Source organism: Cohnella yongneupensis (assembly GCF_042655785.1).
Taxonomy (GTDB): domain Bacteria; phylum Bacillota; class Bacilli; order Paenibacillales; family Paenibacillaceae; genus Cohnella; species Cohnella yongneupensis.
The window spans coordinates 173,015-230,685 of sequence record NZ_JBHSNC010000027.1 but is presented as its reverse complement, the minus strand read 5'-3'; the positions used below and the strand labels follow the sequence as shown (position 1 = coordinate 230,685).

Here is a 57,671-nt window from a genome sequence, read left to right as displayed (position 1 = left end):
CCTCGATAATGACGTTCGATGCGTCCATGCGGGCGAACGAACGGAACGCGGGCTCCGAACGGCGACCGGCTACCGATACGACCGGTGAATTCATTTCGTAAGCCGGGCGAACGACCGTCTCCGCACTGAAGCCGCCGTTATGCGGCAGCAGCGAATATGTCATCTCGTGAATGCCCGCGTCTCCGCGAGGATCCGGATGCGTTCCGCCTTTATGCAGCGTGAGCTGAATGTCGGAGCCTTGAACGGAGACGCCGTATTTGCAGTCGTTGAGCAACGCGACCCCGAATCGGTTCTCCGACAGATCCGTCCATTTGTGCGCGCACACCTCGAACATCGCTTGATCGTACGGCGTATTCGTATGGGTCGGACGCTCCACGTGACCGAACTGAACCTCGTGACGAGCGTTCATGACCGCTACGGCAAGATCGAAGCTGACCTTCAGCAACTGATGCTTCTCCTGCCAGTCGACAACCGTCTCGAAGTCGACCTGCGCCGTGCCTGAATGGAAGACGATGTCTTGTTTCAGCGTCGAGCGATGCCCGATGCGGTATTCGCTACGGATACGCAGCTGGAGCGGACCGTCCGCGACGGTCTCGCGGCTGATCAGATCGGTCTGCACCCGAAGCTTGCCGAATACGTCGCGATCGATATCCCAGTTGTCCCACGAACCCGGCAAATCTTCGCCCATCAAGAGCGCGCCCAGCGGACGCTCGCCTTGGCGAAGCTCGCGGCCCGAAGCTTTATCCACGAACGAGCGAATATAGCCGTGCTCGTCGAAGCGTACGACAGCGTACGGCGTCTCAATCCGATCGCCTGTTACCGCGAACGGAGAACGTCCAGCCGACGAACCTTGCGCGGCCTGCTTGAGAGCTATCGTCGCGGCGCCCAGCGCCGGCACTTCCAAGCCGCCGACGAGCAGCTTCTCGCGCCCTGCCACGTCTACGATTCGCTGACTGGCAAGCGTCGAATCCACCGGCACGAGTCCCGCTTCCACTCCTTCCAGCGCGAGCGTATCCGATCGATCCCAGCCGAGCGTGTTCCATACCGTAACAGCCCCGACGTCCTTCATCGCGATCTCGGAGAGGCGCGCATTCGTCAGCTCCTCCGTCTCGCGAATGACCTCGTTCATCTCCGCGATCGCGCGGTCGTGCACTTCCGGAATCGACGTCCCCGGCAAAATATCGTGGAACTGGTTGATGAGCATAATCTCGTATATGTCGTCGCGGCGCGAGGTAGGTTTGCCTTGGCCAGCCGACCACGACAACACTTCCGCGAATTCGAGATCGCGCATCGCGAACTCGGCTTTGCGGTTGTTCCGCTTGATCTGATGCATTTGCGTGAGCGTACCGCGGTGCGCCTCGAAGTATAGTTCTCCCACGTACAGCGGCGTATTGACCGCCGTCGCCTCAAGCTCCTGCATAAACGCGCTAACCGTCCGGTGCTCCGTCCGAGGCACGCCTTCCAAATCCGTCACGCGCCTAGCCGCTTCCAGCATCTCGAACTGCGGACCGCCGCCCCCGTCTCCGAAGCCGTACGAGACGAAACGCATATCGTTCACTTGCTTGTGCATGATGTTGTTCTGCTTGTTGCCCCGCGGACCGTACACCCGGTCGATCAACGTGCCGGCGTCCGGCCAGCAGTGGATCGTATTGAAGTGCGTGAGCACCGTCGTGCCGTCCAATCCGCGCCAATTGAACGTATCGTAAGGGAAGATGTTCGAGTCGTTCCACGAAAGCTTCGTCGTGAGAAAATATTTGACGTGCGTCCCCGCCATGATTTGTGGAATCGCGGCACTGTAGCCGAACGTGTCCGGCAACCAGAACGTATCGGCGGTATAACCGAAATGCTCGCGCGTATAGCGTTGACCCTTCAGGAACTGGCGGATCAACGATTCGCCGGAGACGAGGTTGCAGTCCGACTCGATCCATACGCCGCCGTTCGGCTCCCAGCGTCCTTCGGCGACGCGGCGCTTAATGCCTTCGAATATGTCCGGATAATGGCGGCGCATCAACTCGGCGTGGAACGCGGAGCTCTGGATGAAAATATACTCCGGATACTGGTCCATCAAGCTCAGCACGTTCGCGTACGTACGCGCGCATTTGCGGATCGTTTCGTCGCGCGTCCATAACCATGCCGTATCCATATGGGAGTGACCTATAATAGCTGCTTTCGGCGCGGAATCGCCGTTCTTCTTGGCGAGTAGCGGCGCCATGACGTCGCGGGCCATCGCCAGCTTCGGTCGCCACACCGCCTCCGGCACTTCGTCCGGAGACTGCTCTAGCAGCGCGAATACTTCCAATAGCGCGTTCGTGATTTTGCCCCTGCGGAAATCGTCCACGCGGTCCGATCCGACCATCTGGTTGAGCGTGCGCAAATCGAAGACGAATTCCTTCACGTCATCGCGCCGCAGCATGACGTCGATCGACTGATACGAACGCTCGGTACGCACCGGGTATGCGTCTCCGGTCTGAAACGTCTGGTACGGCTGAGTGCCGACGACGGGATGCCCCGCATACGTCTCGAACGCTAATTCAAAGGACGCACCGCCTTGGGCCGCCTTCGTTAACAGAAGCGTATGGTGATTGCCGCGGCTTTCCGCGTCTTTGGCATGCGTATAGATCCCGTTCGGAACGCCGTTCACCCAGAATAGCGCTTCGATAGCGTCCGTTCGTGCGCTTATGTATATATTTTGACCGTCGAGGAAGTTCGGAATCTCATAAATGCCTTTGAACCAGGCGGAGCCCCAAGGCTTGCCCCATTTCTGACCTGCGGAGGAAGGTTTCCAGCCCGCGTCTTCGCCAGGAACCTCGTACAGCTGCTCGTCCGTCTCCAGGTAGCTCATCTCTACTTCTCCGACTTTGACGAACATGTACGGCGTATACACTTCTTCTAGCTTCCTGAGCTTGCCTAACGTTTTGCCGATATGTCTCTCGTGGATCATACGGGTACCCTCCCAAAGAAAAAGCCATGATAAATAAGTTTATCATGGCGATCTGAAAGCAAATACGAGACGATTGTAGCTAATGCGGTGAATTATTAGCCTGTTGCCGAACTAGCAATTGTTCAGAATTTATCTTTCAACACGCCTATAACCATTAGCAGAAAGCAGACGACTGCCATCCCGATAAAAAAATACCCGAACCATCTGACGGCTTTCGGCATGCTGCTCAGATCGGCAGGCTTATTGGGCATTCCCATGATGTTCTGGTAATGCTCCGTTACGTCGTTGAACGGTTTCGTTTCGTTGATTACAGCCTTTTCATCGTCCTCACGCGCATCCTTCACTTATCGACCGACTCTCCTTTGTAGTTCCTCAAAAAATCTTTGTGCAGCATCGTAACGAACGCGAAGATCCCGCCTAAGCCGAGCAAGACCGCTCCCGCCACTCTATACTTGACGATCTCGTTCGCGAGGATGATGTTATACTGCGCCGATTTTTCATAAGGGGCCTCCTTTATCGATAAAAGCTAGTTTTTACTCCACCTTAAACTCGATCGAAGCCTTCAATATTCTTTTACTTTCAAGGGTTGAATACCGCTCTATGTTGTAGTTCGCCTCGGCCGTAATCGTATACGTGCCCTTCGGAAGCTTAGCCGGATGCTTCGTTTCGTTCCTATTGAAAGAGAGGAATTGAGAGGGGTTAAGGTTGCTGTTGTACTCGTCTCCCGGTTGAAAAGTACTCGTTATCCCTTCGAATGAGCTAAAAGGATAGTTCTGAAAGCCGTTCCCGTCCACGATATGATAAAGGACCAATGCGCCTCCATGATAAATGGTTACCGGCTGATCGCTATCGCGCGTAAGCCTGGACCACACCTTGATCGGCTCTCCTTCCTTGTACACGGATTTTCCCGAAAAAATGCTGAGCGTAAACTCGTCGTTCGACGTCTTCGAATGAATTTCGGATTTGCCCATATTCTCAACCGGCAGGTCGAGATAGATAGACTGGCTCTCCTCGTCATAGCCGACGTAAGTTCTTGTCAACTCGCTGAACTTACGCAGCGGGACATAGGTTCGACCGTTATAACTTAGAATCGGAGGATCGTCATTTAACTGCGCGGGCGTATTATTCACGAAGACCGATCCTTTGAATATACGGGCTTTAACGATATCCGTTGCAGCCGCAGCGGTCGTAGCGATTAGCAGCAGTAGCGCGAGCGCTAGCAGAATGGTCTTCCTTCGCATCGTCATTCCTTACAGCTCCTCGACTTGAAGATGTACAACGCATAAAGCCTACATCATTTTAACATGATGTAGGCTAATTTAGGTTTAATTTACCATTTCTTTATGCACCGTTCTCCCACGCGATCGTCAGAGAGATCCGATTGTCGCGCTGCGGAGCAAGCAACCGCAGATCGATCGCGTACCATCGCTGATCGTTGCCGAAGTGGTCGCGGAAGCTTCGGGTATCGATTGAGACTGCTAGCTCCGTGGCGTCAAAGCGGAGGACGGCTGAACCGCCTTTGCCGAGCCGTACGATCCCTCCCTCGTCCGCGATCAACGGCTGCACGCGCGTGACGATCCGCTCTAGGATTTCTTGCGGTTCGTTATCAAACGAGAATACGTCCGTGAGGGTAAACGAAGGCTCATCCGACTTCTTCCACCGGAGTTCCCGTACGAACGATCGCAACCCCGCAACCTCGTAAGCCGCAGCCAATTCGAGCCGAAGGATATCCTCCTGCTCGGATGCCATCGCCTCCAACACCGTTGCCTTCCGCTCCGCTCCTTGCGAGTGCCCTCTACCGTCGATGATCGGAACGGAGTGTCCATGCGAGCCGTTGCAATCGTAACCGTACCGTTTCGCGCCGAAATAATCCGCCGTGTACTCGCCGCAACCGAGATCGCAAGCAACTGCCTCGCCGCCGTCGCCGATCAGAATGAAATGGCCGAGATCGTTATGGTTGTGCGGCTCGTCGTTATGTCCGCCCTTCGCGGCGAAGCCGAAGCGCCGTCCGGCAGACGTAACGTGGCGAGACAGCAGCCACTCGGCGTCCGGCAAATACCGCGATGCCGTTCCCCATTCCACGCCGCTCGCATCGTCCGAGTTCAGCCACAGCAGATCGCGAAAAGCTGGCGCCCAGCGGCTGCAATGGTCGTCTGTATAGGCTGCGGCGTATTGCATTTCCGGTGCTTCTACTTCCGGATAAACGTTGGCTAAGTAATGGGTAAGCCCGACGCGGAACGGAATGCGCGGCAGCGAGTCCGAGAAGCCGGCGACCGCATCGCCATGCAAATAAGCTGCTTGCTGGAACAGCGCGATACTGCGAACCTTCGGATGGTCGAACAGATCGACATCGCCGCCCGTCGCATGCTTTAGCAAATCCGCGAAATAGACGTAGTAACCGAACCCGTAATTCCAGTACCCGAGCCCTTCCGGACAGGCGCCGTCGTCGCCGAAGCCCGCCAAGTAATAATCGAGACACGCCGATACGCGGTTCAATAAACTCGATAGCCGCTCCGTATCCCGCATGCTTAGCAGCGCCGCCGCGCCGATCGAGCCCGCGCATACGGCGGACCAATTGTTGGTCGCTGTCTCCCAAGAGAACGCCGTCCCGCCGCTCTCGAACAACGCGATTAACCGCGCCTCCACCGCTCCTCCGATCTCGCGGGCGAGAGATTCCGGCAGCTTGTCGCCTAGCACGCATGCAATCTCGCAAAGCGTAAACCCGGTCTCTGCGGAGAACAGATCGATGACCTTAGCCCTGTCCTCGCCCCGAACATGCGCGGGCAAGCACCACGTCGGCTCGCTCAGCACGAGCCCTATCGTCTCGTGAAGCGATTCGCGATAGCGCGCGTCGTCCGGCTCGAGCAAGGTCATAATCGCGAACGTGTTCAACCGCCTGCGCCGCTCGAAATACGCCCGCTCATACTCCAGCCGGGAACCCGTCCGCGCGAAAATGCCGAATAGCTCCTCCGTCAACGCCGTTGCCGGTTCGGCCAATAACCTCGCGGCCTCCGCACGAATCTCATTAACTAACCTAGCATGCGAGGACGATTGCGAGACGCGTTGCCAGAACGCGTCCGCCGACTCACCCGCCGGATAGTAGACGCGATCCGTCAACGGATGCGTTCCCCTAAAGACCGAACGAAGCGTTGCGACTTGCAACATGATCGTGGCTCCCCTATGTTCAAGTGCGAAGCATTATCCCGCCACTACGTTGCCCTGCGAGTGCCGGACGAGCTCCTCGTAATAACCGTGAAGCGCCAACAGCTGCGCGTGGTTGCCTTCCTCGACGATTCGCCCCGCATCCATGACGATAATCCGGTCCGCGTGCATAATCGTCGACAGGCGATGCGCAATAACGAGCGTCGTTCGATGCATGGAGACGATGCGCAGTGCATGCTGGATCAGTTGCTCCGTATGCGAATCCAGATTGGCGGTCGCTTCGTCTAAGATGAGAATTTTCGGCTGGAACACGATAATTCGCGCGAACGAGATCAACTGCCGCTCCCCTGCGGACAATCCGCTGCCGCGTTCGGACAAGCGCGTATCGTAGCCTTCTTTCATCCGGCTAATCAACGCGTCGGCTCCGACGAACTTGCACGCGCGCACGACTTCCTCCCGCGAGATCGTCTCGTCGAACATTCTAACGTTGTCGACGATACTGCCCGAGTACAAATACGGTTCCTGCTGCACCAATCCGATCAACCGGTGCAACTGCTCCTGCGGAACGTCGCGAATGTCTATGCCGTCGATCGCTACGCTCCCATCATGAACGTCATAGAACCGGCACAGCAGCGCGATCAGCGAGCTTTTGCCTGCCCCCGTCGCTCCTACGATGCCGATCATTTCGCCAGGCCGAACGTGCAAATCCAGCTCGTTAATGATCGGTTGGTTTTCTTCGTAAGCGAACCGAATGCGGTTGAAGTCGATACGCCCCTGAACAGCCGCCGGATTCACGTCGCGCACGACGGCCGCATCGGCGACGTCCGGTTTCGTCGAGAAGATGTTCCATATCCGGCCCGCTGCTACCGAAGCCGATTGCATCGTGTTCCACTGCTGCGTAATGTTGCTGATCGGGTTGAAAAATTGCCGTATATAAGTGATGAAGGCGTACAACACGCCGAACTCGATAGAGGCATGGAACACCGCCGTACCGCCGAGCCATGTCACGAAAGCGACCGACAAGTTGCCGAGCATATCGAACGAACGGTTGAACAGCACGTTGGTTCGAACCTCGCGCAGGTTGGCGCCTAAGTACGTCCGGTTGCGGTCCGTAAACCGGTTTACCTGTTCCTGTTCTTGGTGAAACGCTTGAGTGAGATTCATCCCCGCCAAATTTTCCGCCACGAACGCGATGAGCCGGGACAACGCCGTCCGGGAATTTTGGTACGTCTTCCTCATGTAGCTGCGGAAAGCCGCGGCGATCAGCGTGATGATCGGCAATAAAATAAGGCAATACAACGTAAGCGTAACGTCGAGATGGAACATGACGGCGAGGATGAAGATTAAAGTCATACCGTCGCGCATAATGCTCATCAACACTTGCGAGAAAAATTGGTTCATCGCCTCGGTATCGCTCGACACGTGCGTAATGAGACTGCCGCTCGGCATCCGGTCGAAAAACGACATCGACAGCTTCGTGATGTGCCGGAACAAGTCTTTGCGAATGCGTGCGACGATGCTCTGCGCCGCGTATTGCATCAAATTGTTCAGCAAGTAGTTAAACAGGAAGCTCGACAGCGAGAGAGCTAAATAAATGCCGCAAATGACGAGCAGCATGTCATAGTCGTTTTTGCCGGCCATTAGGTTGTCGTCGATGGCGATTTTGACCAAGTACGGTTGCATCAAATCCGCCGCGATCGCAAGCAACGTGAAACAGAAGACTAACAGGAACGTCCACTTGTGCGGCTTGGCGTAAGCGAAAATGGAGCGGAAAATCGGGGGCTTCGCCTCCGGCGCGTCCGGTTTAGTTGGCATCTCGCGTCCCCTCCTCCTGAATCGCATGAAGCTCGGCGTACAACCCGCGCTGCGAGAGCAGCTCGCGGTGGGTTCCTCGCTGCACGATCCGTCCCTCATCCAGCACGACGATCTCGTCCGCGTGCTTAAGCGCGCTTATGCGATGGGCGATCACGATCGTCGTCTTGCCCTTGCGTTCGGCGCGCAGTGTCTCGAGGATCCGCGTCTCCGTAACCGAGTCGACGGCGCTAACGCTGTCGTCCAGAATCATGATCGGAGCGCGCTTAATCAGCCCGCGGGCAAGACTCGTGCGTTGGCGTTGCCCGCCGGATAGCGTAATGCCTCTCTCCCCGAGCTTCGTCTCGAACCGGTCGGGGAACATAGCGATATTGCCGTAGATTTGAGCTTGCTTTGCCGCGTCCTCGATCCGGCTCAGGGAAGTGTCCCTGCGGTAAAAGGCGATATTGTCGCGAATCGTCGTGCTGAACAGAAAGCCGTCCTGCGGAACGTACGCGATTTGGTCGCGCAAGCTTGCGAGCGTAAGGCTCCGGATGTCGGTATCGCCGATGCGGATCGTGCCTTCCGGCGGATCGTAGACTCGGAGCATGAGCTTCATTAGCGTTGTTTTGCCGCTGCCGGTTTTCCCTAGAATGCCCAGCGTTTTGCCAGGCTCGACGACCAGATCGATATCGCGCAGCGCCTCCCGCTCGGCGTCCGGGTAAGCGAACGACAGGCGGTTGATCCGGATCGCGGCTTGCGCGAGATCGCGAGTCTCGGCCTGCTCCGATTCTTGGATATCGCCCTTCATCGCAAGCAGATCGTTAATACGCTCAAGCGAGGCGCGCGAACGTTGCATCGTGTTGATCACGTTGCCGATCTGCTGCAGCGGGTTAACCATCATGCGCACGTAGAGCGTCAGAGCCACGAAGTTGCCTAGCGTAATCCGATGGTGGATCGTGAGATACCCTCCGACCACGATCGCGATAACCAGCGAAAGCGCTCCCAAGAACGGGATAATCGCGCCGAACAGCGACGAGACGCGTACGAGCTTCAGTTGGTTTTCGCGAATGCGATCGACCGTCGCGCCGAAGCGATCGATCATAATCGGCTCTACCGCGAACTTCTTCGTCACCCGGATACCGCCGAACTGCTCCTCCGCGGACTCCGTCATTTTGCCGATCGATTCCTGTACCGCCAATGAACGCTTGCGGATAATCGGACCGAAGCTTACGACGATCCAAGGAATGGCGAGTAGCGGCACGATGCAGACGCCGATTAGATAGAGCGGAATAGCGCTGAAGAGCATCATCGTAACCGCCGACACGATGAGGATGGCGGCGTTCGTCGTCTGATTGATGCCCATCGAGATCGATTCTCGGACCGACGTGACGTCGTTCATAACATAGCTAAGCAGCTTGCCGACGCCGTTCTTCGAATAGAATCGTTCGCTCATCTTCGTAAAGTGATCGAACAATTTGCGCCGCGTCACGAATTCGAACAGCCGACCCAGATGCATGATGATGTATTGGCCCAAACCGCCCAAAACGGCGAACGATACGCCCACTCCGAGCAGAAGCAAGCTGTACTCTACGATAAGCGAATGCGTTATCCGATGCTGCTGCAGCAAATCGGTAAAATTACCGAGCAACCGCGGATAGAACGACTGGATAATGTTAGCCGCCGTAATCGAGAGCACCGCCAGCGCATACATCGGCCATTTCGTTCCCAAGTAATCTTTTAGCACTCGCTGCGAATGCAAGTGGCATCACTTCCTAACCGTATTTCCCCCGAAACCTCTTAACGCCCTCATTTTAGAACTTTCCACCAAGGCGAACAAGGAAAGGGTCCGTGCGTATGACGCCGTTAATGGGAGAAAAACCCTTCCCCCGCTCCTCTCATAGACGCAGACGCTTTTTCTCGTTGCGATATGGGGATATAACGCGATCGGGTTAGGGTTTGGGCTTGGAGACGCGCGATTGCGCGGAAAAATCGGGTTACTGGGCGCGGAGTTTGATTTGGCGGAACGCAATAGCGCGATATTATCGTGTTACTGAGCGGAGTTCGGCACAAAGTCGCGCAATAGCGCGATTTTATCGTGTTACTGCGTGGATTCCGGCACAAAGTCACGCAATAGCGCGACTTTATCGTGTTACTGGGCGCGTCATGCTTCCTCGTGCGGAGTCAGCAACCCTCGCTCCAGGCATGCCGCGATTGAGAGCGAGCGTTCGCCGTCCTGGAAGCGGATGCGCAGTTGATCTTTGGTTAGCTTCATAATCGTGCCCGGGCCGAACACGCGGTGGATGACGAAAATGCCTTCGACGAGGCTGGATCGGCGGAGGATCGCGTTCGGCGGAATAGCGTCGACGATGCCCCCATTCCCGGCAGAAGCGGTGGCTTTGCTCCCTTTGGGCACGGCACGAACTTCGCCGTACGCGCTCTCCTTGGACGGATTCATAATGTCCCTGACCGCGCCGACGAAGCGCGATTCCGTGACCTTTGCCCCGTCGCGCTGTTGGTACGTAATAAGCTCCAACCGTTGACGCGCGCGGGTCATGCCGACGTAGAACAGCCTCGTCGCTTCCTCGAGGTTGCCGCCCATGCCCGAGCCGTCGGCCTTCGAGCCCGCTTTGATTTCCTCCGATGCCGGGATAACTCCTTCGACGAGGTCGACCATGAACACTTGATCGAACTCGAGCCCCTTCGAGCTATGCAGCGTCGATAACGTTACGGCCTGCTGCCCGCGTTTCATCTTCGCCTGCTTATGCACCTGCTCCAGCTGTTTAAGCCGCGCCGCGAACGCCTCCATCGTGTCCAGCGAGTCCGCGATTTCCTCCAACGTATTAAGGATGCCGACCAAATACTCTTTGCGGAAGCCAAGCTTCTCGCACATTTTCTCGATCGCCTTCTCGTAGCCCAGCCTGTCGCGAATGACGCGAATCGCCTCAAGGGGCGGCATACCTTGCATTTCTTGGAACGTATCCCGGCTCTGCTCGATCTGCTTTACTTGATAGGCTTGCAGCGGCACGTGCTCCAGCAAGTTGTCGAACACGGATTCCCCGTTAGCGATCGCCATCAGTTGCGCCATCTGCTGCTTGGTCACGTATCCGTTCATTTTCGTATGAATTTTCTCGAGCAGCTCCGGCCGCTTGTCCGTAAACGTCATCCGCATGAAGTTCAGTACGTCCTCTACGACCCAATGCTTGAAAAACCGGTTGTCCGCATCCTTCATATAGAATGGAATACCTGCCCGGTCTAACGCGTTCATCAGCGCGATCGACGACGAATTGTTACGATAAAGTACCGCCACTTCCGCGAGATTAGCCGCCTTGCGAACTTCCTGCACGATGTATTTGGTCTGCTTCGGGTATTCGGAAAAGCTCTTGATGGCGATAGGCAGATGCGGCGCGTTGTCGGTCGTCATGTGCTTTTCGTAGCGATTTTTATTGCGCTTGATGAATTGATTGGCTACGTTAACGATGTCGGCCGACGATCTATAATTTCGCGCCATGAACAGCGTAACCGCCTTCGGGTACGCGTCCTTGAAGTTCAGCAAATAAGCCGGTTCCGCTCCCCGCCAGCTATAGATCGATTGGTCGTCGTCGGCGACGACGCACAGATTGCCGTGCGGTCGCACGAGCTTCTCGATAATCCGATGCTGCACGAGCGACGTATCTTGACTCTCGTCCGTCAGCACGTAATCGTAACGGTCTTGGTATTGCCGAAGCAATGCCGGTCGGCCCTCGAGCGCTTGCTCGCAAATCGTCAGCAAGTCGTCGTAATCCAGCAAAATTCTGCTAGCATCCTCGCGTTTATAAGATTCATATGCCCGCACGATCCGCGCGGCCTCCGGCACGTCCGTCTTATGGAGATGCCACTCGGATTCCGGGATCATTTTATTTTTGAGATAGCTAATATAAGTAGTCAGCTCGTCCAACTGATCGTCGGTTATGTTATCTCCGTTAATCGTACGATACAGCTCGCGCAAGATCATGCGTTTATGTAACTTAGGCGCGCCGACGGACGCGTCCTCCCGCTCTCCGTCCCCTTCGATCATCTCGAAGCCTTTGCCCGCCACACGAAAATAGTGCCGAACGACCTCGAACGCCAAGCTATGAATGGTAGAGAAGTCTACGGACGGCAGCTGCGGGAAAAAGCGCGCGAACCGCTCCTTCATCTCGGACGCCGAAGCGCGGCTGAACGTAACCGCCTTAATCCGGGACGGGTGCGCGCCCTTCTCCTCGATCAAGTAACCGATGCGCATCATGAGCGTCGTCGTTTTCCCCGAACCCGGCGTCGCGAGCAGTAACAACGGCCCTTCCGTATGAAGCACCGCTTGCCGCTGCTCGTCGTTCAGCGTAACTCCTATTTCTAGCTTTTTGCGTTCGAAGAACGCTTTATCGTTATCTATGTCAATCAGTTGCATATCCGTTCATACCTCTCTCATTCTCGTAACCGTACCTCTCGATCGCTCGAATAAGAGTATACCATCCGCGGGCAAGCAAAAACCCGCCACATTATATGGAACGAGGCGGGTTGCGAGAAATGTTTGTTGTATTGAGTACAACTATTTCGAGAGCCGAATGCCGCATCGGGCAGGTGAGTTGCATTACATACAGTTAAATTGTTCGAGAAGGGGCGTTCTCGGTGTTGGAGTTGCGAATAAATGTATGAAATGCAACTACCACTGGAAATTTCGTATTTTCGGCGAAATTAATTGTACTAAATACACCTAGAGACGCAGTGGCAGCGGCAGCGGCCCTGAGCGCCGCGCTCAATACAGCGGATACTTCTGCCGCAAATCCTCCCGGTGAAGCACGTTCGAATCCTCGCGAATGTAGTGGCACACGTACGAACGGCGCCAGCGGTCGCGACTCCGGTTCTTGTTCGAGGAATGGATGAGCAGCTCGCTGAAAAACAAGATGTCGCCTTTCTCCATAGGCACCGGGATTTGACGGCTCGTATCGACGCCTTCGGTCTCGTCGGTCCAATGCTCGTGCTCCTCGATGTTTTTGACCGCGCCGTGCGGCAGCAATCCGAGCTTGTGCGTGCCGGGCATCACCCATAGGCAGCCGTTCTCTTCGTCGACGACGTCTTCCATTGCCGTCCATGCCGCGATCATCGTCATCGGATCGTTCTTAATATAGTAGTAGTCCTGATGCGCCGCTTGTCCGGGAGCCCCCGGTTCTTTATAGAAGTACATGCTCTGCACGCACACCGCTTCCATACCCATCAGTTGGGCAAGCGCCCCGCGCACGATTGCGTGCTTCATCAGCTGGCGTGAGAAGCTGTCGTGCTTGTGCGGGTTGAACAGCCTTAGCGAATATTTTTTGTCGGGTTCGCAGGTTGCCCAGTCCGGCATCGGCTCTTGGTTGCGAATATCGTAAATGTGTCCGTTGAAGGCATCGATCAAATCTTCGGTCATCCCTTTACGGAACAGAAAGTAGCCTTGTTCCCTGAAAAACGCGATTTGTTCCTCCGTTAACGGCGTGAGTGGCGGCGTAAAAGTCGCATTCATTCTCGTAGTCTCCTTCGACGATCAGCATCTGTAGCTTAGCTTCAGCATACCGCGCGCACACGTTCCCAACAATGGCTGTAACCCGCGTCTTTGTATCTGTAATTGATATACTGGGATCGCCGACTTACAATGTAGGGAGGAGTGATACTATGCCGCAAGCGAAAATAAACATCCCCCTCGAAAATGTCGCGAATACGATAGCCGGCTCGATCGTCTATCCTCCGGGAGGCCGGTTCGGTCCCCGAATCCAACAGGACGTCCAGCTCGTCATGCTCTACACGGGCGAAATGAACGTCGACATCGACGGACGCCGCGTCAGCGTTACGCCGGGGCACGTGCTTCTGCTTAAGCCCGGACATGAGGAAACGTTCGCCTTCTCGCGGACGGAACAAACGTGGCATCGGTGGATCGCCGTCCATCTGACGGGGTTGTCCGCGGAGACTATCCAACGGCTGTACGCGCTTCCCGAGGTGCTTCCGCTGACGGAAGAGATGAACCGACTGCTCGATCTGCTTCTCGTCCTGCAGCGTCAGTCGCCTGCGGACGACGATGCCGTCAGGAGCCTCGGCCTTGCCGCTATCCATCTGTACCCGATAGAATCGCAAAGGGCGCTCCTCCAGATGGAGAAGCACCCTGCCGTGTATAACGCTTTGAAGTGGATCGATGCGCATTATGCCGATGACATTACCCTAAAGAGTCTCTCGTCTCATGCCGGACTATCGCCGGAGCATCTGCTTCGTTTGTTCAAGTCCCAGGTCCGAACGACGCCGATCCAGTATTTATGGAAGGTTCGCATCGACCGCGCCATCGATCTGCTTACGAGCACCGGACTTACGGTAACGGAAGTTGCGGGGCGATGCGGATTCAAAACGTCTCATCATTTGGCTAGATTAATCAAGCAGGTTACCGGCCGTACCGCCTCCGAGATCAGGCGTCTGTCGTGGGGCGGGCTGCGGAAGTAGCCGGCGTTAGGATCAAGGACCGTTTCAACCCTGACAATGCCGCCGTATGGCTCGACGTTCCGCTATGAACGACGATCTGATTTTTATAATCGGACTGCAAGACAGACTGATACAAATTATCCGTTACGGAGACGGAAGACGAAGCGGAGATCGGCAGAAACTCTACTTGCAGCATAGCCTTCGCGGCTCCTCCGTCTACGACCATACCGAAGCTTACCGTTCTATTCCAGGGTACCTGCACCCCATCGATCGCAAGCGTAATTTGTTCTTTCAATAATCTCTCGAACAAAGGCTTCACGGCGTCGAATTCATACTCGTCCAACGTGCCGCTCAAATCAAGATCGCCTCCGCTTAATTCGATCGCGGATCTCTCGTCTATGGCTATAGTCATCAAGGTCTGTTGCTCGGTTAACTCTAGCGTCGTATGGCTTGTGCTAGAACCATGCGCGTAGGTCGTATGTCGGAAAGGAATAAGGGCAATGGCCGTCAACATTAAGACGAATAAGGCAGCGCGCGTCGCGTTCGCGGTCAGCTTGAACATCGGATTCCAACCCCCGGACTTTAGGAATAAGTGATGGCGCGTCTTAACTATACCGAACCCGTTTACCCCTGTAAATTGATCCGCAGTGTCGCGACAAGTGCCGTAACGCCTCCGAAAACAGCCGATTTTACACGCCCCGAACACCCCGTTAACGATTTTTATTTTCCCGCGACATTCGTTTAATCCAGCATTAATAATCGGTCTTTCAAAGCATCGTTTTCCTGAGGTTTTGCAAGATTGTTAAATTTATTTTTTACACAGAAATAGCGTGAGAGAACCGCGATTCTAGCATACTACCACCTTCCGCGATTCATCTGCGATAATGGCACATACCGATTCGTCACTTCCGGAATAGCTTGTTTCAGAAGGAGGTGGTGAAGCATGGCTAAAATTGTAAGCCAGTTCACGGTGTCTGATCTGCACGACGAAGTCAACTTGTTCGACGAAAACTGGACGCGTACGATCGGCGCCGGCCAAGTAACCTATACCGCGACGGTAGACGATGCGAAGATTACGATCGCAACATTGGAAGACGACGATTACAAACCGGTCGCCAAGTTGTATTTCGTAACTGGCAGCGTAGTCTACGTCATCGGCACCGCGGTTTATTATCCGCCTCATACGACTAAACCGCTGTAATCATAAAAAAAGACCGCGATCGGAATAAATCCGAATCGCAGCCTATATCCGTTAAGCAAGCTCGTCCCGCCGAGCTAATTTCGTGTCGCTTGCAAGTATTTCTCCGTCAATATCGATAGCAGTTGAATGCCAACCTCGTTTTGCCCGCCTTCGGGGATGATGAGGTCGGCGTATTTTTTGGACGGTTCGATGAACGCTTCGTGCATCGGCTTCACCGTCTTCAAGTACTGGTCGTGAATCGAATGGATCGACCGGCCGCGCTCCTCGATGTCCCGCAGTACCCTGCGAAGGATGCGCACGTCCGGGTCGGTATCGACGAACACTTTGATATCGAGCATCGCGCGAACATTTTCGTCGGACAGCACGTGGAGCCCTTCTATAATCACGATATTGCAAGGCATCAGCTTAACCGTCTTCTCCGCGAAACGAGAATGCGTCGTAAAGTCGTACATAGGCGCGTACGCGATCTGCCCGTCCTTCAGTTGTCTAAGATGCTCGACTAACAGTTCGTTGTCGAATACGAGCGGATGATCGTAGTTGATCTTCTCGCGTTCGGCCATCGTTAGGTGCGGATGGTCTTTGTAGTAGTTGTCTTGCGATATAAAAGTCACTTTGTCCGCGCCAAGGCGGTCGATGACGGAGCGCGCTACCGATGTTTTGCCTGATCCGGTGCCGCCTGCGATTCCGATGATGAGCATATCCTTTCCTAATGCCTCCCTAGTGTGCTGCCAACTCAATTCCAGTATTGTAGCATAGCGGGAGACGGAATTCATCCGACCGGACTTTCCTATCCTCTGGCGGCTTCCCAGCCCAGTTCGGAATGCCAGCGTAACCGGCCGAGTTCAGCTTCCGTTAGCGGTTTAACTTGTTTAGACGATGAAATGCCCGATAGGTTCTGACCGCCGGCAAAATAAAATACCGCCAGGGACTGGCTTAACTATAAAATTGGCGCCGATTATGACCTGCTACCACTCAAGTTGGGACCGGCGATGACATATTCATTTGTAATGGAGCCAAATGCCAAGCAATGGAGGCGATCGCGTTGAATCGCATAATGAAGCTGCTTGGACTAATGGTCGGCGTCGTGCTTCTCGACGTGATCGTGCTGTCTCCGGGATTAATTGGAATCCGGATCGGGGGCGGCAACGTCCTCGAGACCGCGTCTAGCGTAACTCTTGTATTTATGAGCGTATTGGTATTGTTCTACGGGAGCTACGGTCTATTGCTTAAGGCTCCCGTCCGCGCGACCGTTCGCGACATCATTACCCCAGAGGATTATATAGATGCGCTTCGGAGGTACAAGAACGTAAAAGCCGTAAAGTCCGACATTGCGCTAGCCATAGACCAAGTTGATCGCATGGAGAAGAAGAAATCCGCCTTGTTCGACATGTTAAGCCAAAGGTTCGATCCCAAAGAGTTAAGCTACACGAGATTCAGCACCGTCATTCACGAGGTTAACCACCTATTCTATCTGAATATCCGCGGGATATTGAATAAGCTTATCGTGTTCGACGCTTCGGAATACGACAAATTCACCGGAGCGCCGAAGCCCGCGCAATGGTCCAACGCCCTCGTTAAGGAACGAACGGATCTTTACCAGGCGTACATAACATACGTGTCCGGATCGGCCATGGCGAACGAAGAAATCCTGCTCAAGCTCGACAAGCTGCTTCTCGAAATCTCCCGTCTCGACAGCGCGGATTTCAAATCAATAGAAGCGATGCCCGGCATGAAAGAGATCGACGCCTTGATACAGCAGACGAAATTTTATAAAACCTGATGGGGGATACGTATGGAGAACAAGGGCAAAGCGTTCGCGGTGCTCGTCGTTATCGCGGCAATCGTGTTCGCTCTCGTGTATTACGGCATCCGATTGACGTCCGATTGGGGGAAAACGGACACGCAGACGACCGCGGAGGACGCGGCCAAAAGGTTGGATAAACTGTATCGCCACATCGACGTATCGTCCGCCGACCCGATCAAGGGGCAAATCGATCTCGATCCCGCCACCGTCGGCGACTCCCTACCCGACATCGCCAAGTATACGATATCGGTAGACGCGACTACCGACACTTACGTGGAAATTTTCTCTTCCACGGAGAAGTCCGGCACGGGCAACGACGGCTGGTTGAACGAAGTCGCGACCGCCTTCAACGAGGCCGGCATCGAAGTGAACGGCAAAGCCGTATCGGTCAAAATTCGCAATATCGCTTCGGGCACGGCCACGGATTATATCCGATCCGGCAAATACGTCCCCGATGCGTTCACGCCTTCAAACGAGCTGTGGGGCGAGATGGTGAAGGCGCAAGGCACCTCCATTCAACTAATCGCCGAACGCCTTGCCGGCAACGTGGCCGGCATCGTTATTCAGAAGGACAAATATAAAGCGCTTGTCGATAAGTACGGCGCCGTGAACGTGAAGACGATTACGGACGCGATCGCCGATAACGAGCTCGCCATGGGATACACCGATCCGTTCGCCAGCTCGACGGGGCTTAATTTTCTCGTAACCGCCCTCTCGACCTTCGACAGCGCCGATATTCTCGGGGACGATGCGGTCAAAGGCTTCGAGCGTTTCCAAGCGAACGTCCCCTTCCTCGCCTCCACGACGTTGCAAATGCGCGACGCGGCGAAGACGGGCATGCTCGACGCGTTCGTCCTGGAATACCAGACGTTCGTCAACGCGCCGGAGCTGGAGGATAGCTATATTTTCACGCCGTTCGGCGTTAGACACGACAGTCCGCTATATGCCTTAGGCCAACTCTCTCAAGAAAAGCTCGACATTATTAACAAATTCGCGGAGTTCGTCCGGCAACCCCAATACCAAGATCTCGCCAAGACCAGGGGCTTTAATGGGCTAGAGGATTACCATTCGGAGCTTAAGCCCGTCGACGGCAGTCTTCTCGCCTCCGCGCAAAAGCTATGGAAGGAGAAGAAAAACGGAAACAAGCCGATATCCGCCGTCTTCGTGGCCGACGTGTCGGGCAGCATGGAGGGCGATCCTCTCAAACGGCTGAAAGAATCGCTTCTCAACGGGCAGAAGTTCCTAGGCAGAGACAATCGGATCGGCTTTGTATCCTACTCCGATAGCGTTACGATCAACGTCCCAATCGGGACGTACGACACGAATCAGCAGTCGTTGTTCGTCGGCGCGATCGACAGCCTGCAAGCCGGCGGAGGAACGGCCACGTTCGACGGAGTCGTAGTCGCCATCAAGCTGCTGCAAGACGAGTTGGCCGCCAATCCAGGCGTTAAACCGCTTATTTTCGTGCTTAGCGACGGGGAAACGAACAAAGGAAATTCGCTCGACGATATCCGGTCGCTCATCGAGACGTACAAAATTCCGATCTACACGATCGGCTACAACGCGAATATCCAAGCTCTTCAAAGCATTTCTAGTATCAACGAGGCTGCGAGCATTAACGCGGATACGGACGACGTCGTGTACAAAATCGGCAATCTGCTCAACGTGCAAATGTAAGGACGAGGCTACGATACGGAGGGGTTCGCATGTCGTTCACTATGGAAGTCGTAAACCCGGAGAAGCTGAAGACGGTCATCGAAGAGGAAGTTAAGCCCGTGCCCGAAGAAGTGGCGCAGTTGCAAGCGCTCGCCAAGAACAACGTGTCTTCCATCTTGGATTTGAATCTCGAGCAGACGGAGAAGCGCAAAGAAATTCTGCAATCCATCGATAGCTTCGGAATCAACTCCATGAAATCGTCCTCGGAAAAGAACTCTCTCTTGCGCGTATCCGTAGGCAATTTGTCCAAAACGGGCGACGAAGGCGGCCAAGTCGCCAAAGGGTTAACCGCGCTGCATCAGCAATTGAAGGACCTGGACCCGAGCACCGTCGATTTTGCCAAACGGGGCGTGCTGGGCAAGTTTTTCAACCCGCTTCGCAGTTACTTCGCGAAATATCAGAAAGCCGACTCCGTCATCTCGGACATTATCGCCTCTCTCGACAAGGGCAAAATCGTGCTCAAAAACGACAACACGACGCTCGAATTCGAGCAGCAGGCGCTACGGGAGCTTACCAAGAGGCTGCAGAAGGAAATTCAGCTCGGCGCGATGATGGACACGGAAATCGAAACGCAGATCGAAGCGGCTAGAACGCGAAGCGAATCCGAGGATAAAATCCGGTTCATTACTGAAGAGGTGCTGTTCCCGCTGCGTCAGCGCGTGATGGATCTGCAGCAAATGCTCGTCGTCAACCAGCAGGGCATTATGGCGATCGAAGTCGTTATGCGCAACAACAAGGAGCTGATCCGCGGGGTCGACCGGGCACGGAACGTCACGGTGTCCGCTTTGAAAATCTCCGTCACGGTAGCGAGCGCCCTCTACAATCAACGGATCGTGCTGAAGAAGATCGAGCTACTCAACCAGACGACCGACGCGCTCATCAGCGGCACCTCGAGAATGCTGAAAGACCAGGGCGCCGCCATCCAGAAGCAATCTCTGGAGACTAGCATTTCCGTAGACACGTTGAAGCAGGCGTTCACCGACGTGCTGTCGGCGCTCGACTCTATTAGCACCTACAAGCAGGAAGCGTTGCCGAAAATGCGCGAGACGATCAACCAGTTCCGGGAGCTGGCGGATACCGGGGAGCAGCAAATTTTGCGACTGGAGAAAGGGCAGAAGCTTGGGTTGTAAGGGGATAAATGTAAAAAGGAACGCCCTGCCCTATTGCGCGTCGCGCGCTGTTGGGCGGGGCGTCTTCATCCGCCGCGGATTCGCCGGAATTGCTCGGGCGTAACGCCCTCCAGCAGGCGAAAGCGCCGGATGAAATAAGCACTGCTTGCAAAGCCGACTTTGTCCGCAACGACGTTAACGGGAAGCTTCGTCGACACGAGCATGATCTTGGCTTGCACGATTCGGCATTCCGTTAAGAACTCGATCGGCGTTTTGCCTATGAGCCGATGGAACTGCCTGCTGAAGTGAGAGACGCTGCAGTCTGCCTCGTTCGCCATCTGTTCGAGCGTAAGCGGTTGCCCGCTATGCGAGCGAATCCATTCCGCCGCCTCTATGACGCTGTTTCTTCTTCCCGCGGCCTGTTGCCCTTGTTCGTCCTCCGCGTTCTGTACAAGCAAGGCGAGTATTTCGTATAGAAGCGCCGATAGCCGCGCTTCCCCGCCGGTCAGCGAAGGAACTCCGTGACCGAGCAACTCCTGCCATAGCTCAAGCATGGCATCGGCGTTCCTCCAAGAGAACGTCCATACCCCCTCTTCGCCTTTGCCCTGCAACAACTTTCCGACCCCGGTCCCCTGAAAATGAACCCACCGAATGTCCCAAGGATCCGACGGCTCCGCATAATAGCTCTGTTCGACGCCGGGACCGTAAAGGAACCCCGTCCCTGCCTCTAGCGCCACGAGTCGATCTCCGATCCGCAAATAACCTTTTCCCCCGTACACGATGTGCAGGTTATAGCAGTCGATCTGTCCCGCGGCTCGCCTCTCGCTATGCGAAGGATCGTCGTAGTAGTGGCCGAACGACTCCGGATAGCACGTATAGCGATCAAATCGAGGCGGCGCGAGAAAATGGTTCACCCGCACGCCCATCCCCCTCAAATAGCATAATATTAATACGACTATCAAAATCGTAGCATTTACCGCTAGTCGTTACCTTGATTACAATGAAGCCATCAATCGATCTTGAACATAATAGTAACATACCTAGAGGAAAAAGGTGGGTATATCCGATGTATTTTGGCGTAGATTATTACCCGGAGCACTGGCCGGAGGAACGATGGGCCGTCGATGCCCGCATGATGCGCGAGGCTAATATTAATATCGTAAGATTGGCGGAATTCGCTTGGTCCCGCTTGGAACCGGAAGAGGGCGAATACGATTTCTCGTGGTTGGACCGGGCGATTAAGGTGCTGGTGGCAGAAGGTATTCGGATCGTGCTCGGAACGCCGACGGCCGCGGCGCCCAAATGGTTGATGGACAAGCATCCGGACATGTATCCTGTCGACGTCTACGGATTAACGAAAGGGTTCGGTACGCGCAGACATTATTGCCCTAACCATCCCGTGTATCGCGAGCATAGCCGGAAGATATCAAGGGCGATGGCCGCGCATTACGAAGGGAATGCGGACGTCGTGGCATGGCAGATCGACAACGAATTCGGCGGCGCCTGCTACTGCCAAAGCGACTTGATCGCTTTCCGGAGCTGGCTGCAGAACAAATACGGCACGATCGACAAGCTGAACGAGGAATGGGGAACCGTATTCTGGAGCCAGACTTACCGAAGCTGGGAAGAGATCATCTTGCCGGTTTACTCCGCCAGCGACGGCTTCAGCCAAAGCGGCGGCTCAAGCAATCTGCTGTCTACGCCACACAATCATAATCCGGGCTTGCAGCTCGACTATCAACGGTTCTTTTCCGACTCTACCGTGGACTATCAACGTCTGCAAATTGACGAAATCCGCGCGTACAGTCCGTTGCCGATCACTCACAACTACATGGCGCATAGCGAGCTGGATTATTTCGATTTGGGTAAGGACCTTGATTTCGTTAGCTGGGACAACTATCCGAACAATATGTGGGGCAAATCCGCTCCGCTTAGCGTCGCGATGGCTCACGATCTGATGCGCGGCATCAAGGGGCGGAACTTCTGGATGATGGAGCAGCAGAGCGGCCCTTGCGGTTGGCATGCGATGGGCGATACGCCGGAGCCCGGCCAGTTAAGGCTCTGGACATACCAAGCCATCGCGCACGGCGCCGAGGGAATGGTCTACTTCCGTTGGCGCGCTTGCACGGTAGGCATCGAACAATATTGGCACGGTATTCTCGATCATGACGGAATCGGCCGCAGACGTTATCGGGAAATCGCGCAAACGGGCCAAGAAATCGCGAAGCTTTCGGCGTTGTTCGTTAACGCGGAAAATCGTAATGACGTCGCTCTTATCAAAAGTTACGACAACGTTTGGAGTCATCGCGCGCAGCCGCACAATCTGAATTTCAATTACAACGTGCTGCTTGATGCTTATTATCGAGCCGTCGCCGGCCATCACGTCGGTATGGACGTCACTAGCGTCGATGTAGATTTCACCCCTTACAAGCTGGTGCTCATGCCGGCCTTCAACCTGATGACGGAAGCGATCGCGGATAAGTGCAAAGCTTATGTCGCCGGCGGAGGTGCTCTACTTATCACTTTCCGCTCCGGCACGCGAACGTGGAACAACCGGATGACTACGTTGACGCTCCCCGGCTTGTTCCGCGATATGGCGGGCGTCGAGCTCGAAGAGTACGACTCGGTAAACTTCGGGAGAACCGTTCGCGTACAAGGCGATTTCGGCGAAGGAACGGCTTCGGTGTGGTGCGACGTACTGAAATCGAACGGCGCGCAAACGCTGGCCGAGTACGGCAGCCACTACTACAAAGACACGCCGGCCGTAACGGTCCATCCTTACGGCAAAGGCAACGTGTACTATGTCGGGTGCGACTTGGACGACGATGCCCTGAGCCGTCTGATGAGCCTGATTACGGAGCGAGAAGGCGTCCGCCGAAGCTTGTCTCGGCGATACGATGGCGTCGAAGCGATCGAGAGAACGGTCGACGGTCGCGAATACGTCATGCTGCTCAATCACAACAACGAAGAGGCTAGCGTAGCTTTGCCGGGCGCTGAGGCGTACGTCGATGCTCTGAATGATGAGTCTCACGATGGGCATATCGTAATTGAGCCTTACGGGGTGCGCGTGTTGTTGAAGCGATAAGCAATAAACAGATTAAAACAGCCTTGGCGGAGTCGCCAAGGCTGTTTTGATTTGCATACGGAACGGGATAAGCTAGAGACATGTTTATCAATCTCGCCTTGCAACGGAGAGACTTGCTCCTTAACCGGATGGGCATTGCGAGCAATTTAGACAAGTGCAAAGTGCATTTCATACAACTATTTTCTGCGAAGTCCCGATCCCACGATATGCTAGTTGCACAGCGTACATCTATATCTCATGATTCCCGCTGTTTGGCCGTTTTCGCACAATCTAAGTGTACGAAATCCACCTACCCAACCGCTTATGTGGCGGAATCCGCAAAGTAACTGCCTATATTGCAACTAACGGAGCCTCTGTCGATTTGCCAAGTCTGAATTATCGGCGCGAGCGGATTAGCTGATTCGAACGATTCAGAGATTCAGAGACTCTCTACTCGAACAATTCATCCATCAACCGTTGGACTTCCCGCTTCCTCGCTGCCGTAGCTTCCGGATCGAGCGAGAGACGCCCGTCATTCTGTACGATGACCGCATCGCCCGCCGACGCTCCTGCCGGCAATTCGTCGCGGCGAACCTCGCGGAATTGTCCGCCCTCGAACTCGATTACCGCTAACTCTCCCTCGAACCGATCGATAAATCCTCGTTCCATCTCACTTCACCGTTCCGAATGTCAGTTTTGTTCCGTCCGATACGGCCATAACCGTGCCCTTCGTATCCGTGCGGTACGTCGTAACTTTGGCGCTCGCCAATCTATCCAGTATCGTCTTCTTCGGGTGTCCGTAGGTGTTACCGGCTCCGACGCTAATGACCGCGTATTTCGGAGCGACCGCCTTCAGGAATGCCGCCGACGTCGACGTATTCGAGCCATGGTGTCCCACCTTGAGCACGTCCGCTTTAAGCGTCGCCTTCGCGGCGATCATATCCGCTTCGGATTTCGCCTCGGCGTCTCCGGTGAACAGGAACGAGGTTTTGCCAAATGCGAGATGCAGAACGGCGCTCCAATCGTTCAGATCGTCTCCGTACGCCTTCGTCGGACCCGCGAATTTGGCCGTTACGCCCTTCAACGGAATCGCGACGCCCGCCTTCGCTTCCTTGATCGTCAAGCCTTCGTTTTTCACGGCGAGCAGGAAGTCCTTGAACGTATCCGTCGTATGCGACACTTTCGGCGCGTACACGCTCTTAACGACGAGCTTCTGCAGCACGGTATCGAGTCCGCCTACGTGATCCTCGTCCGGGTGCGTGGAGATCAGCACCTCGATATCTTTGACGCCAAGCTGCTTAAGATAGTCCACGACGATCGGACCGGCTTCGTTTTTGCCGCCGTCGATCAAGATGTCGTCGCCGTTCGCCGTATGAATGTACGTGGCATCGCCTTGCCCTACGTTCAGGAAATAAACCGATAGCTTGCCGTTCGCGGGAGGCTTGAGCTTATCCGCTTTAAGCGGCGCGCTCGGTTTCGTCTCCGATGGCTCGGTTGCCTTCGGCGGCGTCTTCGGAGGCGTCTTCGTAATCGATCCGTCCGCGTTGTGATAGTGGTATTCCCCATCCTTCAAGCCGTATTTCGCGCAGTTCGTGCGGCACGTATGCCCGCCGTTCGCGTCGGTACGCCCTGGACTAGCATAGACCGAACCCAAGACGCCTAATGCGCCTGAAACTAATAAAATCGTAACGATGATCGCGGTGAAGTGCTTCTTCACGTTGTCGCCCCCTATGATGTCTGACCCGGATACTGAGATCAGTATATCACGATGGAAAGTAGCGCAGATCAAAGACTACGGTTCGACAGTACCCGCGAGCGAGATCTCGTACAATGGGCATCATATGATCCAATACGTATCACGGGGGCGTCGATGCCTATGCGCAAGATCAACAAATCGTTCGCTTTACTTCTCGTCTGCTGCCTTATCGCTTCTCTACTAACCGCCTTTACCGCTCCGCAAAAAACGTACGAGGATGCGCGCCGGTCATGGGCCTGGGCTACGCTGAAGCAATGGCTGGACAACGGATGGCTGCACGGCTATGCCGATGGAATGCTCCGTCCGGAACAGCCTATCTCCAGAGCAGAGTATGCGGCGATCGTGAACAGGGCTTTCGGATTGAGCGAAACCTCGTCGGTAAGCTATTCGGACGTTAAGGCGAGCGATTGGTATTATGATGACATCGCCAAGGCGGTCAAAGCCGGCTATGTCATCGGCTTCGAAGACGGTTCGTTCAAACCCGGACAAGCGGTAAACCGCCAAGAAGCGGCGCTCATACTCGCGACTTTCCTTCGGCTCGATCTCTCTCGAGACGACGTTGCTCGCTTCGGCGATGCCGCCGACATTGACGATGCGAGCTGGGGTGCCGTAGCGGTATTGCTGGCGCAGAACCTGATCCAAGGGTTCCCCGACGGCACTTTCCGGCCGAAGAAACCGATGACCCGGGCAAGCGCGATCGTCATGATCGACGCCGCGGTAAGGTCGGGAATGGCGGCACCGTAAGTCGATAACGAAACTTTCTAGCTTTTAATAACGTCAACCTATTAAGAGAACTTCAAAGAGGTGGGCACCATTCAAAGGAAATCGCTCCTCATCATCCTGTTTTTGTTCGTCTTTGAAATCATAGGGTGCGGAAACAACATTTTGGATGGCAAAGAAATCGTCGAAGTCAAACTCGAATGCGCGGAGCTTTGTAAGACAATGAAGACGCCGCCGTTTTCTACTAAGATTGTGGCTCATGAACAGGCTGACGAAATAAGGGCATTTGAACGAGCCATCGGGAAAGCGACGAAAATAAATGGCGAACTAGACTACGGCGCTATGTTCTTCATGTATCTTACATTCGAAGACGACGCGCAAAAGAAATACGTATTAAACGTTGCGGACGAAGAGGGTACAACCGCTCTACTCGTTGATACAGCGAATAGCGGGCAAGGTTACACAATACCTAAAGAGCAGACGAATGAATTAAGAAAGATTATTTATAACAACTAACCGCCGAAGACGGTTTACCCGTTCGACCAACCCATAAGGGAAGCCCCTTGTCATCAATCGATGGCAAAGGGCTTCCCTTGTTCGTTATAACTTATAAATCCTGTACATAAGTACCGCGACTTCCGCCCGCGTTGTATTACCGGTAGGATGAATGCGACCGCCGCTTCCCGACACCAATCCTTCGTTCACCAAGCGCGAGATGGCGTCTTGCGCATAAGTTGCAATTCCCCCATAGTCCGCGTAAGAACGAAGCTTATCGGTGCCGATGTCTGCATCCCGAAGCTTGCCTGCTTTAAGCAAAGCCCTCTCGGTCATGACCATCATATCCTGCCTCGAAATTTCGGCTTTGGGATCGAATCGGCCATTCCCCGTACCGCCTACGATTCCGAGCTGCTTAGCCAAGCTTACCGCTTCGTAATAATAATCCACTTGGCTTACGTCGCCGAAGCTGGCCGCGGCGTCTGCCGTTCCGGCAAAGCCCAACGCCTTCATCAGCAGAACGACGAAGTCTGCCCGCTTAATCGCTGCATTCGGTTGGTATTGTTCAAGCGATACGCCGTTTATAATGCCTTTGGACGCGAGCACCTCAATGGCCTGTTTAGCCCATACGGCACCAGCAAGATCTTCGAACGACTTGAATACGTAAGAGACGGCATACGAGCTGAAGTGGGTCGTCTTGAACGTCACGTTGCCCGTGCCCGCGTCGTAACGTCCGCTCGTCATAGGAACCGCGTGTCCGTCGCCATCGATATAATAGACGGTCAGATGCTCCGCGTTCGCCAGTTCTTCCGTCGTCGGTTTATAAGGAATCATTACCGTTACCGGCGCGGCAACGTTATTCCAAGGAATGACCTTGCCTCCGTCCGTAAGCATAAGCTCGACTACGGGTCTATTCCCGACAGCCGCTTTGGCCGAGGCATCCAGGTTGTTCGCGTCTCCGGACTTGATGGTCAATTGAACCGTCTTCCCTTGGATACCCGAGCCGGCAAGCATGTCGGCCGGAACGATGAGGGTACCGATCGGGCTATCGATTCTGATCAGTCTATCCGTCCGGTCCGAAGACAACGCCTGCGTCGGCAATTCCACCATAAATTCGTTGTTGCCGTTCGGCGTATCCAACTTGATCGCGGCGGTCTTCGATCCGTCCGCGCCCGTCGCGGCTTGCTCGAACAGCCGTGCCAACGCGTCAGCATCGACGCTCTTCACCGGACTCGGGTTCGTCACCGTTACAGGTGCCGAGCCTCCATTCACCGGAAACGCTTGACCCGAGAGAGCGTTCAGCTTCTTGCTTTCGTCCGCGTAAATCAGCGTAAAGGGCCTGTCGTTAATCGCCGCATAGGCCGGGCTGTACGACGTAACGCTGAATCCGGCATCGGCCGCGCTCGATTCGAACGACCAGACTTGGCTGCCGTCACCGCCCGCTTCCCGGAACGTCTCCAGCATTTCCCGGAACCATTGCTGCCTGACCGCGCTATACGTAGGATCGCTAGGCTGCACCTCGGCGTCGCCGTTATTCGGGTCTCTGACCGAAAGGTCCTTCTCGATGTTCCACTCTTCCATGACGACCGGCTTGCCGATCGCGTGCGCGTCCGCCACGAAACCTTGAATCAAAGCTTGCGCCTGGTGCAGCGTATATTTGAGCCAATCCGCATTAGGGTATAGATGGAACGTGGCGAAATCGACGTTCGGTTGGTTAAGCACGCTGATCGGATCGTCGCCGTTCCCTTCGTCCGTTCTTGCCCACGGCTCGTTATTCGCCGCCGGGTTGCGGTAGCCGTGGCCTTCCGAGCCCGCGGTGACGAGATGGTTCGGATCCTTGCTCTTGATGTACGTCGACATCTCGTCGATCCATGCGCCCAGCTTCGCGCCGTCCGGATCGTACAAGTTTTGTTCCGCGCTTCTGTCGTCGTTCTTATCCATTCTCGGCTCGTTCATTAAGTCCCAAGCGAACAGCGCGGGATCCTCGGAGTACTTAACCCCGTTAACCGTGTTCACGCGCTCGGTGAACTTATCGATATAAGCTTTGAACATGTCCTTGGCGGCCGGGTCGGTGAAAAACTTCAGCTTGCTGTCGAGGCCCAGGTGCTCCGTATAAGCCTTGATGCCCCCCATATCGTCCCAATAGTTCGTCAGCGTCACGATTACGCGAATGCCGTTTTTCCGCGCGCTTTCCATTAAGTAGTCGAATTCCTCGAACTGCGCTTCGTTGAACGTCCAGTCGGGCTTATAGTAGGAGTGCGCATTCGCAGGCTCGATGAAAAATCCCCACGTGCGGAAAACGGTAGCGCCGAGCTTCTTGGCTTCCAGCATCGCGCGGTCGATCTGCTCTTGATAGGTTACGACTGTATCTTTCTTTATGAGCAGGTCGATCTTCCGGTTATCCGCCGTATAGACGACGGCCTTGTCGTTTCTGCTCTTCGTCAGGTTATCCTTGAAGGCAAGGTCGTACGTGTTCCAGCCGTTAAAATAAAACGTGCGGTCGTCGAGCGAAAATTGCGAGCCGCGCTTCTTCACGATCGAACTTACGCCGTCTCCGTTCGTTACGATCGTTTCCGTTACGTCCGTCGTCGTGTAGTCGTCGGTTTCCGCGCTGACTACGAATATATAGGCGCCGTCCGCAAGCGCGGTCGTATCTAACAAAGCCTTATATACGCCTCCGACTTCGGTCATCTCCGACTTGGCGTAATACGATCGCTCGGAGCCGTACACTTCCAGATACACGCCGCTCAGCGCCTGCCCTCCGCCATTCGACACGTTAGCCGCGACCTGGTACGAGCCGCCGTCAATCTCGGAATCGAAGGTTGGCGTGAGAATGTCGACGTCGATCGGGCTGTTCTTCACGTACACTTCGGTCGTTGCGGTCGACGAGCTGCCGTCCGAGGCGACGACCGTCGCCGTCAACGTCTGGAAGCCTTCCGGCTCGCCGGACGTATTCCATGCGCCGGCGAATTTGCCCGAACCGGCATCCGCCAACGGTACGACTTGACCGGATCCCGTAACGACTGACGCGGAGCTGACCGTCTCGCTTTCCGGCACGTTGACGTTATACGAGAGCGTAGCGTTTCCGGACACTTGATCGTTATTTTTCGGCGCATCGCTCGTGATCGAAGTCGTCTCATAGCGTCGCAGTATCACGTTATCGATGAAAATCGGTCCCGTATAATCGCTATTCGTTCCGGCCAAACGGATGACCAGCTTGCCGATCCCCGTTTTGTCGACGATGGCGCCGAGCGGTTCGGTTCTCTGGATACGCGCAAAGGTGACCCCGTTAACGACTACCGTCTCTTGCGAGGATGGGGTATAAGCCTCGTGATTGCTTACGTTCATCCACGGATCGTTGAACGCCGCCGCTAGCTTCAATTGCCCCTTGAATTGCGAAGGGTTCGGAACGTATACGTCGTACGTGATCTTCTCGATGTTCGTGAGATCGCTTTTGAGGGCGCTGTTGCCGCTTAAGTACACTTCGATGTTCGCTTCGTCGAAGCCGCCGTCATTAAAATCAACGTTCACGGCCAGCGCGCCTTCATTGCCTGCTTCAGCCATATACGTGCTATTCGCGACCGACATTAACGAGCTGCCCCAACCCGCGGACCATCCCATCGTCGTCCCGTCGTTGAACGTATAGCCGGCAGACCCGCCGGACCCGCCTCCGCCGCCCGCATGATGTACGACTACGTTGTCCACGTAAATTTTGCCTTGATAGACCAGGTTCTCGCCGATCAGCCGAACGACCAATCTTCCGTTCTCCGCCTTGTGAGCAGCGTTCGCAAGGGAAACCGTCTTGTGGATTTTGGCATATTGCAGACCGCCGATCGTTACTTTATCGACGTTCTTCATATTGAATTCATCCCAGTCGTTCAAATTTTCCGAGGGACCTCCGTCCATATAGGTCGAGATCTTCATCCATCGGTCATTCGAATCAGCCGGTGTCGGCATAGCAAAGAACACGTCGTACGTGATCGTCTCGTAATTCGTCAGATCGACGATGCCGTGATTCACGGGATCGAGGGAGACCCCTATGTTGCAATCTTCGAAGTTGTTGCCGCCCGCGTAATTGACGTCCACTTCGAGCGCGCCCGTATTATTGCCCTCCGCCAAATCCGAGCTGTACTTAATTGCATCCGATGCTTGGCAAGGCGAGCCCCAAGCTAATCCCCACCCCATCGCGGTGCCGTCGTTGAACGTGTACGAAATATCGCCGTCGGGATACCCGGCAGCGGCCGCATTGGCCGTGAAGCCGTTCGTTTGCAACGGAACGAAGCCGAACAATAGCGCCAAGCACATCAGGACGGGCAGCTTGCTTCTCATGAATCGGAACATGAATAAAGCCTCCTCTAATTGATTCGTTCCATAATCGCCATGCCGGACGGCGGAACAGGCACCGCTATCAGGCCTTGGGCTTTCTCGGCCCGCGGTTCCCCGCAGACCGCTCCCATGCAGGACTTGACCGTAATCCGCCATCCTCTTTCGTCACCCCGAGGCATGTCCACGATCAGCCGGTCTTCGCCGGTCGCATTGACAAGAATAAGTCGACTTTGAACCGTACCGCCGCATGCCGCTTCGTCCACTATCCTGCCCCCGCCGTACACGACGGCGATCTTCTCCTCTTCCGTCTCCGCCGTGACGAGCGGATACAGTTGATCGGGAGAGTACGGCTTAAGCGTGCCGTCCAGCAGCGTACGACGATGCTCCGCCCAGAACGATAGCCAAAATCGCAGCATCTCGTCGTGCTCCGGCGGGATCCGGTCGAACCTTACGGAAATTTGCGGAACGGAGAACAGCACGTTGATGATCTGAAGCGCGGCGCTCGTCGCCGTCTCCGATGGATGCCACATGATCATGTCGGAATGGACGGCCGTGTTGCCGGCCAGCAGTCGAACATCCAGTGTCTTGACCCGGTTTTGGATGTAATCGTTGGGACAATCCCCCGCGCGGAAAAGGTTGCCGTATTTGCGCATGAGGGGACCGATGTACGTCTGCCGAAATTCGATCATCATCTCCGGACGGTCAGCGCTAAGCCGCAAGCTGATATCGGTCATCAAGCGATCGACCGCCTTCGGCACGGAGTCGTAATCCCTTCCGTCGCCGTACGCGATCGAAGTACCCGCGGGCACGGTGAACGAATCGACGAAATCCAGTTTAAAGCCGTCCACGCCCCATTCCGTTACCGCTTTTTCATACAATCCGATCAAATATTCCCGCACCTCGGGGAACCGCGGGTCCAGAACGCCGGCGCCCAGCTCGTCGAACCGGTACAGCAGCTTATCCGCGAATCGCGTCCACGCGTTGCTCTTCAGTCCGACGAACGGAACGGAATACCAGAGCAAATATTTCATGCCGAGATCGTGGATCCGATCGACGTGCTTACGCATATCGGCTATTTTCTCGTTGCACACTTCCCAGTCTCCGCAATAGGCGTAGCCTCTCTCGTTATTGCTCGTCTGCCAGCCGTCGTCCACGATGACCGCGCCATAGCCAGCCTCCTGCGCGAGCTTGCATTGCGCCTCCACCCCGGCGTCCGTCAAATCCTGATGGAAGCTGTACCAGGTCGAATACATCGGCCGCTTCGCCGCATCCGGTACCGGCATAGGCGCATACGCCGGCATTCGCTCCCACCACGAACGCACCTGATCGACGCTCTCGTAATAAGGAATATCGCGACGATCGATTCGCAGCTCCGCTTCGTACGTCGTCCGTCTTGGCGCCTGTTCGTCGAACAGCGTCAGGGAGCAACGCAGCGTCGCGTCTTCTTCATGGACGCCGGCGTTAATGCCGATCGGATTGAGCGCATCCGAAAAAGCGAACGTTAATCGATTGCGGCCTCGCGGGTTATAAAAGCACCCGATCGGCGCGTTCGACGTCGCATTGGTTCGGTACCCGCTTCCCCAATCGACGTGAAGCGCTTTGTTGCGGTCGACGCCGGGGTACCAGAACGCGTGAATGTCGACGATCGGCATCGTCCATGACAGCTTCATGACCGGAGGAACCGCGGGCCGGTCCGCGGTCATCGTTAACCGGACGATGTCGATCCCTTCCTCGGCTTCGCTGTGCTCGAAAGCAATCTTAAACGCTTCCGACTCGCCCTCCAGCCTAATCTCGTGGCATTTCGTCTTGATGCTTCTCATGTTCAAGCTCCCTATGGTAAGTAAAATAATCGCTGGCGCGAACGATTAACCCGGCTGCTTCGGCTCTCGTCAGCGGATCGAACGGTCGGAAAGCTTCGCCGTCCTTCCAGACCAAGGCCATGAACAAAGCCCGGATCGACTGCCGTTCCGTTTCGGAAAGCGTTTGCAAATCCGCAAAGCTCATGTCCGGCTCTCGTCTGTCCGACAACGGCTGCAACCGCAACGCGGTGCACAGCAGCTTCGCCGCCTCCAGCCTGCCAAGCGGCCCGTTCGGCTCTCCAGCCGACTCGACCTCTACCGTCACCCCAAGCTGGTGAAACATATCCGTGAATTCGAGCGTCGTAACGGGTTCGTCCGGCGAGAACGTGCGCTGTCCTGTCCCGCTCATCCATCCATAGTGAACCGCCTCATTGATGCAGGCACGGTCTTCATCGGATGCCATATCGTCGAACAGGCTCGCGGCGGAAACCGACATTAGCCAAGCTTCCTCCTTCAGAACCGCAGCCGAAGCGCGATCCTCCTTCGCCCGATATCCGGGAGCGAGACCGGCGATCTCGAAGTCGCCGCCAGGAACGAAAGTGCTGAACACCCACACGTTCGACCCGTCTCCGCCGGCTCTTCGGAACGTGGCGTGCATAATTTTGTTCCAGCCGTCGCGGAGAAGAGGCCAAGAGGGGTCTTCCCCCTTCTTGCCCGTCGTCGCCCCCGAGAAGTCCACTAAGGCAGACGATTTGTCGATGCCCCATTCCTCCATGACGACCGGCTTGCCGATCTCCTTCGCCTGAGCGACGACAAGGCGTACCAATTCGGCGTATTGCGGCATCGCGTACATGCACCAAGGTGCGTTCGGGTACGGGTGGAACGTCACGTAGTCCAAGCTCGGCTGGTTCATCACGACGCGTACGGGCTCCGTTCCGTTCCCTTCATCGGCGCGTCCCCACGGGGAGCCGTTAACGACTATCGAATGCCCTTCGGATCCGCTCGCGACCATGTGATTCGGGTCGAGCGACTTGATGAATCCGGCCATCTCCTCGATCCATGCGCCCAGCTTCGTTCCATCCTTGTCGTATTCGCTACGATCCGCCGAAACGTCGTCGTGAGCATCCATTCGCGGTTCGTTCATTAGCCCCCAGGAAAATACGGCGGGATCGTCCCGATAGCGGAGCCCGTTGACCGTATTCACGCGGTTCACGAAATGGCGGATATAGGCTCTGAACGCCTCGCGAGCATCCGGATGCGTGAAAAATTGCAGTCTGCCGGATAGCCCGAATCGGTTCACGTAGCCGATAATGCCGCCCACGTCGTCCCAATAGTTGGACAACGTAAGGCTCACTCTCACGCCATGTCTGCTCGCGCTATCCATCAAGTAATCAAAGCGTCGGAACTGCGCTTCGTTAAACGTCCAATCCGGGTTGTAGAACGCATGCTCCATGGTCGTATCCGTGCAAAATGCCCAAGTCCGAAGCACGGTCAGCCCGTGCTTCCTCGCCGCTAGCATACAACCGTCGATATATTGCTCGTAAGCAAGCGGAGTGCCGGACGGAACGTGAACCTCCGCTTGCTCACCGTCCGGCATCCATGCCACTAACCGATCGTTAAGCGTCCAGTTCGCGTCGCTCACGAAAGGCAAATGATAAGCGTTCCAGCCGGCATAGACGAACTTCTCTCCATCTAGCTCGAACGCATTGCCATTCCGGCGTACGATACCGGACAACGGTCCATCGTTGTTGACCAAGACGTCGGCGAAGCTAGCGGCGGTACCCTGCGTATCCGTCACCCGAACGAACAGAGAATGTCCGCCGTCCGCCAGCGTGCGACTGTCCCATTCCGTTACGTATACTCCGTTATCTCTCTCGCTCATGGGCAGCGCGAGATTACCCGTTATCATCTCGACCTTGCGGATCGGGTAAAGCGGGTTTCTCGCGATTACTTTAACCGTGCAATTCCCGGATACGCGCGATCCGAACAAAGGACTTATCCATTCGATTTGCGTTCTGCTAATCATCGTTGACAACCTCTCCAGGCAAGATCACCTCGATTACGATCGATTTACCTTGTGTCGCCGACAAGACCAGCAATCCCGTCGAACGCTCATATGTATACGAAGCAGACAACAAGCCGTCCACGCGCACTTCGCTCGGAGCGGTGTCGCAATACATTCCGATCGACTTGCCCCCGTCTTTGAACCGAATCCGATGCACAGGTCCGGAAGCGGACCATTCTTCGATGGCAGCCGCATGATTGAACTTATCCAGCAATCCGATCGGCGCCAGGCCATCACGGATCGGCGTACAAGAAACGATCTCGTATTCCGCCGCACCCAACACTGTAGCGCCAGATTCATCCGGCCCCATCACCTGCAACGTAGCAGCCCGGTTACGATAGACGGCGAACCGTTCTCCCTCCAAACCCGGAATATCCGACGGCTTCCAAGCGCCCTCGATTTCCCCGCCATGACGGTAACAATGGAACAGTCCCAGCAGTCCGGCGCTACCCGTTCGGTTAACGATTTTCAGCAGCCGAGGTTCTTCATAACAATCGACGAACAGGCAATCCGCCGCCGGCAGCGCGGGTTCGTCGCAACGAAGCGCTTCGCCGTCGCCGACGGTCAGGCGATCCAAAATATCGAAGTTCTGCATGCCCGGCTTATCGCAGACGTAGATCGGCCCTCCGCTGATCGCTCTCGCCGCCGCATGAAATGCCGAGTCGGGTTGATGCGTCTGGAACATGTCCCAGTCCGGAATCGCAAAGGACGAAGACCAGACGTTGTTCATTGCGTTCACGAACACATGCTTTTGCTGGTCGACCGTCCCGCGTTCCGGAAAGTAATCCTGCGAATTCCGCCAGACGGAGGAAGAACGCATATGGTAGGGAACATCCGAGCCGTGGCACATGCAATGAATGAGGTTGTCGTCGAAGTAATCGTGCGCGGCCGTCTGCATCGCCTCTTGATAAGCCCGCATCGTCGTGCCTCTTCCTAGCAAGCCGCCCGAGAACATTTCCAGTGCCGATTGTCCGTCGACCTTAACCAGATCGACTCCCGCATCCGCCAAATAACGGTACAAATCCTTATAGAACCGATAGACATCGCGCGGATCTATCAAGTACAAGTCTTCCAGCTTAGGATCCCATGGCCGAATGACCGCGCGGTTATGCAGCCAGCGGTACGATAATGCCAGCGGACCGTCCGGATGAATGCCGCCCCAATACCCTTGAAAAGCATGCCAGACGCCGAACCATCGCACGCCGAAATCGGATTTCGCGACTTCGATAACGCTTTTAAGACCGGAAGGGAATTTGTCGTCGCGGATCGCGATACGCTTAAGCAAATCCCCCTCGGTATCCCAAGCGCCATCATCCAAGATGACGAACCCCGGCGTAACTCCGCCGCTCCGAAAGCTTTCGAGTCCGGCCATGAGCTTGCTTTCGTCCACGGTATGATAGAAGGCGTCCCACGTGCACCAGCCCAGCGCGCCAAGAAAAGCCGGAGCCTTCTTCTGCTTGCGCGTACGGAACGTCTTCAACCGGTCGGCGGCCTCTTGCATCGCCTGTTCAACTAAAGCGTGAGGGTCGTCGCCGGTGCATACATAGGCAACCGTTCCGACCTCCCCCGCCGTATCCGGCAGTCCGCCGGTTACTTTCAGCAGCAAGCCCGAATCCGAGCCTTCCAGCGTGGCGCGATAATCGCCGCTTACGATCGGAAGCAGCAACCCGAATCGGCCGTCCTCCCGCTCCCACAGCATAAACTGCGTTTCCGCTGGCACCTCTCGCAAGGCGACTCCCACACTGGGCTCCATCCAATACAGGTCCGTCCTAGCCAGCGCCAGCCAGCGCTTCACGCCCTGCAAACCGACCGGCGTAGCCGCGCCGGAATCATAACTTCCGCGAATCTCCTCGAGCGTCAGGTTCATGCTACTTCACCGATCCGCTGACGATACCCGCGAAGATGTAGCGTTGCAGCACGAGATACAACAGCGTCGTCGGAATCAAAATAATGAGAATGCCGGCGCAAATACTATTCCACTCGGCGCTGTATGCCCCGGAAAATTTCATAAGCGTAGTAGAGACGACGCCCAACTCTTGGGCGGGCATGTATAGGTAAGGGATATACATGTCGTTGTAGATGCCGATCGCCTTCAATATCGTCAGCGTGGCGATCGCCGGAACGAGCAACGGCAAGATGATCGACCGATAAATTTTGAACAAGCTGGCGCCTTCCAGCATCGCGGCCTCGTCCAATTCGGCCGGTATGTTCGTCATGAACTGCAAGTAGAGGTAAATTTGAACCAAGTCCGTTCCCATATAGAGCAGCACGGGAGCGTAGTACGTATTGAACAAGCCTAATTCCTTAATTATCGTGAATACGGCCACCTGCGTCGTAATGCCGGGAATAATGACGGCTCCCGCGTAAAGCGCGATAACGAACTTCCTTAATTTGAATTCGAATCTTCCGAGCACGTAAGCGAGAGAAGTACCGATAAAAATGTTGAGCACGACCGCCAAAACGATAATGATGGAGATGTTTTTGAACGCGTTGCCCATTCTTCCTACCTCGAGCACGAGACGGAAGTTATCCCAATTCAAGAAGCTCTTCGGCAAATCGAAAATTCCGGAAAGCGCGTACTCTTCGCGGCCTTTGAACGCGTTAATGAAAACGACGTAGGGAGGAAATAGGACGATGAACGCTGCGAGTAAAGCCGAGCTGTATTTGACGACGTTGATCCTCATCTATTTCTCCCCCCACATGATCAGTTTTCGTTGGACGATCAAAATCGTACCGATCAACAAGAGCAGAACGACCGCCATTGCGGATGCGAGGCCGAAATTGCTGTAAGTGAACGCGACGTCGACCGTCTTCGTTACGAACGTCTCGCTTGAGCCGATCGGGCCGCCTTTGGTCAGAATGAACGGTAGCTCGAACACTTCCATCGAACCCGTCACCGTCAGGAACATGCTGACTTCGATAATGCTGCGTATGCTTGGCAAAGTGATGTAGCGGAAGGCTTGAAGCCTTGTGGCTCCGTCGATCTTCGCCGCTTCGTATAGCCCTACCGGAATCGCCTGGAGTGAGCCCAAATAAATAACCATACTGAAGCCCGTGTACTTCCAAATGTTAATGAAAGCCAGCGAGTAGTTGACTATCGACCGGTCCCCGAGCCAATTGACCGAATGCCCCAGTCCGATAAAATCGAACAGCATATTGAGGCCGCCGCTCTGCGAATCGTACAGGTAGCCGAACATATACGAGACGGCTACGCCGTTCATAATGAACGGAAGGAAGATGATGACTTTGAACAGGTTTCGTCCTTTCATTCGGGAGCTTAGCAGCACCGCGAAATACAAGGCCGCTATATTTTGTACCACTCCGGCGATAAGGTAGGCGAAGTTATGCTTGAACACTCCGATTAGCCTCGGATCGGAAAACAGCTCTCGATAGTTGTCGAACCCGATCCACGCTTTAGTCGCGCTTAACCCGTCCCAAGACGTCATGCTCATATAGAACAAATCGATTGCCGGATAATACGAGAACGACAGCAAGATAGTAAGCGGCAGGATCAGAAAGGCGACCAGGATAATGTTCTTTTGCGTTTTATAGGTGATGTTCATCTCGTACCCTCTGTCCCATGGTTGATGAATCGGGAGGAAGTTCCGTAACGGATCTTCCTCCCGAAATAACCGTCTTTCGAACGTTTGCTCAATTACTTAGTGACTTGTTTGCGCGTATCCGCCCATTTCTTGTTGTACGTATCGAGAACGCTTTGAGGGTCGCTCGCTACCGCATACTCTTGAGCCAAATCAGGCCATGCGAATTGCGCTTTGTTGATCACGTTGTTCGCGTAATCGCCTCTTGGACCGCTCTCGATCATGGAGACGCCGCTGCCCGTGAACTCCGCGATTTGGGTCAGGCTGGATTGTTTCGATTTGATCGCAGGTACGAAGCCGGAATCGTTGTCGTAACCGGATTTCTCAACGAAGAACTTCACCCATGCTTTTGCCGTATCGAGATGCTCGCTGTCTTTGCTTACCGCCAGAACCGCATCGGAACCGATCGGAGCGATCAAGTTGCCGCTGTTGTCTACAGGCATCGGGAAGAATCCGATATCTTCAGGCGCCGCGCCGTTATCGATGACTTGTTGGATCGCCCAGTTGCCGAGGAGCGCCATCGCGAACTTGCCCGTTGCTAGGTCTTTCTTCGATTGCTCCCAGTTCGTCGAGAACAGATCAGGTTCCGTGTATTTCTTCACCGCCAGCGTCCGGAAGATATCCAGCGCTTTGCCGTAAGGTTGGTCCGTATTGAATGGCGTATCGATCTCCGCGTTCTTATCCATGATGTTAACGTCGTTCGCGATCGCTTGAGCTAACGACTCGTAGTTGTTAAGAGGCCATTTGTCTTTGAAGTTGGTGGCAACCGGCACGATGCCAGCCGCTTTCAGCTTCTCGCAAGCCGCGTAAAACTCGTCCAGCGTCTTAGGCACTGCCGTAATTCCCGCCGTTGCGAATGCTTTCTTGTTGTACAGCATACCCGTGATCGATCCGCCGCTCGTGATGGCGTACAGCTTCCCGTCGATCGTCGATTGGCCCGCGAAGTACACTTGGTCGTTCAATCCGAGATCGTCCAGCGGAGCGAAAAACTTCGGATAATCTTTCGGTTGGATGGAGTCTCCGCCGACGAACGTAACGTCCGGCAGTTGACCGGATGCCGCGCGAACTTTCAGGATATTGCTTTGGTCTTTGACCGCTTCGATTTCTACGTCGGCGTTCGGATATAGCTTCTTGAACTCGGCGACGTAATCTTTCATTTTCGTCTCCGCGATGTCGGTACGGTGGTTCAGGAAAGTGATTTTGCCCGAAATATCAGGGCTTGGCTCCGCACTCGGCTCGGCGGCCGGACTGCTTGCCGCAGGGCTGGACGGGCTTGGCGAAGCGCTTTCGGAAGAAGCGTTGTTGGCGTTGTTGTTGCTGCCGCAAGCACTGAGTAAGCCGGCAATGAGCATAACGCACGATAACTTGGTCAACCGATTGTTCATTTGTACTTTTTCCCCCTAGGAGTCATGTTTGATATCGCTTACAAGGATCATTATAGAAAAACAAAGAACCGGGTCATAAGTAACCCGATTCAGATTTATAGTCTTGTATTCAGTTGTTGTGTAAACGTTATCCTACTTGCCGATTGCCGCCCTGGCTTTCGCCCAGCGCTCGTTATAGGCGTCCAACACGCTCTGCGGATCGCTCGCCACCGCGTATTCCTGAGCGAGATCGGCCCACGCGAATTGCGCCTTGTTGATCACCTTGCTTGCGTATTCGCCCTTCGGGCTGCTCTCGATCAAGACGACCCCGCTAGCCATGAAATCGGCGATCTGCTTCAGATGCGACTTCGTCGCTTTGAGCGCCGGCAACAAACCGGAGTCGTTGTCGTAACCGGATTGCTCTACGAGAAACTCGACCCACGCCTTCGCGGTCTCGATATGCTCGCTGTCTTTGTTCACGGCCAAGGCGGCATCCGACCCGATCGGACTCGTCAGCTTGCCGCTATTATCGGTCGGCATCGGGAAAAACCCGATATCCTCCGGCTTCGCCCCGTTCTCGACGACTTGCTGGATCGCCCAATTCCCGAGCAGCGCCATAGCCGTGCTTCCCGTCGCCAAGTCCTTCTTGGATTGCTCCCAGTTGGTGGAGAACAGATCGGCTTCCGCGTACTTTTTATCAACGATTAGCCGGAGCAGGTTCAGCGCTTTCCCGTACGGCAGATCCTCGGCGAAAGGAGCATCCCTCTCGGCGTTCTGGTCCAGAACGTTCTTCGCATCGCCCTCGATCGCCTGGGCCATCGATTCATAATAATTAAGCGGCCATTTGTCCATGAAGTTCGTCGCGACGGGAACGATTCCGGCGGCCTTGAGCTTCGCGCAAGCGGCCAAAAATTCGTCGATCGTGCGGGGAACTCCGCTAATTCCTGCCTTCTCGAAAGCAGTCTTGTTATAGATTATCCCCGTCATCGTGCCGCCGCTCGTCACCGCGTACACTTTGCCGTCGACCGTGAATTGATCTTGGAAGTACGCTTTGCCGTTCAACCCGAGATCGTCGAGCGGAGCGAAAAACCTCGGAAAGTCTTTCGGCTGAATCGTATCCCCTCCGATGAACGTTACGTCCGGAAGCTGTCCGGAAGCTGCGCGCACCCTCAAGATGTTACTCTGGTCTTTGACCGCCTCGATCTTCACGTCCGCCTCGGGATATAGCCGTTTGAACGCGGCGACATAGTCCATCATCGTCGTGTCCGCGATGTCCGTGCGATGCGTCAGGAACGTGATCGTCCCGTTGATCGTCGACTTCGCTTCCTCGACCGGCTCGGCATTTCGTCCGACGCATCCGCTGACCGTCCCCGCGATCAGCATGACGCCGATCAGCTTCGCCCACCCGTTACTCAACGTATTTTCCTCCTCTTATGCAGCTCTGGCTGTCGATTAAGCTTTGTCCCGATATTCCTTAGGAGTGACTCCGGTAATTTTCTTGAACAACCGGTTGAAATAGACCGGATCCTGATAGCCTACCAACTCTCCCACCTCGTACACCTTAAGCTCCAGATTATATTTCATAATCTCTTTCGCCTTCTCGATCCTCACCTGCAGCAAATAGTCCGTTATCGTCTGCCCGGTCTGGGCTTTGAACAATTGACTGACGTACTGCGGGTTCAAGTAGACTTTCTCGGCCAACTCCGACAGACTGATGTCCTTGCGGTATTCTTCCTCGATGTATTTCTTGATGAGCGTTACGACGCGGCCTTCCGCCTCGCCTTTCGGCTGGTCGCCGCCCTCCCGGTCGCTTTCGCGCTCTCTGTTCGCCTTGTCCAGCAGCCGATACAGCTCTTCCTGATTAATCGGCTTGAGCAAATAATCTTCCACCCCGAGCCGGATCGCCGTCTTGGCATAATCGAAGTCGCGAAATCCGCTCAGCACGATAAACTTAAGCGATTCGTTGAACTGCTTCAATTCCTCAATAAGCTGTAACCCTCCGATCACGGGCATTTTGATATCCGTAATCAACACGTCCGCGATATTGACTTTCATATCCTTCAACGCTTCTTCTCCGTCGGAATAAGTGCCGGTTATTTTGTGCGGGATGTGGCTGTGCTCGATCATTTTGGCCAACCCCAAGCGAATTCTGGATTCGTCATCCGCGATAGCGATTCTAATCATGCGATCTCCTCCACGTATTCCTCATAGGGCAAACATAGCTTGACGGTCGTTCCGACGCCCGGCTCGCTCTCGATTTCCAATCCGTACGCATGTCCGTAATGCAGCTTGATCCGCTGGTGCACGTTGCGAAGACCGATTCCGTGCTTCGACTGGTGATCGTAATCGTCGGCGTCTATTTGGGCTCTTAACAGATGCAAAGTGTCCTCGTCCATGCCGTCGCCGTTATCCGATATTAAGCAGACGAGCTTGCCCTGTTCAATGGCGGCGGTAATTCGGATGATAGACTGATGTTTCTTGTTCTCCAATCCGTGGAAAATAGCGTTCTCGACGATCGGCTGCAGCAGAAGCTTGATCATTTTGCAGTCCATCAGGCTTTCGGGCATGTCGGGTTCGAAAATAAACTTATCCTCGAAACGGTAGTTTTGAAGCTGCAAATACTTGGTCAGATGCTCGAGCTCGTCCCGCAGCGTAACGACTTCGTTCCCCCGGTTAATGCTGTATCGCAGCAACTGGCCGAGCGAATAAATCATATTGGACATTTCTTTGTCGTCATGGATCAGCGCCGTCATTCGCAACGTCTCGAGCGTATTGTAAATGAAGTGCGGATTGATCTGGCTCTGGAGCGCTTCCATCTCCGCGATTCGCTTCCGGTTGCCGGTAACGTGGATTTCCTCTATTAATTCCTTGATATGTTTAATCATCCGGTTAAAGTTTTTGCCTAGCACGCCTACTTCGTCCGAGTATTTGATATTGAAGCGGACTTCCAGGTCGCCTTCCTGTACCTTTCTCATCAGCCTCGCCATCTTCTGCAACGGGTTCGTAAGCGCGAAGGATAGATAGACGGATACGCATAGAGCGAATCCGATAATGATAAGCGAAGCGATGATAGTGAACTTCTGGGTTGTAACCGCTTCCTTGTTTAATTGGGAGATCGGCGTATACACGAGCATTTTCCACTGCGTCTTCTTCGATTTCAAATATTGAACGATATACGCCTGATGGTCGATGTCGATCTTAAAGCTGCCATTGTCGTCAACCGCCCGTTGCACCGCAGGATCGCCGGTCAAATCTTGCGCCAGCAACGCTTGCTTCGAATCGTAAATGACGCGGTTCGCGCTATCGACGATGATCGTCTTGCCTTTGGTGACTCTATCCAAGCCTTGGATTTCCTTCTCGATCACTTTCATGTTCGCGTCGATTACGAACGTCCCCACCGACTCCAGCGTCGACGTGTTCTTAATGTCTTGAATAATCGAGAATACGTATCTGGACGTATTGCTCGTCGAAATTTCATGCGTGCTCATGAGCAGCGGCTTGTTCGATTCTCTCGCTTGCTTGCTCCAGTCTTCGTACCGCTCCTGAATGTCTTTGCGCAAGCCTTCGCTATTCGTTTTGTAGAACACGTGCCCGAAGTTATCGAAAATATAAATAGAGTCCGTGCCTTGTTTGAAATTGCTGAGCAACTCGATATAGTTATCGATCTGGCGTTCCTTCTGCAGGCTGACGGACGGATCTTGCAGCAATTCCTGCAACCCATAGGAAGGCCAGCTGGCATATAGCGGAATGATCGTGACGTTCATCAGGTCGTTAATATAGTTGTCCAACGTCGACATCAAGGTGCCGGACATCTCGGTTACGTATTCCGTGGCGTTCGATTCGATGGATTTCGAATATCTGCCGTAGGAGACGTAGCTTATGGAAGTTACCGGAATGATGACGAGCAGCAGAAACACGAGAATCAATCTTTTCTCTATCCCTAAATTCATGAACGCGCTCCAGAGACGGGAAGAATTGCCGCGGAGCCTCTCCTTGGTGTCTTTGATCACGATGTCGCCTCCCTGTATGTAAATAATTAACGTAGGGGGGCTGGAATTCCTTCCGTCGCGACCGTAAATTCGACAATATATTTTCCCGCAACAAAATACACCTCCCTGAGTTCAAGAGGTGCATGATTGGTCGTATAGGCGAAAAGGAGATCGAGTTACGCTATATGCGAAGCTTCTCGAGCCCCCACATCACAACTTCCTGTCGCTCCGAATAATGCAGCAGCGGTTCCTCGTCCGGCAGCTTAAAGCCTATTCCGTCCACCATCGTATTCTCGTAAATGCGCGCCTCCGCATAATGCAGCGCCCACGGTTCATGGAGAATGTCGCAGCGATAGACGTCGTTCTTGCGGGTCGCATAGAGACAGTATCTTTCGGCGAGCCAATAGTCCAACGTCCCTTGCTGCGCTCGGAAAGCCGGCGATACCGGCTTGTACGTACCGCGAAATACGAAGCCGCCGGCATTACGTCGTTCGCTTATATACCGGATGCGGTCTTCTTCCTGAATGACGTCGATATCGGCCCAGTAATACGGCAGATGATACAACGTTCTAGCACCCAGAACCGCTAGTAAATTCGTCGCGTCCAGACTGAATAAGTAGATGCCCGGCTTATCATCCAAGGTGACATAGGTTCGAACGTTCAGCTCCGCGAAAGCCGTCGTTAGCGGAATCGGAGGCAAATAACGCATTCGGATCCCCGTAATATCGAACGGTACGATGCTGACCCATGCCCTGCCCTCGTACGTGTCCAATCGTAGCTTATTCGGGAGGAACGGCTTTATCGCTTCCGGCTCGATCGGCCAACTCGCGAATAGCAATCGGTTCCACGTCTGCTTCATTCTCCACGGCTTCCGCGGAATCGGCCATGGCCTATGGTCGGTTTTCATCAAGGGCCGCCTCCTAACGTTCATCGTGCTAACATTATTGTCATCGCCCGTACGATTATCCATAGGACATCCGTACAAGCCGCACGCGCGTCACGGCATATAATGTTCCAGCACACTTAATTTGGAGGAGCACGCCATGAACGAACAGATGAATCGGAAGATCGAACAGGCCCGAAGATTAACCGGCCAGCCCGTTTGCGTCGTGCTGAACGACGGCAGCTACTATATCGGGACGATCAAAGGGATGCAGAACGGTCAATTGCTGCTCGCAGGCAAAAAAGGTCAAGGCCGCATGAGGACATCTAAAGGTTCGAAGGGTAAAGCGAAAGTGTCCGGCTTGTTCTCCATGCTCGGCGGCGGCGGACTGCTTGGCGGTGCGGCGACCGGAGCAGGCGCAGGATCTGCTGCCGGAGCGGCCGGGGCGGCCGGCGGCGGGCTGCTCGGCAGCTTCGGCGGTCTCGGCGGCATTATGGGCTTCATGAAGCAAGCATGGCCGATCGTACAGATGGGCATGGGCATGGTCAAGCAGATTATGCCTCTGATGAGCATGTTCAAAAAATAATGTCAGGGAACGAAAAAACCTCTCGCTGCTCGACGGTCGTCATGCGACGCCTTCGATTCGCGAGAGGTTTTATGCTTGCATGCGTTGCTATTAACTATCGCTAACCCTAATCCACACGCTCATCTCTCCGCCGGATCGGTTCCCCCACAGGAAGTAAGGCACCGCGCGCAAAGGAATGTCGGCCGCGGAAGAGGCGGCACCGGATGCGGATCCGGATCTTCTATACGCGGATTGTCCGCTCCAGCCATCCGTCGTTCGCTTCCGTCCCTTCGTCTCGATCGCGACGACTCCGCCGAGCAGCTCGGAATCGAACCGCGCGCGCAGCGGCGCATCCCGGCGAACCGACACCGATGCCAGCGGTTTGCCGTTGTCCGCTTCCTCGAGGCAATAGACGAGCGGTCCGTATTGGATCGCCGCCTTGCCGGCGTTCGCCCGGATTTCCGGATGGGCTTCGATCCACTCGGCGCTAAGCGGCAGCAGCCATTCCACGCGATCCCCGTCCGACCATTCCCGGTCGATATGCGCATAACCAGCCTTCACGCCCGAGGAGTAATCCGTTACTTCCCCATTGATGGCAAGACGCGGAAGCTCCGTACACCAAGAAGGGATCCGCAGCGCTAGCGCGAACCGGGTCGGCTCCGGCAACGAAACTTCGAGCTTCACGTCTCCTTGCCAAGGGAGCGACGCGTGCTGGCGGAGCTTAACCGTATGTCCTCCAAGCACAGTCTCGTAGTCGCTTCCGATGAACAGATGCGCATAGACCGTACGTGCTTGTTCGTTTACCGTATACACGTAATCGCCCAAGGAAGAGATCAGCCGCGCGACGTTCGGCGGGCAACAAGCGCATCCGTACCATTTGGGCCGAGTCGGCTTCACATGGTGCTTGCCCGGATTTTTCTCGCTGGCTTCCGGCCATACTTCGAGCGGGTTGACGTAGAAGTAATGGCGTCCGTCCTGCGCCATGCCGGCGAGCACGAGATTGTACAGCGCTCTCTCGAGCACATCGGCGTATTTGCTGTCCGCTTCGACCTGCAGCATCCGATTAGCGAAAAAGATAAGTCCGATGGATGCGCACGTCTCCGCGTAGACGGTATCGTTCGGCAAATCGTAGTCGAACGTGAACGCTTCCCCGTGATGCGTCGATCCGATGCCGCCCGTAATGTACATCTGCTTCGTCGTCGTGTTCTCCCACAGTCTGCGGCAAGCTTCGAGCAGCTCGCGGTCGCCGTTCAATTGGGCCAAATCCGCCATCGCCGCGTACATATACATCGCCCTGACCGAATGGCCGAGCGCAACGGTCTGCTCCCGCACCGGTAAGTGGGCTTGATGGTAGGCATTATCCGGCTTCCCGGATTTCCCATCCTCCGTCCAAGGGGAGAATAACCCCTCCTCGTATTCGCGATCGAAGAAATACGGCTGTTGTCCCCGCTCGTCGATGAAAAATTGGCTAAGCTTCAAATACCGTTCGTTGCCGGTCGCCCGGTACAGCTTCACCAAAGCGAGCTCGATTTCCTGATGACCGTCGTATCCCCGAAGCTTGCCGCTCTCTGCGCCGAAGACGGAGTCGATATGGTCGGCGAACCGGCACATCGCGTCGAGCAGCTTCCGCTTGCCCGTGCCGCCGTAATACGCGACGGCCGCCTCTATCATATGACCGGCGCAATAGAGCTCGTGGCAGTGGGTCAAGCTTTTCCAACGCATATCGGGTCTCTTTATCGTAAAATACGTATTCAAATAGCCGTCCGGCTGCTGCGCCGCAACGATAAGCTCGATCAACTCGTCCGCTTGCCGTTCGAGATCCGGATCGGGGTGAGACGCCAAGGAATGGCCGACCGCTTCAAGCCACTTGGCCAGATCGCTATCCTGGAAGACGAATCCCCCGAACGATCCTTCCTCCACGCCGGCGGCAATCCGAAAGTTGCGTACGGCGTAGCTCGGCTCCGCATCCGGCACGCGATCGTTCAACGTTTCCCATTGATACGGAATGACGGTTTCCCGCACGAGACGTTCGTAAGATGTCCAGAACGGATCTGCGATTCGGGCGCGATTAGGCAACATGATGTACCCTCCTGAAAAATAACAATATTTTAACCTCACAAAACCTATTTTAGTTTATATATACATTGCAAAGTACATTCGATTTAAACATAATTATTATAAAATATCACACTGAGGAGTCCGCTGTCATGTCCGTAAATCCGTTAGTCGTAATGTTCCAAGCGCCTCCCACGCCCTATTTCCTGGAAAGCGGAAAGGCCGTCTACGAGCCGGGGGACATGCACCCTAATCGCACGGGCATCGGCGTATTCGACCTGCTATTCGTCGTCGAAGGCACGCTGTACATAGGAGAAGAAGACCGGCAATGGGCATTGTCCGCGGGACACACGCTATTGCTGTTGCCGAACCGCCGCCATTATCCTTCGAAGCCTTGCGACGAACGTACGGTCTTCTATTGGATTCATTTTCAGAGCGCCTCGGATTGGATGGAAACGACGGACTCGCCGAATCTGGATACGATAGCGTTGCCCAAGCACTGGATCGCTTCGGACATCCCTTACACGATCCGGTTTATGCAGCAATTGCTCGATCTCGCGGTACGCCCGCGCTCCGTCGCCCTTTGGGAGCAGCAAAGCGCGTTCAGCGAATTGCTCCGTTACATGGAGGAAGGGAGAAGGGCCGCCGACCCTTCCCCCTCGGAGATTATCGCTGAGAAAACCTATACGTATATCCGGCAGCATTATCAATCCGAGCTGACGAACGAGTCGATCGCCGAAGCTTTGCATTTTCACCCCAACTATATCGCCCGATGCATGAAAGAGGTCAACCAATGCACGCCGATGGAGTACGTGTTCCGTTACCGGATGGAACAAGCCCGGTTGCTGCTGCTCAAGACGGAGTGGCCCGTCTCCCGCATTGCCGAGCAAGTCGGTTATCGGTACGCGCCGTACTTCTCGAATTGCTTCAAGCAGCACTTCGGCGAGTCCCCGCTCCGGTTCCGCAAGCGGTACTCGGGGGAGTAGTGCGATGTAAGTTCACCAGCCGAGTCATCGGAAAAAGGGCCGGGAGACACACCTAGGCGGTGTGCTTCCCGGCCCTTCCTCTATCCAGTCAAAATCTCTTAATGCCCCATCATGACGGGAGCGTGGGCATCATCCGATCCTTCAGCTCCATCTTCATCCGAGGTTTTCGGATTCCGCAGCAAGATTGCCAATAAAGCGCCGGCAACCGCGATGCATCCCGCAATGAAGAACGTATCCCCGAAGGCGGCAACTTTGGCGCCGAATCGATCGGTCAGCCAGCCGGCCAACGGAATAACCGCCGAAAGCGCCAGCGTATACGCCGTAATCGACCATTGCATCGTATTGTAGGTAGCCCCGAAATCGTCCATCAAAGTCGGCAAAGCAACGTTCATAACCGTGCTGTCGAGTAAACAGTGCTATTCATACTGGGAAAAAGCAATCTTTCAAACGACCAAATGCCCCGTTTTTTCAGATAGGGTAATCTTCGCTTCGATGCCGGAATTGAAATGCAAATAATCGCTCTCGATGCCATCGCTGAAGATCACGCCGTTTTCGGGCATTTGCGATAATATCTTAAGCGGTTGGGCATTCATCACCTTTCCGAAGATTATGCCCGCGGAAGATGTTCGGCTCGGGAAAGGCTCGCGCACCGAAAAATATAAATGATCGCTATCCCATACCAATTCGTTATTATTCTGCAACTTGATTTTTTGATCAATTATACTGCTTGTTATCGTTGAAGCTCCCATCAGGATGCTTTTCATCCATCCGGTCGAGCCAAGCCCAGTGGAGATAATGATCCCGCTCGAAGACTGAAATTCATGTCTCTCGCCCAATTGGATGTGATACCTAGCAGACACATGCGTACGCTGGCCGATGAACAGGTCATTTACGGCATACATAACCTGTCCGTCATTCAGCGTTGCTTTGGCCATGGTGACTTCCTTTACGGGCCGTTTCAGCTTGAAAACGTCCGGAATAATCAACCTAAGATCCGAGGCTTGGAAGGGCAACCGAATTCCGTCCCATCTATATAAGTTGAACTAGAGACTTTCGGTTAGAACTCCTGATTCTAAACGAATACAAAGACGATCAATTATCTTTTGGGGTTCCTTCATGATTTGCTCCATAAATGATTGCACGTTCTGTCTTATTTCAGCGACGGTGTGGTAAAAAACATTATTTACCACATCTGCCTTCAGCCACTTCCAAAGTCCCTCCACAACATTGAGTTCGGGACTATAGGGCGGTAGAAAGACAAGTTCAAGCCGATCACGTTGCTTCTTAAGGAAAGGCTCGAGCAACTTGGCGTGATGCGCTCTGGCATTATCCAACACCGTGGCGATTTAAATTCAGGGAGTAGAACTTTATTGATTGACATAAAATACCTCCATCGCCGGGACAGGAGGAAATATCATGCGCAGAGTTGCCGGGATGTTGTTCAAAGCGCTTTTGCTTCATAAGAAAAAAAAACAATCAGCGGCCTCTTTTCCCTTTACTCAAGGGATCGGCCATTTGCTTGCAACCGCGCGTAAATCGAGCGACTTCAGACAACATTCGTTGACGAATGAACCGGGCATGTTCGTCCTCTCTTATTACAATTCCTTGATCGACGAACAAAAACTTCGGCGACACGTATTGCAACGGTTTCAAGAAGAATACGCGAATCCGGATAACCAAGCCGAGTTGGAGAACCTTCATCAATGGATTCCGATTGAAGATATCGCAGTAATGGACGATATCACCAAGATTGAGTCCAAATTGCTTAAAGGATACGCGATACTGCAAATCCGGGAAAATGATTCCCAATGCGCATTAATCAACTTGTCTAATATCCAAGCCGGTTTGCGCAGCCAAAACGATGCGGAAAACGAATTCAGCGTGGTCGGACCGAAAATCGGTTTTGTGGAAAACATCGATATCAATCTCCATTTGCTGCGGCAGCAAATCAACACCCCGAAATTGATTTTAAAGGAATTCAAAATCGGCAACATTTCCAATACGAAAGTCGTCGTCGCCTATATTGAAGGCATCACGAACGAGAAGCATGTTGAGACGATGACTCAACGATTGCAGGGGATCGATTTCGACGTCGTATTCGACTCTTCCCAGATCCATCAAATCATTTCCGACAATTCGACGACTCCGTTTCCCCTTTCCTTATCGACGGAGCGCTTGGATAGGGCGGTTTGGTCTTTGATCAACGGGCAAGTCGCCGTTTTCAGCGAAGGATCGCCTTATGTCGTAACCGCTCCCTCTACCCTGCTTGATTTTTTCATATCGCCCGAAGACTATTTTTTGCCCTGGATCATCGCATCTTCCTTTCGATTGATCCGCATATTCGGCGTTATGTTTTCCGTATTCGCGAGTTCCATCTATATAGCCGTGCTGACCTTTCATTATGAGATGATTCCAAGGGTTCTGCTCATTCCCTTGAGCTTTTCGCGTCATAACGTTCCCTTTACCCCCGTCTTGGAAGTCCTTTTTTTGGAAATCACGATCGAACTGCTACGGGAAGCCGGAGCGCGGCTGCCGACCAAAGTCGGACAAACGCTCGGCATCGTCGGGGGAATCGTGATCGGACAGGCCTCCGTTGAAGCGGCATTAACCAGCAACGTTCTGCTTATTATTGTCGCCTTATCGGCGTTGGCTTCGTTTACGACTCCGATCTACAAAATGTCGAACACCATCCGTTTTTTGCGGTTTCCGCTCATCCTACTGGCAGCCATCTGGGGAGGATTAGGGATTGTCTTGGGCATTTGTTTTTTGATCGCCCATTTAACAAAGTTAGAATCGTTAGGCACGCCATATACCGTTCCTTTGTATCCGTTCAGGGCCAAAGATATGTTGGACAGCATCATTCGTGCGCCGTTTAGCGTCACTACGAAACGACCGTCCCATTTACGCCCGAAATCGATTTGGCGATATCATCCGAATAATCCTGCCAAAAAGCGCAATGAATTCGATGAATAATTCCCGTCCGCGAGGTGACCCATGCGAGCCTTCCTAATCAGCGCGTTCTGTTCGCTTGTCTTTCTTGCCGGATGCGCCAATCAAAGAGTTTTGGATAGTATCCAGCTCGTTCAAGGATTGGGCTACGATCTGCAGAACGGCAAAGTTGCCGGAGCGGTCATTTATCCCAATTTCGAAGAAAAAGGAAAGGTCAAATTATACATGCTGAAGACGTTAGCGGATTCGCATGAGGAAGTGCTCACGAGATTGTCGACCAAAGTGCCGAACCCGATTGAAACCGGCCAATTACGAATGATCATATTTGGGGAAGCGTTCGCCAGACAAGGGATCGGCAACTTGTTGACCAATTTCAGCCGGATTTCGGAAATCGGAAGCCGAACCCAATTGGCCGTAGCCGAGGGGACTGCGGAGATGATCATGAAAGCGAGTACGGAAGTCAATATCCCTTTCCACTTGAACAGCAAAATCACGCAGCTTATCAAATTCGGGGATTTGCCCAAAATGAATTTGCATATTTTCTTGGAAAATCTCGCCTCTGAAGGAAGAGATCCATACACCGCGTACTACACCATCGAAAGAGGCCAAATCAAAGTGGACGGGCTGGCTTTATTTCGCAAAGCTAAATTTGTCGATAAAATCAGCATGAAACAGACATTCTTGTTGAAGATGCTCATGGAAGGAACCCAAAACGGAGAATATCAGATGAAGATCAAAGAAAACGATAAAGAAGGTTATGTATTGTTGAAAAATCTGAAAGGAAGACCCCGCTACTGCCTTCAACAAACCGATGGCTCTCCGAGCTTCTCCATCGCTTTATCTATGAAAGCGCAAATCAAAGCTTTGCCGCCCTGGTTCCGGATGACGGAGAATAAAGACACCATCCGATTGGAAAAGCTGATCGATGAACGATTGAGAGAAGATTTGGAAAACCTCCTGGACTTTCTTCGGAAGGAAAACGTGGATCCGATCGGTTTCGGGGACAAGGTGCGAGCGAAATCGAGAAACTGGGACCTCAATAGGTTTCAGGCTCTTTATCCGCACATGAAAACCACGGTGCGTGCGAAAGTAAAAATCATACAAACCGGCATAGTGGAATAACGCATTCCGAATTCGAGGTGTGTCCTGATGAAATCCCTCATGAACGAACGATACTTGGTCACACCGTACTTCGTTTTCTTTCTGATCAGTTCCAACCAGATCGGTATCAGGCTGGCGTCTTTCCAAAGAGATCTGATCAAAGGGGCGGGTTATGACGCGTGGATTTCCATCCTCTTGTGCGGAGTCGGCATCCCGATCATCGTCTGGATGATGTACCGGACGCTGAACAAAGCGAAGAAGGATGTCACTTCCATCAATCGGTATTGCTTCGGCAAGTGGGTTGGAAACGGATTAAACGTCATTGTCAGCCTGTATTTTCTCCTGGCTGCGTACACCTCTCTCCGTTCCTACATTGAAGTGGTCCAAGTATGGATGTTTCCGTTGATGAAGACATGGCAGATCAGCATCATCTTTCTGCTTCTCATCTATTACATCGTTTCAGGCGGTTTTCGGGTCATCACCGGCGTCTGCTTCTGGGGCGTGGTCATTCCTTTTCTCATTTTGTTTCCCCTTGTGTTTTTTCCTCTGGAGTTCGCGAGGTTCAGCAACCTGCTTCCCTTCTTCCATCATTCGCTCAACGAAATATGGATTTCGACCCGGGAAATGCTCCCTCCGCTTCTAGGCTTTGAATCGCTGCTCCTGTTTTATCCTTTTATCAAAAATCCGGAAAAATCTCAAAAATGGGCCCATATCGGGGTTATGTTTTCCATTTTCATTTATTTGACGGTCGCGATCGTTTCTTTCCTGTTGTTTAATCCCGCTCGCCTTCCGCACGTCATCTGGCCAACCATCCACATGATCAAGATCGTGGAGCTTCCATTTATCGAAAGATTCGAATATATCGTGGTCTCAATGTGGTGCCTTGCTGTATTGCCGAAAATCTGTTTAAGCCTGTGGGGGGCGTGCCGCGCGCTGAAAAATGTGATTCCGATCAAGCAACGCGCCGTTTTAATCCTATTCGTGCTTGCTTGCGGCATCATATTGAATGTACTGGATGAACGCAGAATGATCGAATTTGCGGAAGATGTTTATGATCATATCGGCTTCTATTTCGTATGTGCATATGTCCCCATCATTTTCATCATCACGCAAATGAAAAAAAGTCCGCCGGATGTTTCCGGCAGCCCGTCATCCGATCATCCAAGGTTTTAACATAGAATGGCAAGGCTCCGGGAGTTCATGCGGGTGAAAAAACTTCACTTCGTGCTATATAAGTTGAACCAGCATGTTTCTTAGTTATGGTAAAGGTTTCCAAACATTAGACGTCGAATAAGTGATGACTATAAGTCGGAGCAGAGTCGTCGGATGTTCGAACGGTATCAAACTGTCCGATTAAGCCTGCTTGGCTACACTCAGATTCAGATTGCCACGATCATTGGCAGATCGGAACGTGCAGTAGGAACTTATCTGCAGTGCTACGAGACATCCGGATTGGATGGATTGCAAATCAAATTTGCTCCTGGGCGATGTGAAAGATTGACTGAGGAACAACAAGCAAAACTTAAACAAACCATCATGGATGCCCTTCCCCACGAAGTCGGATTCACTACAAAGTTCAATTGGACGCTTGAGCTGATTTGTAATTATATCGAACGCGAATTCGGTGAAAGCTACTCCACTCGTGGCGCTTCCAAACTGATGAGTCGTTTGGGCATGAGCTATACGAAACCTACGTATACCTTGGCCGGGAAGGATTTCGCTCTTTACAGGCTCCGCGACTAAGCTGAAATAACATCCAAGTTTTTATCAATATATGGATGGGTATTAAGCAATAGTCCTCGCTAGAGGGTCGCATGACATTGCAAACAAAAAGCGCGCTCATCCGACGGGGATGGCGCGCCTTTTTCGCTCAAAGGCAGCCTATTTCAGCCCTCAACCCTGCTTCCTCTCTATTTCTTTAACGATCCGGCAGCAGTCGCGAGCCTGCTTCCTGAATCGCCGCAATGGCGTCGTCGACCGGCTTGCGCCCCCCGATCGCCGCATTAGTCTCGTCGTCGATGACCCGCAACAGTTCGTTCTTCTCGTTGACGCCGAGCGAATACTCCGCCTGCTGCGGTACCGGCCGCAACTTGTAGAACACCTCGTACAGCGGATCCTTCGTCAATCTTCCATTGAGCTGCACGGGCAACGCGAATTCGGAATCTGCATAGATTCCGCCCATTGTCTCCGACATGACTCCTTCGATGACCTTCCAAGCTTCCTCGGGATGATCCGACTGTGCGGGAATCGCGAATATGGAGTCCGCCGCAACGTTCCCGCCCCGGCTCGGGTCCCGCGATTGGACCGGTCCAGGGAGCAGATCCCACTCGAACGATAGCTTCTGACGGTTCAGCTGCTTCACGTAATACTCATCTTCGACCGTGAGCGCCGCCTTCCCTTGGGCGAACAGGTCGCGATCATGCATCTCGCCCTGACTTATAAGGTTGCCCTTAGCCTTGTAGGGTTCGGCATTGAATGTACCATGCTCATAGGCGGCGATGACCTTAGAGATAAGGGAATGCCACGATTGACTATCGAAATTAAGACGGTTGGCGGCTTTGTCGTACATCTCGATCCCTTCGGTCTGGGCGATCTGGGACATGAGATCGTATGGCTTAGTCAACGTTCTCATGCTGAAGCCTTTGACGCCTTCCTCGCCCCCTGGCCGGTCTACGAACAACCCTGCCAATCGTAGAATCTCGTCCCAGGTCATATCCTGATTCGGCAGCGGCACGCCATAGCGTTGGAACAGCGATTTATTGTAATAGACCGCCGTGTTGTGGAAAAGAGGAGAGAGCCCGTACAGCTTGCCTTCCTCATTGTTCCGTACCCTGTCGAGCATCCCCTCGTACAGCGTGCTAAGGTCGAACTTATTCAACGACGCCATGTTCTCGAGGTCGCGCAGCAACCCCGCATCCGCGGCGTATCTGTATTGCGGAACATATAGGATAACGAGGTCCGGCTTCTCTTTCTCGAACATGGATTTGAGCGCGACTCGGATATCGAGAGTTAAGTTGTAATAGCTCGGATCGTCCATCGGTATGATCTTGAATATCGTATTCGGATACACGGACTGTAAGGCGCTGCGGTAAAATGCGTCGAACGTCATCTGATTGACGCAAGCTATCCTCAGCTCGGTCGGCTCTGCAGGAGGTTTAGTCTTGCCGGTGCACCCGCTAGACGCTGCGAGCATGCAAACCACCAGCACCATGGTAACGAAGCGCCCTCGTGCCCTCATTGGCTCGCCTCCGATCCGCCGATGAACGCAGCCTGTTCCGCATCCGCCTGCAGTCGCGCCAACGCCTCGTCGACCGTCGACTGTCCGGCCGCAATGTTCCGAACCTCCGCGTTCGCTTTCGCCGACAGGACGCTCATCACGCTGTAATACGCGGGCAGTTGGCTGCGCTCCGCTTGCAGCAGTACGGCGGATACGTCCAGCTCGGACTCGTAGTAGCGGCCGATTGGAGAGCCTTCCCCTATCTTCGCGTCCGGCACCGCCGCGAGCAGCATTTGCGGTCCCCCCGTCTCGACGGCTTGAGTCGAGCGTTCCTTGCTTGCGAGATAATGGATAAATTTCATCGCCTGCAGTTGATTGGCAGACTTGGCGTTAATGGCATAGACCACGCCGTCGGTCAGCGAGCTAATTTTGCCCGGGGTTGTAGGCGCGCTCAGCGGAATCGCACCCCATTCGTCCTGCAACAAGCCTTGCCGGATCGCTTCGCTCATGACGTACCACGACAGGTACGGCTGCAGCGTCATCGCAGAGCGGCCGTTATAGAACGGATTGCCGGCTATCGCCGCCTTTAACGGATCGGACTCTTCGGCATTAGCTGACAACTCGTCGCTGATCCAGCCTTTGCGAAGGCCTTCCGATACTTGGCTCCAGATGGCCTTCCAGGTGGCGCCGTTTACTTGAGGGTGGCCCTTCGCATCCAAGATCGATAGTCCTTGGGACAGCCCAATATCATTAATCATTCGAAAAGGATCCGACGAAGATCCATATGAGAAGCCGTACACCGGCTTGCCCTGATCGCTCGCACCTTCGAAACGTGCGGCTAATTGGACGATGTCGTCCCATGTTGCGCCTGTCTCGGGGATCGGCACGCCTTTGCTCTGAAACAGTGACCGGTTGTAGATTAGCATATTCATATCAAAATCATCAAAGATGCCGTATATCCGCCCATTGCCCGCTTCCTTAACCAGTTGGACCGAGGACGGGTAGAGTGCGTTGAGATCCAATTTTTCCTGTTTAATCAGATCGTCAAGCGGAACGATCATGCCGTCCGCGGCGAGGTCGTCGACGAAAGCGAGCGGAACTCGGAGAACGTCCGCGTTGGATTCGCCCACCCATTTCTTGTAGGATGCCAAGTCTTGTTTCTGTCCGTACTCCTCGCTCGGTACGACGACATCGAACGACGCTTTCGGATGATCGAGCATATACGTCGAGCCAAACCGGGCCATAAAGCTGAATTTGTCGTAATACTGTACGGTCAACCGAAACTCTTGCTCGTCTGTTTCCGCCGCCCCGGAGCTCGGAAGGAGCATCTGGCGGAAATCCCCGACCACCCAGACGATTGCCGCCAACAGCGTACAGACCGCCGCGATCGCTATGCTTCGGATGGGGCTTCTGCGTTTGCCGTTCAATCGTATCCTCTCCTTAATTTGCTTCATGGATTTCCGGGAGAAGCCGCCACTGCCGAGCGGAAGCTCTTCGAGGTGTTTCTCCCATTCGGAATGTTTCATGGACGCTTGCCTCCTTCGAAAGCCGTAGGCTTGCCTAGCTTGCGGCTAATCGCGGCCCGTGCGCGGAAAATGCGCGACTTGACTGTCCCTTCATTAACCTGCAACAATTCCGCGATCTCTTTCAGCGCGAGATGGTGATGCGCGTACAGCAACAGCGTCTCGCGCAGCTTCCGCGGCAAGCTCAGCACGGCATTCCACGCTTCGCGTTGCTCGAGCGAGACGAACCATTGCTTCTCCGCGGAAGGCTGGAACGTGCTCGTCTCGCACTCCTCCCAGACCAGCTGGACGCGGCGAAACCACGCGGATCTGAAGTAATCCCGCGCCGTGTTGCGGGCGATCGTGAGCAGCCACGCCTTCATCGTCATCCCGCCTCGGAATGAATAAATCGCGTTGTAGGCTTTTATGAACGTTTCCTGGGCGATATCCTCGGCCAGTTCCCGGCGACGCGTCAAAAAGAACGCGTAGTTCCACACGTCCTTGCCGAACGTCATCATCAGTTCGTCGAGCAAGGCGTTGCGGTCGATCCCTTCGTCCATCTGCTTGATATACTCGTAATCCACTCCGGCAACCTCCTCTGACCAAACAACGAGCCTGACGCTGCAAAGTTCCTTTTTTTTCAACGGTATATAAAGTAATTGAAGGAATTATAGGACGAACAAGAGGCTAGTTGCGAGCAGTTACGCTCGCAATAGCCTCTTGATGATTTTCTTGGCCATGATCGCGGAGAAGTGCAGTCCGGGCATCGGGTCCTTAAAGCTCCATACCGCAGGGGCTTTTCTTGTGAAGTAGGAGCTGACAATCTGCCGAACGTTCAGTTGCTTCGCTCTCCGATAGTCTCTCGATGCAATCAGATCTTGGATCAAGAAGCAGATCGCGATGCCTGTGTCCTTCTGAACATACCCGGTGCCGATGTCTTGGCCAGTCAGCTCGCGATAGAGGATCAAAGGAAAGTTAAGGCCGCACTTGCGAAAAAGCGGGTCAAGCGTCGTCGTGCGGGCATTGATCTCAATCATATAGAAGCGACCTGAT

The 57,671-nt window shown here is 54.2% G+C and carries 43 protein-coding genes and 3 pseudogenes (2 of these 46 running past the window's edge); 14 read left to right on the top strand and 32 right to left on the bottom strand.

All coding sequences use genetic code 11. The features are described from left to right. From ACFPQ4_RS09955 to ACFPQ4_RS09920, 8 genes are all read right to left on the bottom strand, one after another. Window positions 1-2,941, bottom strand: the 5' portion of a protein-coding gene (locus ACFPQ4_RS09955) for an alpha-mannosidase (protein WP_378111678.1). The gene continues 221 nt to the left of window position 1, outside the view; the window shows 2,941 of its 3,162 coding nt (coding positions 1-2,941); it begins with the start codon at window positions 2,939-2,941; the stop codon falls past the left edge of the window. Window positions 2,942-3,063: 122 nt separating this feature from the next. Next, window positions 3,064-3,285: a hypothetical protein gene (locus tag ACFPQ4_RS09950; RefSeq protein WP_378111677.1), complete on the bottom strand. Its 222-nt coding sequence runs from the start codon at window positions 3,283-3,285 to the stop codon at window positions 3,064-3,066. A 189-nt stretch (window positions 3,286-3,474) separates the two neighbouring features. Further along, complete coding sequence (locus tag ACFPQ4_RS09945; RefSeq protein WP_378111675.1) at window positions 3,475-4,188, bottom strand: stalk domain-containing protein; 714 nt, start codon at window positions 4,186-4,188, stop codon at window positions 3,475-3,477. Between the two features lie 94 nt (window positions 4,189-4,282). After that, window positions 4,283-6,106, bottom strand: a complete 1,824-nt coding sequence (locus tag ACFPQ4_RS09940) for a heparinase II/III family protein (protein ID WP_378111674.1) — start codon at window positions 6,104-6,106, stop codon at window positions 4,283-4,285. A 33-nt stretch (window positions 6,107-6,139) separates the two neighbouring features. After that, entirely contained in the window at window positions 6,140-7,918 is a 1,779-nt protein-coding gene (locus ACFPQ4_RS09935; RefSeq protein WP_378111673.1) for an ABC transporter ATP-binding protein, read from the bottom strand. After that, entirely contained in the window at window positions 7,908-9,656 is a 1,749-nt protein-coding gene (locus tag ACFPQ4_RS09930) for an ABC transporter ATP-binding protein (protein ID WP_378111672.1), read from the bottom strand. The genes ACFPQ4_RS09935 and ACFPQ4_RS09930 overlap by 11 nt, the downstream gene beginning before the upstream one ends. 402 nt (window positions 9,657-10,058) lie before the next feature. Beyond that, window positions 10,059-12,320, bottom strand: a complete 2,262-nt coding sequence (locus tag ACFPQ4_RS09925; RefSeq protein WP_378111671.1) for an ATP-dependent helicase — start codon at window positions 12,318-12,320, stop codon at window positions 10,059-10,061. Window positions 12,321-12,668: 348 nt separating this feature from the next. Continuing rightward, complete coding sequence (locus tag ACFPQ4_RS09920) at window positions 12,669-13,412, bottom strand: phytanoyl-CoA dioxygenase family protein (protein WP_378111670.1); 744 nt, start codon at window positions 13,410-13,412, stop codon at window positions 12,669-12,671. Between the two features lie 149 nt (window positions 13,413-13,561). Between ACFPQ4_RS09920 and ACFPQ4_RS09915 the strand changes: the two genes are divergently transcribed. Further along, the gene (locus ACFPQ4_RS09915; RefSeq protein ID WP_378111669.1) at window positions 13,562-14,374 is read left to right on the top strand and encodes a helix-turn-helix domain-containing protein; all 813 of its coding nucleotides are present in this window, start codon (window positions 13,562-13,564) and stop codon (window positions 14,372-14,374) included. On the opposite strand, the gene ACFPQ4_RS09910 is transcribed toward ACFPQ4_RS09915, so the two are convergent. Next, window positions 14,340-14,915: a hypothetical protein gene (locus tag ACFPQ4_RS09910; protein WP_378111668.1), complete on the bottom strand. Its 576-nt coding sequence runs from the start codon at window positions 14,913-14,915 to the stop codon at window positions 14,340-14,342. The genes ACFPQ4_RS09915 and ACFPQ4_RS09910 overlap by 35 nt on opposite strands. A gap of 381 nt (window positions 14,916-15,296) precedes the next feature. On the opposite strand from ACFPQ4_RS09910, the gene ACFPQ4_RS09905 reads away from it, so the two are divergent. After that, a complete protein-coding gene (locus ACFPQ4_RS09905; RefSeq protein ID WP_378111667.1) occupies window positions 15,297-15,554 on the top strand; it encodes a hypothetical protein in 258 nt (85 codons plus the stop codon). Between the two features lie 74 nt (window positions 15,555-15,628). On the opposite strand, the gene udk is transcribed toward ACFPQ4_RS09905, so the two are convergent. Next, window positions 15,629-16,252, bottom strand: coding sequence for a uridine kinase (udk, locus tag ACFPQ4_RS09900; protein ID WP_378111665.1), 624 nt, complete (start codon window positions 16,250-16,252; stop codon window positions 15,629-15,631). 344 nt (window positions 16,253-16,596) lie between these two features. On the opposite strand from udk, the gene ACFPQ4_RS09895 reads away from it, so the two are divergent. From ACFPQ4_RS09895 to ACFPQ4_RS09885, 3 genes are read left to right on the top strand one after another with little or no spacing between them, the layout of a single operon-like run. Next, complete coding sequence (locus tag ACFPQ4_RS09895; RefSeq protein WP_378111664.1) at window positions 16,597-17,334, top strand: hypothetical protein; 738 nt, start codon at window positions 16,597-16,599, stop codon at window positions 17,332-17,334. 12 nt (window positions 17,335-17,346) lie between these two features. After that, complete coding sequence (locus tag ACFPQ4_RS09890; protein WP_378111663.1) at window positions 17,347-19,035, top strand: vWA domain-containing protein; 1,689 nt, start codon at window positions 17,347-17,349, stop codon at window positions 19,033-19,035. A gap of 29 nt (window positions 19,036-19,064) precedes the next feature. Then, the gene (locus ACFPQ4_RS09885; RefSeq protein ID WP_378111662.1) at window positions 19,065-20,204 is read left to right on the top strand and encodes a toxic anion resistance protein; all 1,140 of its coding nucleotides are present in this window, start codon (window positions 19,065-19,067) and stop codon (window positions 20,202-20,204) included. Between the two features lie 65 nt (window positions 20,205-20,269). On the opposite strand, the gene ACFPQ4_RS09880 is transcribed toward ACFPQ4_RS09885, so the two are convergent. Beyond that, entirely contained in the window at window positions 20,270-21,097 is an 828-nt protein-coding gene (locus tag ACFPQ4_RS09880; RefSeq protein WP_378111661.1) for a helix-turn-helix transcriptional regulator, read from the bottom strand. 152 nt (window positions 21,098-21,249) lie between these two features. Between ACFPQ4_RS09880 and ACFPQ4_RS09875 the strand changes: the two genes are divergently transcribed. Then, the gene (locus ACFPQ4_RS09875; protein WP_378111659.1) at window positions 21,250-23,268 is read left to right on the top strand and encodes a beta-galactosidase; all 2,019 of its coding nucleotides are present in this window, start codon (window positions 21,250-21,252) and stop codon (window positions 23,266-23,268) included. 429 nt (window positions 23,269-23,697) lie between these two features. Here ACFPQ4_RS09875 and ACFPQ4_RS09870 read toward each other — a convergent pair whose 3' ends face one another. Together ACFPQ4_RS09870 and ACFPQ4_RS09865 are read right to left on the bottom strand one after the other, a co-directional pair. Continuing rightward, the gene (locus ACFPQ4_RS09870; RefSeq protein WP_378111658.1) at window positions 23,698-23,916 is read right to left on the bottom strand and encodes a DUF3006 domain-containing protein; all 219 of its coding nucleotides are present in this window, start codon (window positions 23,914-23,916) and stop codon (window positions 23,698-23,700) included. A 1-nt stretch (window position 23,917) separates the two neighbouring features. Continuing rightward, complete coding sequence (locus ACFPQ4_RS09865; protein WP_378111657.1) at window positions 23,918-24,964, bottom strand: MBL fold metallo-hydrolase; 1,047 nt, start codon at window positions 24,962-24,964, stop codon at window positions 23,918-23,920. A 159-nt stretch (window positions 24,965-25,123) separates the two neighbouring features. Between ACFPQ4_RS09865 and ACFPQ4_RS09860 the strand changes: the two genes are divergently transcribed. Then, window positions 25,124-25,747 carry an S-layer homology domain-containing protein gene (locus ACFPQ4_RS09860; protein WP_378111656.1) on the top strand — a complete coding sequence of 208 codons (624 nt, stop codon included), beginning with the start codon at window positions 25,124-25,126 and terminating at the stop codon, window positions 25,745-25,747. A 60-nt stretch (window positions 25,748-25,807) separates the two neighbouring features. Further along, complete coding sequence (locus tag ACFPQ4_RS09855; protein ID WP_378111655.1) at window positions 25,808-26,239, top strand: YhfM domain-containing protein; 432 nt, start codon at window positions 25,808-25,810, stop codon at window positions 26,237-26,239. Between the two features lie 84 nt (window positions 26,240-26,323). Here ACFPQ4_RS09855 and ACFPQ4_RS09850 read toward each other — a convergent pair whose 3' ends face one another. The 11 genes from ACFPQ4_RS09850 to ACFPQ4_RS09800 all read right to left on the bottom strand — a co-directional run bounded on the left by ACFPQ4_RS09850 (window position 26,324) and on the right by ACFPQ4_RS09800 (window position 44,267). Further along, window positions 26,324-30,559 carry an S-layer homology domain-containing protein gene (locus ACFPQ4_RS09850; RefSeq protein ID WP_378111654.1) on the bottom strand — a complete coding sequence of 1,412 codons (4,236 nt, stop codon included), beginning with the start codon at window positions 30,557-30,559 and terminating at the stop codon, window positions 26,324-26,326. 14 nt (window positions 30,560-30,573) lie between these two features. Beyond that, window positions 30,574-32,364: a glycoside hydrolase family 36 protein gene (locus ACFPQ4_RS09845; protein WP_378111653.1), complete on the bottom strand. Its 1,791-nt coding sequence runs from the start codon at window positions 32,362-32,364 to the stop codon at window positions 30,574-30,576. Further along, window positions 32,330-34,369: a cellulase family glycosylhydrolase gene (locus tag ACFPQ4_RS09840; protein WP_378111652.1), complete on the bottom strand. Its 2,040-nt coding sequence runs from the start codon at window positions 34,367-34,369 to the stop codon at window positions 32,330-32,332. The genes ACFPQ4_RS09845 and ACFPQ4_RS09840 overlap by 35 nt, the downstream gene beginning before the upstream one ends. Further along, complete coding sequence (locus ACFPQ4_RS09835) at window positions 34,362-36,275, bottom strand: Sip1-related alpha-galactosidase (protein WP_378111650.1); 1,914 nt, start codon at window positions 36,273-36,275, stop codon at window positions 34,362-34,364. The genes ACFPQ4_RS09840 and ACFPQ4_RS09835 overlap by 8 nt, the downstream gene beginning before the upstream one ends. Before the next feature lies 1 nt (window position 36,276). Then, a complete protein-coding gene (locus ACFPQ4_RS09830) occupies window positions 36,277-37,092 on the bottom strand; it encodes a carbohydrate ABC transporter permease (protein ID WP_378111648.1) in 816 nt (271 codons plus the stop codon). After that, entirely contained in the window at window positions 37,093-37,971 is an 879-nt protein-coding gene (locus tag ACFPQ4_RS09825; RefSeq protein ID WP_378111647.1) for a carbohydrate ABC transporter permease, read from the bottom strand. Window positions 37,972-38,063: 92 nt separating this feature from the next. Then, complete coding sequence (locus tag ACFPQ4_RS09820) at window positions 38,064-39,392, bottom strand: ABC transporter substrate-binding protein (protein ID WP_378111645.1); 1,329 nt, start codon at window positions 39,390-39,392, stop codon at window positions 38,064-38,066. Window positions 39,393-39,524: 132 nt separating this feature from the next. Next, a complete protein-coding gene (locus tag ACFPQ4_RS09815) occupies window positions 39,525-40,787 on the bottom strand; it encodes an ABC transporter substrate-binding protein (protein WP_378111643.1) in 1,263 nt (420 codons plus the stop codon). A 36-nt stretch (window positions 40,788-40,823) separates the two neighbouring features. After that, window positions 40,824-41,555 carry a response regulator transcription factor gene (locus ACFPQ4_RS09810; protein WP_378111642.1) on the bottom strand — a complete coding sequence of 244 codons (732 nt, stop codon included), beginning with the start codon at window positions 41,553-41,555 and terminating at the stop codon, window positions 40,824-40,826. Beyond that, window positions 41,552-43,381 (bottom strand): sensor histidine kinase, encoded by a 1,830-nt coding sequence (locus ACFPQ4_RS09805; RefSeq protein ID WP_378111640.1) that lies wholly within the window; start codon window positions 43,379-43,381, stop codon window positions 41,552-41,554. The genes ACFPQ4_RS09810 and ACFPQ4_RS09805 overlap by 4 nt, the downstream gene beginning before the upstream one ends. Before the next feature lie 160 nt (window positions 43,382-43,541). Then, window positions 43,542-44,267, bottom strand: coding sequence for a YqjF family protein (locus ACFPQ4_RS09800; RefSeq protein ID WP_378111639.1), 726 nt, complete (start codon window positions 44,265-44,267; stop codon window positions 43,542-43,544). A gap of 136 nt (window positions 44,268-44,403) precedes the next feature. On the opposite strand from ACFPQ4_RS09800, the gene ACFPQ4_RS09795 reads away from it, so the two are divergent. Beyond that, on the top strand, window positions 44,404-44,829 hold the full coding sequence (locus ACFPQ4_RS09795; RefSeq protein WP_378111637.1) for a hypothetical protein: 426 nt from the start codon (window positions 44,404-44,406) through the stop codon (window positions 44,827-44,829). A 90-nt stretch (window positions 44,830-44,919) separates the two neighbouring features. Here ACFPQ4_RS09795 and ACFPQ4_RS09790 read toward each other — a convergent pair whose 3' ends face one another. After that, window positions 44,920-46,887, bottom strand: coding sequence for a glycoside hydrolase family 127 protein (locus ACFPQ4_RS09790; RefSeq protein ID WP_378111635.1), 1,968 nt, complete (start codon window positions 46,885-46,887; stop codon window positions 44,920-44,922). Window positions 46,888-47,015: 128 nt separating this feature from the next. Here ACFPQ4_RS09790 and ACFPQ4_RS09785 point away from each other — a divergent pair, with 128 nt between their 5' ends. Next, window positions 47,016-47,849 (top strand): helix-turn-helix transcriptional regulator, encoded by an 834-nt coding sequence (locus ACFPQ4_RS09785; protein ID WP_378111634.1) that lies wholly within the window; start codon window positions 47,016-47,018, stop codon window positions 47,847-47,849. A gap of 98 nt (window positions 47,850-47,947) precedes the next feature. Here ACFPQ4_RS09785 and ACFPQ4_RS09780 read toward each other — a convergent pair. From ACFPQ4_RS09780 to ACFPQ4_RS09770, 3 pseudogenes are all read right to left on the bottom strand, one after another. Further along, window positions 47,948-48,244 (bottom strand): annotated as a pseudogene (locus ACFPQ4_RS09780) (MFS transporter); the annotation flags it as partial. Window positions 48,245-48,292: 48 nt separating this feature from the next. Beyond that, window positions 48,293-48,880: pseudogene (locus tag ACFPQ4_RS09775) on the bottom strand (sugar kinase); the annotation flags it as partial. 12 nt (window positions 48,881-48,892) lie between these two features. Beyond that, window positions 48,893-49,195 (bottom strand): annotated as a pseudogene (locus ACFPQ4_RS09770) (transposase); the annotation flags it as partial. 70 nt (window positions 49,196-49,265) lie between these two features. On the opposite strand from ACFPQ4_RS09770, the gene ACFPQ4_RS09765 reads away from it, so the two are divergent. From ACFPQ4_RS09765 to ACFPQ4_RS09750, 4 genes are all read left to right on the top strand, one after another. Beyond that, complete coding sequence (locus tag ACFPQ4_RS09765) at window positions 49,266-50,822, top strand: spore germination protein (protein WP_378111632.1); 1,557 nt, start codon at window positions 49,266-49,268, stop codon at window positions 50,820-50,822. A 21-nt stretch (window positions 50,823-50,843) separates the two neighbouring features. Then, window positions 50,844-51,920 carry a Ger(x)C family spore germination protein gene (locus ACFPQ4_RS09760; RefSeq protein ID WP_378111630.1) on the top strand — a complete coding sequence of 359 codons (1,077 nt, stop codon included), beginning with the start codon at window positions 50,844-50,846 and terminating at the stop codon, window positions 51,918-51,920. A 27-nt stretch (window positions 51,921-51,947) separates the two neighbouring features. Further along, a complete protein-coding gene (locus ACFPQ4_RS09755) occupies window positions 51,948-53,072 on the top strand; it encodes a GerAB/ArcD/ProY family transporter (protein ID WP_378111628.1) in 1,125 nt (374 codons plus the stop codon). Window positions 53,073-53,225: 153 nt separating this feature from the next. After that, the gene (locus ACFPQ4_RS09750; RefSeq protein WP_378111627.1) at window positions 53,226-53,642 is read left to right on the top strand and encodes a winged helix-turn-helix domain-containing protein; all 417 of its coding nucleotides are present in this window, start codon (window positions 53,226-53,228) and stop codon (window positions 53,640-53,642) included. Between the two features lie 175 nt (window positions 53,643-53,817). Here ACFPQ4_RS09750 and ACFPQ4_RS09745 read toward each other — a convergent pair whose 3' ends face one another. The 4 genes from ACFPQ4_RS09745 to ACFPQ4_RS09730 all read right to left on the bottom strand — a co-directional run. Next, window positions 53,818-55,137 carry an ABC transporter substrate-binding protein gene (locus ACFPQ4_RS09745; RefSeq protein WP_378111625.1) on the bottom strand — a complete coding sequence of 440 codons (1,320 nt, stop codon included), beginning with the start codon at window positions 55,135-55,137 and terminating at the stop codon, window positions 53,818-53,820. Then, the gene (locus ACFPQ4_RS09740) at window positions 55,134-56,642 is read right to left on the bottom strand and encodes an extracellular solute-binding protein (protein WP_378111623.1); all 1,509 of its coding nucleotides are present in this window, start codon (window positions 56,640-56,642) and stop codon (window positions 55,134-55,136) included. Before ACFPQ4_RS09740 ends, ACFPQ4_RS09745 begins: the two co-directional genes overlap by 4 nt. Next, a complete protein-coding gene (locus ACFPQ4_RS09735) occupies window positions 56,639-57,202 on the bottom strand; it encodes an RNA polymerase sigma factor (protein WP_378111621.1) in 564 nt (187 codons plus the stop codon). Before ACFPQ4_RS09735 ends, ACFPQ4_RS09740 begins: the two co-directional genes overlap by 4 nt. 117 nt (window positions 57,203-57,319) lie before the next feature. Next, window positions 57,320-57,671 carry the 3' end of a carboxylate--amine ligase gene (locus ACFPQ4_RS09730; protein ID WP_378111694.1) on the bottom strand. Its footprint extends 833 nt past the window's final position, so only the last 352 of its 1,185 coding nucleotides appear in the window; its start codon lies off the right edge, out of view — the gene reads right to left on this strand; it ends in the stop codon at window positions 57,320-57,322.

Bases quoted from the DNA above. Each gene is read 5' to 3' on its own strand.
- ACFPQ4_RS09945 (WP_378111675.1), bottom strand. From the start codon at position 4,188: ATGACGATGCGAAGGAAGACCATTCTGCTAGCGCTCGCGCTACTGCTG.
- ACFPQ4_RS09940 (WP_378111674.1), bottom strand. From the start codon at position 6,106: ATGTTGCAAGTCGCAACGCTTCGTTCGGTCTTTAGGGGAACGCATCCG.
- ACFPQ4_RS09935 (WP_378111673.1), bottom strand. From the start codon at position 7,918: ATGCCAACTAAACCGGACGCGCCGGAGGCGAAGCCCCCGATTTTCCGC.
- ACFPQ4_RS09925 (WP_378111671.1), bottom strand. From the start codon at position 12,320: ATGCAACTGATTGACATAGATAACGATAAAGCGTTCTTCGAACGCAAA.
- ACFPQ4_RS09920 (WP_378111670.1), bottom strand. From the start codon at position 13,412: ATGAATGCGACTTTTACGCCGCCACTCACGCCGTTAACGGAGGAACAA.
- ACFPQ4_RS09915 (WP_378111669.1), top strand. From the start codon at position 13,562: ATGCCGCAAGCGAAAATAAACATCCCCCTCGAAAATGTCGCGAATACG.
- ACFPQ4_RS09910 (WP_378111668.1), bottom strand. From the start codon at position 14,915: ATGTTCAAGCTGACCGCGAACGCGACGCGCGCTGCCTTATTCGTCTTA.
- ACFPQ4_RS09905 (WP_378111667.1), top strand. From the start codon at position 15,297: ATGGCTAAAATTGTAAGCCAGTTCACGGTGTCTGATCTGCACGACGAA.
- udk (WP_378111665.1), bottom strand. From the start codon at position 16,252: ATGCTCATCATCGGAATCGCAGGCGGCACCGGATCAGGCAAAACATCG.
- ACFPQ4_RS09890 (WP_378111663.1), top strand. From the start codon at position 17,347: ATGGAGAACAAGGGCAAAGCGTTCGCGGTGCTCGTCGTTATCGCGGCA.
- ACFPQ4_RS09885 (WP_378111662.1), top strand. From the start codon at position 19,065: ATGTCGTTCACTATGGAAGTCGTAAACCCGGAGAAGCTGAAGACGGTC.
- ACFPQ4_RS09875 (WP_378111659.1), top strand. From the start codon at position 21,250: ATGTATTTTGGCGTAGATTATTACCCGGAGCACTGGCCGGAGGAACGA.
- ACFPQ4_RS09870 (WP_378111658.1), bottom strand. From the start codon at position 23,916: ATGGAACGAGGATTTATCGATCGGTTCGAGGGAGAGTTAGCGGTAATC.
- ACFPQ4_RS09860 (WP_378111656.1), top strand. From the start codon at position 25,124: ATGCGCAAGATCAACAAATCGTTCGCTTTACTTCTCGTCTGCTGCCTT.
- ACFPQ4_RS09850 (WP_378111654.1), bottom strand. From the start codon at position 30,559: ATGTTCCGATTCATGAGAAGCAAGCTGCCCGTCCTGATGTGCTTGGCG.
- ACFPQ4_RS09845 (WP_378111653.1), bottom strand. From the start codon at position 32,364: ATGAGAAGCATCAAGACGAAATGCCACGAGATTAGGCTGGAGGGCGAG.
- ACFPQ4_RS09840 (WP_378111652.1), bottom strand. From the start codon at position 34,369: ATGATTAGCAGAACGCAAATCGAATGGATAAGTCCTTTGTTCGGATCG.
- ACFPQ4_RS09835 (WP_378111650.1), bottom strand. From the start codon at position 36,275: ATGAACCTGACGCTCGAGGAGATTCGCGGAAGTTATGATTCCGGCGCG.
- ACFPQ4_RS09830 (WP_378111648.1), bottom strand. From the start codon at position 37,092: ATGAGGATCAACGTCGTCAAATACAGCTCGGCTTTACTCGCAGCGTTC.
- ACFPQ4_RS09825 (WP_378111647.1), bottom strand. From the start codon at position 37,971: ATGAACATCACCTATAAAACGCAAAAGAACATTATCCTGGTCGCCTTT.
- ACFPQ4_RS09820 (WP_378111645.1), bottom strand. From the start codon at position 39,392: ATGAACAATCGGTTGACCAAGTTATCGTGCGTTATGCTCATTGCCGGC.
- ACFPQ4_RS09810 (WP_378111642.1), bottom strand. From the start codon at position 41,555: ATGATTAGAATCGCTATCGCGGATGACGAATCCAGAATTCGCTTGGGG.
- ACFPQ4_RS09800 (WP_378111639.1), bottom strand. From the start codon at position 44,267: ATGAAAACCGACCATAGGCCATGGCCGATTCCGCGGAAGCCGTGGAGA.
- ACFPQ4_RS09795 (WP_378111637.1), top strand. From the start codon at position 44,404: ATGAACGAACAGATGAATCGGAAGATCGAACAGGCCCGAAGATTAACC.
- ACFPQ4_RS09790 (WP_378111635.1), bottom strand. From the start codon at position 46,887: ATGTTGCCTAATCGCGCCCGAATCGCAGATCCGTTCTGGACATCTTAC.
- ACFPQ4_RS09785 (WP_378111634.1), top strand. From the start codon at position 47,016: ATGTCCGTAAATCCGTTAGTCGTAATGTTCCAAGCGCCTCCCACGCCC.
- ACFPQ4_RS09765 (WP_378111632.1), top strand. From the start codon at position 49,266: ATGCGCAGAGTTGCCGGGATGTTGTTCAAAGCGCTTTTGCTTCATAAG.
- ACFPQ4_RS09760 (WP_378111630.1), top strand. From the start codon at position 50,844: ATGCGAGCCTTCCTAATCAGCGCGTTCTGTTCGCTTGTCTTTCTTGCC.
- ACFPQ4_RS09755 (WP_378111628.1), top strand. From the start codon at position 51,948: ATGAAATCCCTCATGAACGAACGATACTTGGTCACACCGTACTTCGTT.
- ACFPQ4_RS09750 (WP_378111627.1), top strand. From the start codon at position 53,226: ATGTTCGAACGGTATCAAACTGTCCGATTAAGCCTGCTTGGCTACACT.
- ACFPQ4_RS09745 (WP_378111625.1), bottom strand. From the start codon at position 55,137: ATGAGGGCACGAGGGCGCTTCGTTACCATGGTGCTGGTGGTTTGCATG.
- ACFPQ4_RS09740 (WP_378111623.1), bottom strand. From the start codon at position 56,642: ATGAAACATTCCGAATGGGAGAAACACCTCGAAGAGCTTCCGCTCGGC.